This is a genomic window from Amycolatopsis sp. A1MSW2902, assembly GCF_017312175.1.
GTDB lineage: Bacteria > Actinomycetota > Actinomycetes > Mycobacteriales > Pseudonocardiaceae > Amycolatopsis > Amycolatopsis nivea.
In genome coordinates this window covers 1-53,053 of the sequence record NZ_QJPO01000001.1, presented here as the reverse complement: position 1 = coordinate 53,053, position 53,053 = coordinate 1, and the positions used below count along the sequence as shown (strand labels likewise).

At 68.7% G+C, this 53,053-nt stretch carries 73 protein-coding genes and 2 pseudogenes (1 of these 75 cut by a window edge); 14 read left to right on the top strand and 61 right to left on the bottom strand.

All coding sequences use genetic code 11. The features are described 5' to 3' along the window. Positions 1-1,116: the 5' end (the start) of an FAD-binding and (Fe-S)-binding domain-containing protein gene (locus tag DMP23_RS00360; protein ID WP_337819766.1), read on the bottom strand. 1,668 nt of this gene lie to the left of the window's left edge; the window shows 1,116 of its 2,784 coding nt (coding positions 1-1,116); the start codon lies at positions 1,114-1,116; its stop codon lies off the left edge, out of view. A 55-nt stretch (positions 1,117-1,171) separates the two neighbouring features. Here DMP23_RS00360 and DMP23_RS00355 point away from each other — a divergent pair, with 55 nt between their 5' ends. Together DMP23_RS00355 and DMP23_RS00350 are read left to right on the top strand one after the other, a co-directional pair. Continuing rightward, positions 1,172-1,948, top strand: a complete 777-nt coding sequence (locus tag DMP23_RS00355; protein WP_337819765.1) for a FadR/GntR family transcriptional regulator — start codon at positions 1,172-1,174, stop codon at positions 1,946-1,948. A gap of 5 nt (positions 1,949-1,953) precedes the next feature. Continuing rightward, positions 1,954-2,292 carry a DUF3140 domain-containing protein gene (locus tag DMP23_RS00350; RefSeq protein WP_037819851.1) on the top strand — a complete coding sequence of 113 codons (339 nt, stop codon included), beginning with the start codon at positions 1,954-1,956 and terminating at the stop codon, positions 2,290-2,292. 365 nt (positions 2,293-2,657) lie between these two features. Here the strand turns inward: DMP23_RS00350 and DMP23_RS00345 are convergent, their stop codons facing one another. Continuing rightward, positions 2,658-2,963 carry a MoaD/ThiS family protein gene (locus tag DMP23_RS00345; RefSeq protein ID WP_275291770.1) on the bottom strand — a complete coding sequence of 102 codons (306 nt, stop codon included), beginning with the start codon at positions 2,961-2,963 and terminating at the stop codon, positions 2,658-2,660. Next, a complete protein-coding gene (locus DMP23_RS00340; RefSeq protein ID WP_337819764.1) occupies positions 2,960-4,114 on the bottom strand; it encodes a WD40/YVTN/BNR-like repeat-containing protein in 1,155 nt (384 codons plus the stop codon). Before DMP23_RS00340 ends, DMP23_RS00345 begins: the two co-directional genes overlap by 4 nt. On the opposite strand from DMP23_RS00340, the gene DMP23_RS00335 reads away from it, so the two are divergent. Both DMP23_RS00335 and DMP23_RS00330 read left to right on the top strand, forming a co-directional pair. Beyond that, complete coding sequence (locus DMP23_RS00335) at positions 4,099-4,299, top strand: hypothetical protein (RefSeq protein ID WP_337819763.1); 201 nt, start codon at positions 4,099-4,101, stop codon at positions 4,297-4,299. The two genes, DMP23_RS00340 and DMP23_RS00335, sit on opposite strands and share 16 nt — an antisense overlap. Beyond that, positions 4,296-4,910, top strand: coding sequence for a hypothetical protein (locus tag DMP23_RS00330; RefSeq protein ID WP_337819762.1), 615 nt, complete (start codon positions 4,296-4,298; stop codon positions 4,908-4,910). Before DMP23_RS00335 ends, DMP23_RS00330 begins: the two co-directional genes overlap by 4 nt. 7 nt (positions 4,911-4,917) lie before the next feature. Here the strand turns inward: DMP23_RS00330 and DMP23_RS00325 are convergent, their stop codons facing one another. Continuing rightward, entirely contained in the window at positions 4,918-6,150 is a 1,233-nt protein-coding gene (locus tag DMP23_RS00325; protein WP_337819726.1) for a helix-turn-helix transcriptional regulator, read from the bottom strand. A gap of 186 nt (positions 6,151-6,336) precedes the next feature. Between DMP23_RS00325 and DMP23_RS00320 the strand changes: the two genes are divergently transcribed. From DMP23_RS00320 to DMP23_RS00310, 3 genes are all read left to right on the top strand, one after another. Further along, the gene (locus DMP23_RS00320; protein WP_337819725.1) at positions 6,337-6,519 is read left to right on the top strand and encodes a hypothetical protein; all 183 of its coding nucleotides are present in this window, start codon (positions 6,337-6,339) and stop codon (positions 6,517-6,519) included. Beyond that, positions 6,516-6,932, top strand: coding sequence for a hypothetical protein (locus tag DMP23_RS00315; RefSeq protein ID WP_337819724.1), 417 nt, complete (start codon positions 6,516-6,518; stop codon positions 6,930-6,932). The genes DMP23_RS00320 and DMP23_RS00315 overlap by 4 nt, the downstream gene beginning before the upstream one ends. A 134-nt stretch (positions 6,933-7,066) precedes the next feature. Then, entirely contained in the window at positions 7,067-8,197 is a 1,131-nt protein-coding gene (locus DMP23_RS00310) for a methyltransferase domain-containing protein (protein WP_337819723.1), read from the top strand. Positions 8,198-8,282: 85 nt separating this feature from the next. Here DMP23_RS00310 and DMP23_RS00305 read toward each other — a convergent pair whose 3' ends face one another. The 35 genes and pseudogenes from DMP23_RS00305 to DMP23_RS00145 form a co-directional block, all read right to left on the bottom strand. Beyond that, a complete protein-coding gene (locus DMP23_RS00305; RefSeq protein WP_337819722.1) occupies positions 8,283-8,504 on the bottom strand; it encodes a hypothetical protein in 222 nt (73 codons plus the stop codon). Further along, entirely contained in the window at positions 8,501-9,334 is an 834-nt protein-coding gene (locus tag DMP23_RS00300; protein ID WP_337819721.1) for an N-acetylmuramoyl-L-alanine amidase, read from the bottom strand. The genes DMP23_RS00305 and DMP23_RS00300 overlap by 4 nt, the downstream gene beginning before the upstream one ends. Positions 9,335-9,337: 3 nt before the next feature. Beyond that, the gene (locus DMP23_RS00295) at positions 9,338-9,586 is read right to left on the bottom strand and encodes a hypothetical protein (protein WP_337819720.1); all 249 of its coding nucleotides are present in this window, start codon (positions 9,584-9,586) and stop codon (positions 9,338-9,340) included. Beyond that, entirely contained in the window at positions 9,583-10,161 is a 579-nt protein-coding gene (locus DMP23_RS00290) for a hypothetical protein (RefSeq protein WP_337819761.1), read from the bottom strand. Before DMP23_RS00290 ends, DMP23_RS00295 begins: the two co-directional genes overlap by 4 nt. Before the next feature lie 13 nt (positions 10,162-10,174). Further along, positions 10,175-10,867 (bottom strand): hypothetical protein, encoded by a 693-nt coding sequence (locus DMP23_RS00285; RefSeq protein WP_337819760.1) that lies wholly within the window; start codon positions 10,865-10,867, stop codon positions 10,175-10,177. Next, positions 10,864-12,009 (bottom strand): DUF5047 domain-containing protein, encoded by a 1,146-nt coding sequence (locus DMP23_RS00280; RefSeq protein ID WP_337819759.1) that lies wholly within the window; start codon positions 12,007-12,009, stop codon positions 10,864-10,866. Before DMP23_RS00280 ends, DMP23_RS00285 begins: the two co-directional genes overlap by 4 nt. Then, a complete protein-coding gene (locus DMP23_RS00275) occupies positions 12,006-13,412 on the bottom strand; it encodes a hypothetical protein (RefSeq protein ID WP_337819758.1) in 1,407 nt (468 codons plus the stop codon). The genes DMP23_RS00280 and DMP23_RS00275 overlap by 4 nt, the downstream gene beginning before the upstream one ends. Beyond that, complete coding sequence (locus DMP23_RS00270; protein WP_337819757.1) at positions 13,409-15,499, bottom strand: phage tail protein; 2,091 nt, start codon at positions 15,497-15,499, stop codon at positions 13,409-13,411. Before DMP23_RS00270 ends, DMP23_RS00275 begins: the two co-directional genes overlap by 4 nt. Before the next feature lies 1 nt (position 15,500). Then, positions 15,501-15,995: a hypothetical protein gene (locus tag DMP23_RS00265; protein ID WP_337819756.1), complete on the bottom strand. Its 495-nt coding sequence runs from the start codon at positions 15,993-15,995 to the stop codon at positions 15,501-15,503. A gap of 21 nt (positions 15,996-16,016) precedes the next feature. Then, positions 16,017-16,196 (bottom strand): hypothetical protein, encoded by a 180-nt coding sequence (locus tag DMP23_RS00260; RefSeq protein ID WP_337819755.1) that lies wholly within the window; start codon positions 16,194-16,196, stop codon positions 16,017-16,019. Positions 16,197-16,201: 5 nt separating this feature from the next. Then, complete coding sequence (locus DMP23_RS00255) at positions 16,202-16,477, bottom strand: hypothetical protein (protein ID WP_337819754.1); 276 nt, start codon at positions 16,475-16,477, stop codon at positions 16,202-16,204. A 10-nt stretch (positions 16,478-16,487) separates the two neighbouring features. Then, a complete protein-coding gene (locus DMP23_RS00250) occupies positions 16,488-16,841 on the bottom strand; it encodes a hypothetical protein (RefSeq protein WP_337819753.1) in 354 nt (117 codons plus the stop codon). A 15-nt stretch (positions 16,842-16,856) separates the two neighbouring features. After that, complete coding sequence (locus DMP23_RS00245; RefSeq protein WP_337819752.1) at positions 16,857-17,267, bottom strand: hypothetical protein; 411 nt, start codon at positions 17,265-17,267, stop codon at positions 16,857-16,859. Positions 17,268-17,279: 12 nt separating this feature from the next. Beyond that, a complete protein-coding gene (locus DMP23_RS00240) occupies positions 17,280-17,648 on the bottom strand; it encodes a hypothetical protein (RefSeq protein ID WP_337819751.1) in 369 nt (122 codons plus the stop codon). Then, positions 17,645-17,992 (bottom strand): hypothetical protein, encoded by a 348-nt coding sequence (locus tag DMP23_RS00235; RefSeq protein ID WP_337819750.1) that lies wholly within the window; start codon positions 17,990-17,992, stop codon positions 17,645-17,647. The genes DMP23_RS00240 and DMP23_RS00235 overlap by 4 nt, the downstream gene beginning before the upstream one ends. Further along, positions 17,992-18,258 carry a hypothetical protein gene (locus DMP23_RS00230; RefSeq protein WP_337819749.1) on the bottom strand — a complete coding sequence of 89 codons (267 nt, stop codon included), beginning with the start codon at positions 18,256-18,258 and terminating at the stop codon, positions 17,992-17,994. Before DMP23_RS00230 ends, DMP23_RS00235 begins: the two co-directional genes overlap by 1 nt. Next, positions 18,258-21,335: a phage portal protein gene (locus tag DMP23_RS00225; protein ID WP_337819748.1), complete on the bottom strand. Its 3,078-nt coding sequence runs from the start codon at positions 21,333-21,335 to the stop codon at positions 18,258-18,260. The genes DMP23_RS00230 and DMP23_RS00225 overlap by 1 nt, the downstream gene beginning before the upstream one ends. A gap of 63 nt (positions 21,336-21,398) precedes the next feature. After that, positions 21,399-22,967, bottom strand: coding sequence for a terminase (locus DMP23_RS00220; RefSeq protein ID WP_337819747.1), 1,569 nt, complete (start codon positions 22,965-22,967; stop codon positions 21,399-21,401). Further along, on the bottom strand, positions 22,927-23,223 hold the full coding sequence (locus tag DMP23_RS00215; protein ID WP_337819746.1) for a terminase small subunit: 297 nt from the start codon (positions 23,221-23,223) through the stop codon (positions 22,927-22,929). The genes DMP23_RS00220 and DMP23_RS00215 overlap by 41 nt, the downstream gene beginning before the upstream one ends. Positions 23,224-23,691: 468 nt before the next feature. Beyond that, positions 23,692-23,925, bottom strand: a complete 234-nt coding sequence (locus DMP23_RS47955; RefSeq protein ID WP_443111238.1) for a helix-turn-helix domain-containing protein — start codon at positions 23,923-23,925, stop codon at positions 23,692-23,694. Continuing rightward, entirely contained in the window at positions 23,814-24,284 is a 471-nt protein-coding gene (locus DMP23_RS00210) for a hypothetical protein (RefSeq protein WP_337819745.1), read from the bottom strand. The genes DMP23_RS47955 and DMP23_RS00210 overlap by 112 nt, the downstream gene beginning before the upstream one ends. Beyond that, a complete protein-coding gene (locus tag DMP23_RS00205) occupies positions 24,277-25,062 on the bottom strand; it encodes a hypothetical protein (RefSeq protein WP_337819744.1) in 786 nt (261 codons plus the stop codon). The genes DMP23_RS00210 and DMP23_RS00205 overlap by 8 nt, the downstream gene beginning before the upstream one ends. Further along, on the bottom strand, positions 25,059-25,316 hold the full coding sequence (locus tag DMP23_RS00200) for a hypothetical protein (RefSeq protein ID WP_337819743.1): 258 nt from the start codon (positions 25,314-25,316) through the stop codon (positions 25,059-25,061). Before DMP23_RS00200 ends, DMP23_RS00205 begins: the two co-directional genes overlap by 4 nt. Beyond that, the gene (locus DMP23_RS00195) at positions 25,313-25,939 is read right to left on the bottom strand and encodes an ATP-binding protein (RefSeq protein WP_337819742.1); all 627 of its coding nucleotides are present in this window, start codon (positions 25,937-25,939) and stop codon (positions 25,313-25,315) included. The genes DMP23_RS00200 and DMP23_RS00195 overlap by 4 nt, the downstream gene beginning before the upstream one ends. Before the next feature lie 5 nt (positions 25,940-25,944). Continuing rightward, entirely contained in the window at positions 25,945-26,802 is an 858-nt protein-coding gene (locus DMP23_RS00190) for a hypothetical protein (protein WP_337819741.1), read from the bottom strand. After that, positions 26,783-27,010 (bottom strand): hypothetical protein, encoded by a 228-nt coding sequence (locus DMP23_RS00185; RefSeq protein WP_337819740.1) that lies wholly within the window; start codon positions 27,008-27,010, stop codon positions 26,783-26,785. The genes DMP23_RS00190 and DMP23_RS00185 overlap by 20 nt, the downstream gene beginning before the upstream one ends. Next, on the bottom strand, positions 27,007-27,168 hold the full coding sequence (locus DMP23_RS00180; RefSeq protein WP_337819739.1) for a hypothetical protein: 162 nt from the start codon (positions 27,166-27,168) through the stop codon (positions 27,007-27,009). The genes DMP23_RS00185 and DMP23_RS00180 overlap by 4 nt, the downstream gene beginning before the upstream one ends. Before the next feature lie 459 nt (positions 27,169-27,627). Beyond that, a pseudogene (locus DMP23_RS47950) lies at positions 27,628-28,161 on the bottom strand (DNA cytosine methyltransferase); the annotation flags it as partial. Next, positions 28,158-28,379, bottom strand: a complete 222-nt coding sequence (locus DMP23_RS00175; RefSeq protein ID WP_337819738.1) for a helix-turn-helix domain-containing protein — start codon at positions 28,377-28,379, stop codon at positions 28,158-28,160. The pseudogene DMP23_RS47950 and the gene DMP23_RS00175, both read right to left, overlap by 4 nt. Further along, entirely contained in the window at positions 28,376-28,810 is a 435-nt protein-coding gene (locus DMP23_RS00170) for a hypothetical protein (RefSeq protein WP_337819737.1), read from the bottom strand. The genes DMP23_RS00175 and DMP23_RS00170 overlap by 4 nt, the downstream gene beginning before the upstream one ends. After that, positions 28,810-29,331: a hypothetical protein gene (locus DMP23_RS00165; RefSeq protein ID WP_337819736.1), complete on the bottom strand. Its 522-nt coding sequence runs from the start codon at positions 29,329-29,331 to the stop codon at positions 28,810-28,812. Before DMP23_RS00165 ends, DMP23_RS00170 begins: the two co-directional genes overlap by 1 nt. Beyond that, entirely contained in the window at positions 29,331-30,008 is a 678-nt protein-coding gene (locus tag DMP23_RS00160; protein WP_337819735.1) for a lambda exonuclease family protein, read from the bottom strand. Before DMP23_RS00160 ends, DMP23_RS00165 begins: the two co-directional genes overlap by 1 nt. Beyond that, a complete protein-coding gene (locus tag DMP23_RS00155; protein ID WP_337819734.1) occupies positions 30,005-30,220 on the bottom strand; it encodes a hypothetical protein in 216 nt (71 codons plus the stop codon). Before DMP23_RS00155 ends, DMP23_RS00160 begins: the two co-directional genes overlap by 4 nt. Beyond that, positions 30,220-30,786: a hypothetical protein gene (locus DMP23_RS00150; RefSeq protein ID WP_337819733.1), complete on the bottom strand. Its 567-nt coding sequence runs from the start codon at positions 30,784-30,786 to the stop codon at positions 30,220-30,222. The genes DMP23_RS00155 and DMP23_RS00150 overlap by 1 nt, the downstream gene beginning before the upstream one ends. Before the next feature lie 332 nt (positions 30,787-31,118). Continuing rightward, entirely contained in the window at positions 31,119-31,346 is a 228-nt protein-coding gene (locus DMP23_RS00145) for a helix-turn-helix domain-containing protein (RefSeq protein ID WP_337819732.1), read from the bottom strand. Between the two features lie 171 nt (positions 31,347-31,517). On the opposite strand from DMP23_RS00145, the gene DMP23_RS00140 reads away from it, so the two are divergent. Further along, the gene (locus DMP23_RS00140) at positions 31,518-31,958 is read left to right on the top strand and encodes a helix-turn-helix domain-containing protein (RefSeq protein ID WP_337819731.1); all 441 of its coding nucleotides are present in this window, start codon (positions 31,518-31,520) and stop codon (positions 31,956-31,958) included. A 98-nt stretch (positions 31,959-32,056) separates the two neighbouring features. Then, positions 32,057-32,344, top strand: a complete 288-nt coding sequence (locus DMP23_RS00135) for a hypothetical protein (RefSeq protein ID WP_337819730.1) — start codon at positions 32,057-32,059, stop codon at positions 32,342-32,344. Here the strand turns inward: DMP23_RS00135 and DMP23_RS00130 are convergent. Next, positions 32,341-33,948 carry a recombinase family protein gene (locus DMP23_RS00130; protein WP_337819729.1) on the bottom strand — a complete coding sequence of 536 codons (1,608 nt, stop codon included), beginning with the start codon at positions 33,946-33,948 and terminating at the stop codon, positions 32,341-32,343. The genes DMP23_RS00135 and DMP23_RS00130 overlap by 4 nt on opposite strands. A gap of 7 nt (positions 33,949-33,955) precedes the next feature. On the opposite strand from DMP23_RS00130, the gene DMP23_RS00125 reads away from it, so the two are divergent. Further along, positions 33,956-34,096, top strand: coding sequence for a hypothetical protein (locus DMP23_RS00125; RefSeq protein WP_337819728.1), 141 nt, complete (start codon positions 33,956-33,958; stop codon positions 34,094-34,096). A 201-nt stretch (positions 34,097-34,297) separates the two neighbouring features. After that, positions 34,298-34,708 carry a hypothetical protein gene (locus tag DMP23_RS00120; RefSeq protein WP_337819727.1) on the top strand — a complete coding sequence of 137 codons (411 nt, stop codon included), beginning with the start codon at positions 34,298-34,300 and terminating at the stop codon, positions 34,706-34,708. A 7-nt stretch (positions 34,709-34,715) separates the two neighbouring features. Here the strand turns inward: DMP23_RS00120 and DMP23_RS00115 are convergent, their stop codons facing one another. Further along, positions 34,716-35,948, bottom strand: coding sequence for a helix-turn-helix transcriptional regulator (locus DMP23_RS00115; RefSeq protein WP_337819726.1), 1,233 nt, complete (start codon positions 35,946-35,948; stop codon positions 34,716-34,718). 186 nt (positions 35,949-36,134) lie between these two features. Here DMP23_RS00115 and DMP23_RS00110 point away from each other — a divergent pair, with 186 nt between their 5' ends. From DMP23_RS00110 to DMP23_RS00100, 3 genes are all read left to right on the top strand, one after another. Then, a complete protein-coding gene (locus DMP23_RS00110; RefSeq protein ID WP_337819725.1) occupies positions 36,135-36,317 on the top strand; it encodes a hypothetical protein in 183 nt (60 codons plus the stop codon). Beyond that, complete coding sequence (locus DMP23_RS00105; protein WP_337819724.1) at positions 36,314-36,730, top strand: hypothetical protein; 417 nt, start codon at positions 36,314-36,316, stop codon at positions 36,728-36,730. Before DMP23_RS00110 ends, DMP23_RS00105 begins: the two co-directional genes overlap by 4 nt. 134 nt (positions 36,731-36,864) lie before the next feature. After that, entirely contained in the window at positions 36,865-37,995 is a 1,131-nt protein-coding gene (locus tag DMP23_RS00100; protein WP_337819723.1) for a methyltransferase domain-containing protein, read from the top strand. 85 nt (positions 37,996-38,080) lie between these two features. Here the strand turns inward: DMP23_RS00100 and DMP23_RS00095 are convergent, their stop codons facing one another. The 20 genes and pseudogenes from DMP23_RS00095 to DMP23_RS00005 form a co-directional block, all read right to left on the bottom strand. Then, complete coding sequence (locus DMP23_RS00095) at positions 38,081-38,302, bottom strand: hypothetical protein (RefSeq protein ID WP_337819722.1); 222 nt, start codon at positions 38,300-38,302, stop codon at positions 38,081-38,083. Further along, the gene (locus tag DMP23_RS00090) at positions 38,299-39,132 is read right to left on the bottom strand and encodes an N-acetylmuramoyl-L-alanine amidase (protein ID WP_337819721.1); all 834 of its coding nucleotides are present in this window, start codon (positions 39,130-39,132) and stop codon (positions 38,299-38,301) included. Before DMP23_RS00090 ends, DMP23_RS00095 begins: the two co-directional genes overlap by 4 nt. 3 nt (positions 39,133-39,135) lie before the next feature. Continuing rightward, the gene (locus DMP23_RS00085) at positions 39,136-39,384 is read right to left on the bottom strand and encodes a hypothetical protein (RefSeq protein WP_337819720.1); all 249 of its coding nucleotides are present in this window, start codon (positions 39,382-39,384) and stop codon (positions 39,136-39,138) included. Then, the gene (locus DMP23_RS00080; protein WP_337819719.1) at positions 39,381-41,411 is read right to left on the bottom strand and encodes a hypothetical protein; all 2,031 of its coding nucleotides are present in this window, start codon (positions 41,409-41,411) and stop codon (positions 39,381-39,383) included. Before DMP23_RS00080 ends, DMP23_RS00085 begins: the two co-directional genes overlap by 4 nt. Positions 41,412-41,467: 56 nt before the next feature. Further along, positions 41,468-41,650, bottom strand: coding sequence for a DUF5047 domain-containing protein (locus DMP23_RS00075; RefSeq protein WP_337819718.1), 183 nt, complete (start codon positions 41,648-41,650; stop codon positions 41,468-41,470). Positions 41,651-41,809: 159 nt separating this feature from the next. Further along, positions 41,810-42,958, bottom strand: a complete 1,149-nt coding sequence (locus DMP23_RS00070) for a hypothetical protein (RefSeq protein ID WP_337819717.1) — start codon at positions 42,956-42,958, stop codon at positions 41,810-41,812. 255 nt (positions 42,959-43,213) lie between these two features. Continuing rightward, entirely contained in the window at positions 43,214-43,426 is a 213-nt protein-coding gene (locus DMP23_RS00065; RefSeq protein ID WP_337819716.1) for a hypothetical protein, read from the bottom strand. A gap of 125 nt (positions 43,427-43,551) precedes the next feature. After that, on the bottom strand, positions 43,552-44,535 hold the full coding sequence (locus DMP23_RS00060; RefSeq protein WP_337819715.1) for a hypothetical protein: 984 nt from the start codon (positions 44,533-44,535) through the stop codon (positions 43,552-43,554). Between the two features lie 60 nt (positions 44,536-44,595). Continuing rightward, positions 44,596-44,967: a hypothetical protein gene (locus tag DMP23_RS00055; protein ID WP_337819714.1), complete on the bottom strand. Its 372-nt coding sequence runs from the start codon at positions 44,965-44,967 to the stop codon at positions 44,596-44,598. Positions 44,968-46,304: 1,337 nt separating this feature from the next. Next, positions 46,305-46,511, bottom strand: coding sequence for a hypothetical protein (locus DMP23_RS00050; RefSeq protein WP_337819713.1), 207 nt, complete (start codon positions 46,509-46,511; stop codon positions 46,305-46,307). A 393-nt stretch (positions 46,512-46,904) separates the two neighbouring features. Continuing rightward, positions 46,905-47,084, bottom strand: a complete 180-nt coding sequence (locus DMP23_RS00045; protein ID WP_337819712.1) for a hypothetical protein — start codon at positions 47,082-47,084, stop codon at positions 46,905-46,907. Positions 47,085-47,464: 380 nt separating this feature from the next. Beyond that, on the bottom strand, positions 47,465-47,680 hold the full coding sequence (locus DMP23_RS00040; RefSeq protein WP_337819711.1) for a hypothetical protein: 216 nt from the start codon (positions 47,678-47,680) through the stop codon (positions 47,465-47,467). Positions 47,681-48,079: 399 nt separating this feature from the next. Beyond that, positions 48,080-48,322 carry a hypothetical protein gene (locus DMP23_RS00035; protein ID WP_337819710.1) on the bottom strand — a complete coding sequence of 81 codons (243 nt, stop codon included), beginning with the start codon at positions 48,320-48,322 and terminating at the stop codon, positions 48,080-48,082. Then, entirely contained in the window at positions 48,286-49,203 is a 918-nt protein-coding gene (locus DMP23_RS00030) for a phage major capsid protein (RefSeq protein WP_337819709.1), read from the bottom strand. The genes DMP23_RS00035 and DMP23_RS00030 overlap by 37 nt, the downstream gene beginning before the upstream one ends. Then, on the bottom strand, positions 49,200-49,559 hold the full coding sequence (locus tag DMP23_RS00025) for a hypothetical protein (RefSeq protein WP_337819708.1): 360 nt from the start codon (positions 49,557-49,559) through the stop codon (positions 49,200-49,202). Before DMP23_RS00025 ends, DMP23_RS00030 begins: the two co-directional genes overlap by 4 nt. A 647-nt stretch (positions 49,560-50,206) precedes the next feature. Further along, positions 50,207-50,566 (bottom strand): annotated as a pseudogene (locus tag DMP23_RS47945) (hypothetical protein); the annotation flags it as partial. Then, positions 50,499-50,945, bottom strand: coding sequence for a hypothetical protein (locus tag DMP23_RS00020; protein WP_337819707.1), 447 nt, complete (start codon positions 50,943-50,945; stop codon positions 50,499-50,501). The pseudogene DMP23_RS47945 and the gene DMP23_RS00020, both read right to left, overlap by 68 nt. A 454-nt stretch (positions 50,946-51,399) precedes the next feature. Further along, positions 51,400-52,227 (bottom strand): hypothetical protein, encoded by an 828-nt coding sequence (locus tag DMP23_RS00015; RefSeq protein WP_337819706.1) that lies wholly within the window; start codon positions 52,225-52,227, stop codon positions 51,400-51,402. A 54-nt stretch (positions 52,228-52,281) separates the two neighbouring features. Further along, entirely contained in the window at positions 52,282-52,626 is a 345-nt protein-coding gene (locus DMP23_RS00010) for a hypothetical protein (RefSeq protein ID WP_337819705.1), read from the bottom strand. A 123-nt stretch (positions 52,627-52,749) separates the two neighbouring features. Then, on the bottom strand, positions 52,750-53,053 hold a 304-nt coding region (locus DMP23_RS00005), incomplete at its 5' end, for a terminase small subunit (protein ID WP_337819704.1).

Genomic DNA, 53,053 nt, shown 5'->3' with positions numbered 1-53,053 from the left:
CCATCCGGGCCACGCCTGCTCGCCGGTCGGGGTCCGGCCAGCGAGCCCGGCCCCGTCCTCGCGGATCCGCCACATCGCGGCGGCCTCGGCACCTTGCGCCAGCACGACGTGGTCGAGCGCCTGGGAGTCTTTGACCAGGCGTTCGGCGTTGTGCCGGGCCTCGGCTTCCGTCTCGCCGCCGACCTCGATCATCAGCCAGCCGGCGCCGTCCGGGAGCGCGGGCACGGTGCCGCGGTGGTTGCGCACCAGGTCGACCAGCCGCGCGTCGAGCCCTTCGACAGCCAGCGGCCGGTGCGGGAGCAGCCCGGGCACGACGTCGCCGGCGGTCGCCATGTCCGGGTAGCCGAGCACGACCAGCAGCCGCGCGGGGGAGATGTCGACCAGATCGACGGTCGCTTCCAGGGTGACCGCCAGGGTGCCTTCGGTGCCGACCAGCGCGCGGGCGAGCGACCGGCCGTTCTCCGGCAGCAGGTGCTCGAGCGAGTAGCCGGACACCTGACGGCTGAACCGGCCGAACTCGGTGCGCAGCAGGCTGAGCCGGGTGTCGATCAGCTCGGTGAGGCCCGGCACCGCGTCGGAAGGGCCAGCGGTGAACTGGCGTCCGATGCCGTCGACCACGCTGAGTTCGCGAACGTTGTCCGCGGTCCGGCCGTACACGATCGCGTGCGGACCGCAGGCGTTGTTGCCGATCATGCCGCCGAGAGTCGCGCGGGCGTGCGTGGACGGGTCGGGTCCGAAGCGCAGTCCGTGCGGCGCGGCGGCGCGCTGAAGGTCGGCGAGGATCACGCCAGGCTGGACGACCGCGGCCCGCGCCCGGGGATCCAAGTCGACAATGCGGTTGAGATGCCGCGAAAAGTCGATCACCACGCCCGGCCCGATCGCGTTGCCCGCGACCGACGTGCCCCCGCCGCGACTGGTCAGCGGAACGCCGTGGCGGCGGGCTATTTCGAGAGTCGCGAGGACGTCGCCGGTGTCCCTCGGCAGCACGACGACCTGCGGGACGACGCGGTAATTGGACGCGTCGGTGGAGTACTCGGCGCGGCGGCGGACGTTGGCGTGCGCCTCGCCGCGCACGTTCGCGCGGAGGTCGGCGAGCAGGTCAGTTTCGGTGGGCATCCCAGTGCTGAATTTAGGTGTTTGAAACAGTGTCGTCAATCCGTACGCTGGCCCGATGACCTCGGGACGGAGGGGACCGCCGCCGGAACTGGCCCGGGTGCGGCGGGTGAGCGTGGTGGACTCGCTGGTCGAGGAGATGACCCGGAAAATCCTCGGCGGCGAATGGCCTCCCGGGACCGTCCTGCCATCGCTGCGTCACTTCGCGGCCTCCGCCGGGGTGTCGATGCTGACCGTCCGGGAAGCAATCAGGACGCTGCAGGCGCGCGGCTGGGTCGAGACGCGCCAGGGGGTCGGCACGTTCGTGCTGGAACCCGAGAGCAGCAGTTTCGTGCCGTGGCAGCTGGGTGCTTCGGACGCAGCCGAGTACCGCGAGCTGGTCGAAGCGCGGGAGTCGATCGAAGCGACCATCATCGCACTGGCCGCCCGCCGCCGGACCGCCGCCGAGCTGGCGGTCTTGACGGACCTGGTCGACCGGATGGCGGCGGCGCTGACCGACCGTGACCGTTTCCTGGAAGCCGATGCCGAGTTCCACGTCGCGCTGGCGGAAGCCGCGCACAACCGGATCCTGCTGCGCAGCATGCTCGCGATCCGCCTCCCGCTGCGCCGCCTGATGGCCGACCGGCTCCGCGAAGAACTCGCCGAACACGGCGATCTCACCCGGTCGTGGGAGGACCACCGGGCGATCGCGGAAGGCGTCCGGTCGGGCACGCCGGAGCCAGGACATGCCGCACTGGCACGAATCGCCGCCCGCGCGCGGTCCTATGTGGACTCGACGCTGCCGGGTTTGCCTGCGCGCCGTCCGGGTAACCAGACTCGCGACGCCGGGAGGTGATCGAAATGGCCACGCACGTGGACGAAGAACTGTGGACGGAATTCCACCGGGTGGTGAACATGACCTCGCGAGAGCTGGCCGACTGGCTGCGCACCCGGGAGGCGGGCCCGGAAACCGAACCCCTGCCGGACCGGGCGGGCCCCGCGACCGGCCGGAAGGTGCTGTCGATCCTGGGCAAACGCAAGTCGGACGTGAACGACAACGACGTCGAGGTGATGCGCGACGTGGTGGACCGAGTGCACGCCTCGCGCCGCGACGACCTGGAACCCGTAGCGGGGGACGCGGGATGGCGGCAAGGGTTGATGTCGCTGGGGCACGACCCGGTGAAGCCGGTGCGGAGCTGATCTGGCTCCGCCGCGGACGGCTGCCGGGGTCAGGTGCCGTGACGGTTTCGCTGGCCGGGCTCCGGCGAGCCGCCCGGCGTTCGTCAGCTCAGGCGTCGGCGGCGATCGGTATCGGGGGAGCGGTTCCCTCGAGTCGTTGCTTGGTGTGACTGCGCTGCGTCTTGAGCTGTTTGGTGTGACGGCGCTCGGTCTTGAAGCGAGCGGCTCCGGCCAGGGAGCGCGTGTCTGCCCTGCCCGGCGGCCCCGGCCCGCGAAGGCCGCCCGGCAGCGGGAAATCCGGCACAGCACGCGTGAGCCCCTGGCCTCGGTGCGCCCCCGGGACGCACCGAGGCCTGGGGTTCTTCCCCTCGGCCGGTGGTTCGTGGTCAGCCGCCTGCCATGGCTCCGATGATGAGGAACGGTTCGGCTCCGGAGAGGACCGGGGCGGGCAGGGCGGTGTCCGGGGCGGTGTTCGACAGGTCTTCCTCGCACGCGAAGAACCGCACGAACGCCCGGCGTTTGCCGGTGGTCGTGTCGCGGACCGTGCCGCGCAGTTGCGGGTACGCGTGTTCCAGCGCGTCCAGCAGGGCGTCTCGCGTCGGCGGGTCTTCTACCGGCAGCTGGATTTCGCCTTCGACCTTCGCCAGGCGGCGCAGGTGAGTGGGCAGCTTGACGCGAACGACGGTGGTCATCGCAGGGTTTGCACCTCGACCGAGCACACCGCGGGCAGGTCGCGCACGATCGGGGTCCAGCTGTCGCCCGCGTTGTTCGACGCGTAGACCTGTCCGCCGGTGGTGCCGAAGTAGATGCCTGCCTCGTCGCAGGTGTCGACGGCCATCGCGTCGCGCAGGATGTTCACGTAGCAGTTCTCCTGCGGCAGGCCCGCGGTGAGCGGCTCCCATTCGTTGCCGCCGGTGCGGCTGCGGTACACGCGCAGCTTGCCCTCCGGCGGGTAGTGCTCGGAATCGCTGTGGATCGGGACCACGTACACCGTTTCCGGTTCGTGCGGGTGCACTGCGATCGGGAAGCCGAAGTCGCTCGGCAGGTTGCCGCTGATCTCCCGCCAGTTCTCGCCCGCGTCGTCCGAGCGCATGACGTCCCAGTGCTTCTGCATGAACAGCACGTCCGGCCGGGACGGGTGCAGGGCGATCCGGTGCACGCAGTGCCCGACCTCGGCGTCCGGGTCCGGGATGCCGTCGGAGTGCAGGCCGCGGTTGATCGGCTGCCAGGTTTCGCCGCTGTCGTCGCTGCGGAACGCGCCCGCGGCGGAGATCGCGGCGAACATCCGCTTCGAGTTCTGCGGGTCGAGGATGATCGTGTGCAGGCACAGCCCGCCCGCGCCCGGCTGCCAGCCCGGTCCGGACGTGTGCTTGCGCAGCCCGGTGAGCTCGCGCCAGCTCTTCCCGCCGTCGGTGCTGCGGTACAGCGCGGCGTCCTGCGCTCCCGCGTAGACCGTGTCCGGGTCGGTCAGCGACGGTTCCAGGTGCCAGATCCGCGTGAACTCCCACGGTTTCGGCGTTCCGTCGTACCAGAGGTGGTCGCCCGACCCGCCCTCGTAGGCGAAGTCGTGGTCGACCTGGTTCCAGGTCTTCCCGCCGTCGTCGGAACGCTGGATCAGCTGACCGAACCACGACGTGGACTGCGACGCGTACAGCCGGTCGGGATCCGCGGGCGAGCCGGCGAGGTGGTAGACCTCCCAGCCGCCGAAGTGCGGCCCGTCGACCTCCCAGCGCGTGCGGCCCTCGTCCGAGGTGAGGATGAACGCGCCCTTCGGCGCTTTCCTTGAAGACGTACTCAGCGCTACGTCGTCGCGAGGTGAGCGAGCCCATGACCATCCCTGCATGCCAGACCCCGAAGGGGTCCGCACTGTCGAGCTGCATCGAGAGCATGGCAGAGGGGTGGATCACCTCGGAAGACCTGTGCCCGGCGTGCACCCGTTCATTCATTGCCGCGCTCGACGGCGTCGCGGGCCCGCTTGACTGGAGCCGCGGCTACCGGCGGCGCGCGGAAGGCACCGAGAGCCGATGACCGCCCTCGTGTGTAACAGACCTCGCGGGCGTCGCGATCCCTCTGTGTACCGCGCAGAAGGGGGCATCGTGGGGGGCGACTCCGACAGACCGAGGTCCCTCACTTCCCGAGCGGTCTCGACCCTGCTGGCGATCCTCGTCGTCGCATTCGGGCTGACCAGCTTCTCACCGCCGGTCGACCCGGCCGCGCGATCGGCCGCCTTGACGCCGGCCGATCGCGACCAGGTGACGTGCGACCGCGCCGCGGTGATGAACCGGCAGCTCGACCAGCTCGGCCGCAGCGGCTTCACCTGGACCATCGCCGAGCCGCCGTATAAGGGCCTGTGGGGGCTGGTCGACCTGTACGGCACCATGCAGGTGCGCGTGTCACCGCGGACCCCGTGCAATCTCATGGTCGACGTGGTCAACCACGAGTGGATGCACACACGCCAATGGTCGAAGTACGGCCACCGCACCATCCAGGCGTACGGCGACGGCCTTGAGCCCGTCGCCGACTGCGGCTCGAAACTGCTGGGCTCGACGTTCACGCCCTATCTCAGGGACCGCGGTTTTGGCTGCACCGACTCCGAGCTAGCGTCCGCGCGGTCACTGCTCGGCCGGACGGAGAGGTAGCGCTAGCTCAGCGCGACGTGCCGGAGTGCCGCATCTCTTCGTATGCGTCGCGCAGATCTCGCGCTTCGCTCATCTTGCGCGCCTCGACCTGGTCCACCACTTCCTCGGCTCGCCAGTAGTTCGAGGGGACCACGCGGCCGGACGCCAGCGCAGAATGCGTCGCGCCGACCGCTTCGTCGAGCCGGTCCGTCGAGATCAGCGCTAGCGCCAGGTCGAGGTTCGCCGAGGCGACGCGCCGCGGCCATTTGCCGTCCGGGGTCTGGCGTTCAAGCCGTTTGATGATCTCGCGCGCGAAGGTCTCGGCGGCCGGGTCGCCAGCCCACGCCAGCGTCGTGGCCATGTAGGCAACGGACTTGTTTGGGTCGTACCGGTAGTGGTGCTCCGGCCGGTCTGGCACCTTCAGCGGCGACACGAGCGTGGCGACCCGGCTCAGCACGGTGTACATCTCGCGGCGGTCGCCGAGCCGCGCCAGCGCGCGCCCTTCCTGCGCGGACGCCTGGATCTCGATCGAGCTTCCGCGCGGCGCGAATGCCTGCGCCCGCCGAGACAGGTCGAGCGCGCCGACATAGTCCTTCTCCGTGAGAAGGTGCCATGCCTCCGTCTCGTACCCCCACGCGCGAATCTCGTCGTGGCCCGCGTCTCTGGCGAAATCGTGCGCGTTGCGGAGCCTCGCGCGCGCCGCCGCGGTTCGGTTGAGATCGATGTTCACTGTCGCGGAAAGCAGCGAGAGCCAACCGCCGACGACGAGCAATCGCCGGTGCTCGGACAGCGTCATCCGGGAGTCCATGAGCCGGGAAACGTAGTCGATGTACCCGCGGATCCGTGGTGCCAGCAGTGACGGCGAGGTGGTCGCGTAGGCGATCGCGACGTCGTCCACGATGGCCTCCAACTGGCACAGCGTCGCGTTGCCGACGTCGCTCGCCGCGACGCGTTGCGACAGCTCCAGCGCGGCTGCCTCGTCGTCCTCGGCGTTGCTGCCGACCGGTCGCAGCGCCGACGCGCTCGGCGGCGGCTCGGGCGAAAACCGGTCGCTGTCGCCGTTGATGTGCGCTTCGAGCTCGGCGCGCGAGATCTCCAGCTCGCGCGCGAGCCGCGGCCGGACGTGCAGCGCCGGAGACGATGCTCCGCTTTCCCAGTAGCGCACGGTCCGCTCGGAAACCTCGACGCGCTCTGCCAGCTGCTCTTGCGTGATGCCGATCGCTTCGCGCGCCCGCCGCAGTCCCGGCCGCCCCACCGTCATGCGTAGTCCAATCGTGCGACGTTTGATCACTTCTGCCCACAACGTAACCGCTGGTCAAGCGTACCCGTTGCCGGTTGGTTGCCGGTCCTTGCCGGACTGCTTCCTGGTCAAGCCGCCGAGCACGCCGCAAGGTCATCCGAGGTGTTCGGGCCAGCCCTACCACCGGACTGGGGAGAAGGTGACGACGTGGATATCGGGATGCTCGGCGTGGCGCTGGTCGCCGAGGTCGCAGCCATAGCCGTTGCCGCGTACGTGATCGGAGTGGCTATCAAATGGGCGTCGAAGTTCAAGCATGCACGGCAGCGGCAGAAGCGCCAGCGGCGGCAGCGGATTGCCTGCCGGTTGGTCGAGGAGGCGCGGACCCGATGACCGGGCTTTCCCTCCATGACCTCTTCCGGGAGCTGCGCTACCACAAGTGGACGCTCTACCTCTTCGGCAGGTCAGACTCGCCGACGCTGTTCGCCGCGACCTTCGAGTGGCTGACGTGCACGGACGTGCTCATCATCCGCAGCGAGGAAAGCGCGACCGCGTACCGGACGCCGCGGTTCCCCGGCACCGACGTTTTCCGGCCAACGGTGGTGTCCTGGCAGTACGGCGCCGACCCGGTGTGGACGATGCGGGCCGTGCTCACGATCAGCCCGCCGGGGTCGGCGGACGCGCCATTTCAAGTCCTCCGGCCGGCACCCGGCTCCGGCGTGCCCGCCGACATCGGCCGCCCGGTCACGATCCGGCCGACCGGCCTTGTCCAAGACCCCGCGCCGAAACGAGCGCGGCGACAGTAGAACCGACAGATGGAGGCAACAATGAGCATGGCGTCTTTCGCCGATGGCAAGCACGACAAGGGTGACGACGACTCCAAGACCGATCACCTCGGCAAGGGTTCCGACGGCCACACGACAGAAAGCGGCACCGACAAGTGACGGATTCCTCCACCCACGCGGGCGTGCGCGCCCTGGTGGCGGAGCTGGGCCGGACGGACAACCTGCCGTCCGGCCTCGGCCCGCTGCTCGAAGCTGTTCCGCGCGAGCACTTCATCCCCACTCGCGGATGGGTCAAGCGCGTACCCATCGACCGCCGAGCGGATCCCGAGACCTGGCGCAGCGCCGTCTACTCGGATGTCTCCATCGTGGTCCAGTACGACGACGGCCGCACCGAATGGCCGGAAGCTGGCGACTACCCCACCTGCTCGGCCTCGCAACCCTCGGTCGTGCTCGGGATGCTCAATGAGCTGGACGTCCAACCGGGCATGTCGGTCCTCGAAATCGGCACCGGCACCGGCTACAACGCCGCGCTGCTCGCCGAGCTGGTCGGCGCGGGCGGCAAGGTCACGACGATGGAGATCGACGCTCAGCTAGCCGAGTGGGCCGAAACCGCGCTGCTCGACTTCGACTGTGTGAACACCACGGTCCTGGCCCAAGACGGGGGCCTCGGCTCCAGCGACGACGGCCCGTTCGACCGCGTCATCGCTACCGCGGCCGTGCACCTGGGGCACGTGCCGTACGCGTGGGTAGAGCAGACTCGGCCCGGCGGCATCATCCTCGCTCCGGTCCGCGGAGACCTCGCCGCCGGGCCGCTCGTGCGTTTCACCGTCCACGACGACGGCACCGCGACCGGCGAAACGCTGCCAATGGGCGTGGCGTTCATGGAGTCCCGCACTCGCCGCTCGCCGGACGTCCCGGACGAACTCCCGGAATGGGACACGCAAGGGGCCAAGATCTCCGAGTACAGCACCGCTGTTGCGCCGTGGCCGCTATTGGACGAGCCCTCGGCGCGGTGGGCGCTGGCCGTTGCGATGCCCGGATGCCGCGCAGGAATCCGGAAACGAGAGCACGGCGACGAGGCGTGGTTCCGCGATCCCGTAACACATTCGTGGGCATCGGTCTGCGCGACCGCCGACGGCCGATACCACGTCCGGCAGGCAGGCATCCGAAAGCTCTGGTCGGAAGCACTCGCCGCGCGCCGCTGGTGGCACAGCCAAGGTCGACCGTCCATTACGGACTGGAAATGGACCATCACCCGCGAAAGCCAGAGCATCACGCTCCGGTAGTCAGGCCAGTTTTCGCCTGCACAGCCCCGCCCCGCCGCGCAGCCACCTCCCTCGGTAGCGCGGCGGGGCGGTTCCATGCTCCGGGCTAGTCCTGGTCGAGCTTGGCGACCGGCACGACGCGGCGACGGACGAGCACGCTGCTCACGACGGACAGGATCGCGCCGACCGCGGACACGATCACGTTGATGGTCTGGTCCGGGATCACCCACCAGCCGATGGCGACGACGGCGACGAGGACCAGGCGCACCGCCTCGGCGATGCTCACCGGCTCGGTGTCGACGCGGCTCGGCTGCTCCGGGGCGGTCACTGCGCGACCGGCTTCAGCTCGGCGAGCTTGGCGTCCACGCCCTTGAGCGTGTCCACGAGCCACTGGCGGAAGTTGACCAGCGACACGTCACCCTGCTTGCCGTCGCCGTTGAGGTCGGGCGTGTTGGCCACGATGGAGGCCATCCACTTCATGTCGGCGTAGATCTGGGCGATTGCCTTGCCCTGCGTCAGCGAGCCTTTCCCGTTGGCGAGCCACGTTTCCGAGGCGTCGGTGTACAGGCCCTTGACCCACGTGTAGAGCTGCTGCTGCTGGGTGTCGGTGAGCTGCATGAGGAAACCTCCAGTGGTGTTGTTGTTGGCGGCGGTGACGCGGGCGCGGAACCCGCTCATGTCGAAGTTGGGGTCGCTCTTCCGGCCGCGCGGCGAGCACACCTCCTTGTGGCCGAGCACGGCCGAGACCGGCAGATCGAACGCCGCGCACAGCGCGCGGCAGAGACGGGCGTAGGCGTCGATCTGGTCGTCGGGCCAGTCGTCTACGCCGGTCGCCTCGGCCTCGATCCCGATGGCGTAGGCGTTGCCCCACGACGAATTGAGCACCGCGCCGGCGTGCCAGCACAGCCCGGCGGCGACGACGTACACGGTGCCGTCGCGGCCGAGCACGTAGTGCGCGAGCGGACCGGCGAGGTCGGCGCGGCCGTTCTGAACGACGCCGAGCGAGGGCGCGGTGCCCGTGGCCGGGCCTGCGGTGTGGTGGCAGACGACGGCGCGGACGCCGGACATCTGGCCGTGCCCGCGGGTCTTCCAACCGGACTGCTCGACGACGCGCAGCCCCGCGGACCGCGCGATGTCGGCGAGCGTGGTCAGCATCATGGGTCAACCTCCGAGGATGAACGTTGCGAGTGCGCCCGCGGCACCGCCGAGCGCAGTCCCGCCGCCGAGAGCCATCCACACTTTTCGTTCCAGGGAACGGATTCGGGTTTCGTGGTCGCGGTCGCGGGTTTCGATTGCGTCGATTTTCTGCACCAGCTGTTCAGTGAGCGCTTTGGTCTGTAGCACCTGGTCGTAGATCTCCCGGTTGGTGATGGTGACGCCGTCTGCTCCGCGGCGATCGTCGGCGCTCATCGGTTGGTCCCCGCGTCCCTCACGGTGAACTGGCGCGCGTCGTCGGCCGCCCCCCTGATTGCCCAGCTGCCGCCGCCGTTCCCGGCGGTGATGTAGGCGCACACCCGGACCGTCGCCTGACCGTTGGCCAGACCCAGCCCCGCCAGGAAGCTGCCCTTCACCGGGCACGTCAGCTGCGCGTAGTGGAACTTGCTGCTGCCCCAGACCGGAAGGAGGTAGGTGCGGACGAGGGGGCTGCTCGTGCTGGCAGACGCTCCGTTCGCGATGCGGAACGTGAAGTTCATGTACGGGTTTGCCGCAGTGGCGGTGACACAGCCCTGCCACTCGAACTCGTACTGCCGGCTGACGTCGAGCGTGAACGTCTGCGAGTCGGCGGCCGTCTCCGTCCCGCTGCCCGACGCGCCGTCTGCGGTGTACACCGTCTGCGCCACGATGCCGAGCGCATAGCCCTTGGCGTCGTTGACGGCGAACTTCGATTCCACGTCCAGAGCAAGGTTCTTGACCTGGTCCGGGCCGTTCGGCGGTTCGGTGAGCGCCGGGTAACGGAACCCGTAGATCGGTGTGGTGAAAGGCATTCCGGGTTCCTCCTCAGAAGGGAATGACGGTGATGTTGCGACTGCCGATCGTCGCCGGATAGAACGACGTGTCTGCTTTGTACTTGCACGTAAACGTGTTCACGCCGGGGTTGAGCCCGTCGGCGGCTGTGAACAGCATCGTTCGGCCGATCGACACCCCGAGGCCGCCCGCCGCGATATCGGCGGCGATTGTCCTCGACACGCCGATCGAACTGGCCCCGGAAACCACGAACCCCATCACGCCCCCGGCATAGTTGTTGTCGTTCGAGGCAAGGGAAAGGTAGGCAGAGATGCTGACGAGGGCGCGCCGAGACGATCCGATAGTGAGGGTCACGGACGGGCCGACGGTGGCGAGGTCGGTGAACCCGGTCGAGGTGGTTGTCTCGTTCGCCGGTACGTCGGCGGACTGAATCTGGTTGCCCGCGCCCGCGCCGGGCGCGCCGACTTTGCCGTTGATGAACCATTGCGTCCCGCGGCGGCTGATGTTCACGACGTCGCCGACCTGGTACGAGAGACCGATTCCGGACTGGATGACGCGCATGTTCGGGATGTCGCCGCCGTTGACGTGCACCACGTTCGTGCCCGAGATCGCGTCCCACGCAACAATCTGCCCGGTGTAGTTGGACAGGTCTTCGCTGCCGGACGGGCCGCGGCCGGCCTCGGCGATGAGCGCGGCGAGCAGCGCGCCGTCGCTTCCGGCGATCATGCTGCCTCCAAATATTGCTTGCGGGTGTCCATGCCCATCGAGCTGTCGGGGGTGAGGCCGTAGGTGATCCGGTCCAGCACGTGTGTTTCCGGGTTGTCGGTGCCGTTGTCCACCGTCACGACATCCCAGCCTTCCAACGCGGGGTTCGGCACGCTGCCGAGGCTGACCGAGTAGGGCAGGCCGGTGGCCTTGGCCAGCTGCGCGCGGGCTGCGCCTTCGCACTGCGAGACCGTGGTCATGAACGACGAGCTGTAGTAGGTGGGCACCACGCCGAACGGGCCGAGCGCGTAGGTCGGCGAGGCGGGGTTGTTGTCGTAGGCGATTCCTTGCACCGGGGGCAGTTCGCCGACCGGCTCGCCGCGCGCGACGACGACGTTGTACACCGCGTCGCGGGAAATCTTCCGCTTCATCTCGGTGAGCACGCCGTTGCGCCCGGCGTTGATCGTCCACACCGGACTCGTCGTGGTCACGTCCGGGACCGGCCGGACCGTGTATACGCCGCGGTAGTCGAAATACGCGTACATCCCGTACGCGGCGAGCAGGTCTTGCAGGAACGGCAACCGGTCGTCGCCCATCACGTGCGAGGTTGCGAACCACGTCCCGTACGCGTCCCACGTCCCGTAGTCGGTGACCGCGCCGGGGAGCGCCTGCTGCACCACGGTGTCTATGCAGGCGCCGACCGACCCGCCGCTCGCTGCGAAGGTCTGCGGCGAGATGTTTCGGGCGTCGCGGATTTGCGCCATCCGGTCCGACGCGGCGAGTGCGATCGGCCCGTTCGGGGCTTGGTCTTGGCTCACGTCATCGAGCCGGAAGTAGCCGAGCCCCACCCATTCGCGGGTGCCGAGGCCGTACTCGATGCCGCGCTCGACGTAGACCTCTTGCCCGTACGGGGTGCCCGCTGCGAACGGATCCGCCGGCCACGGGTAGACGGTGGTGAGCGCGAGCGTGGATTGCACGTCGGCGGTCATGTCGGTGGTCACGTCGCCGCCGATGATGGGCAGCAACCCTTTCGGGTCGCCGCCGGGGATCGCGAGCCCGGCCGGTGTCGTGCCGGTCTGGCCGGGCGCGACCAGCCGGGCGCGGGCGATCATGCGGTGCGAGCCGCGGACCGAGTTGAGGAAGGTCGCACTCACTGGCCTCATGGCACGACCACCTCGGCGTCGGAGACCTTGTCAATCAGGTTGGACCACGTCGCCACGTCGGCGACCACGTCGGCCCACGTGGCGTAGTCCGAGATCACGTCAGACCACGTGTAGGTGTCGCCGTACACAGTGGACGCCGGAGCCGCGCACTCGGTGAGCGGCAGGTCAAAGAACCGGCGCGGCGCGCGCACGGACTGGCCCCGCCGCAACGTCACCTCGCCGACGGACGCGTACAGCGTCGGGACGACCGCGGTCAGCTCGGGCGCCTGCAAGAACACCGGCAGGCCGGACGCGAACGCCTGGTCGAAGTCGGCGGCCTCGGCGAGCGTGCGCGTCATCACCGTGAGCGTTAGCCGACGCGAGCCCTGCACGTCGCTGATCGCGACCGGCAGCGTCCGGCCGACCACCTCGATCGCGTTGGTGCGCGTCGGCCGGGTGATGTCGGAGATCCCGGAGACGGTGACCTTCCGGTTCAGGCTCGGCCGCTGCGGGTTCTTGATCCACGCGGAGTCCAGGACCGGCGTGATCGCCGCGGTCTGGCGGGTGACGTACGGGGCCTTCACGATGGTGTAGGCGATCCCGACGTTCGCCGCGCTCGTGCCGCCCGTGACGGTCAGGGTGCGCGCGGGCACGAGCACCGGGCTCGGTCCCTGGACCGTGTAGTCCCAGTACGTCGCCGCGCCAGATCCGAGCGCCGAGCTGGTCGCGCCGATCGTGGCGTACGTGGTCGACGGCGCCGCCGAGGTCCACGAGCTGTCCTTTTTGGCCAGCCACAGGTTCAGCGATGACGCGGGCGGGCTGCTGATCACGGGCAGGGTGATGTTCTGCGCGGTCGTGCCCACGACGTTGGTCGAGGTCTGCGGCAAATCCGCGTTGTGGAACGCCATGACCTGTGCGATCACGTCCACCCCTGCCGCGCCGCCCGTGATCCCTACGGTCGGCGCGGTCTCGGCCGCGCCGGCGCGCTTGCCGTAGAAGATGAGGTCGCCGTAGTCGGACAGCCTTGTCCACCCGGCCGGGGGCACGAGCGTGGGACTGAACCCGGTCTTGCGGGCGACCGCGTAGCACAGCAGCAGATCGCCCTCGACCACCCCGGCAGGCAGTGCGGGCACGACCGCCGCGTTGTTCGCCGAAGCCGCGGCACCGGCGGCCGGTACGCCGATGATCGGCCCGGAGTCCACACCGGACACCCGGTAGGTGTTGAGCACCCCAGCGGCGAACTCGTAGTCGTCCACGTGCCCCGCACCGGCGGTAACGGCTACCGCGTCGCCGCCGCGCACGGTCGACCACGTGATGCCGTCCGTTGAGCGCTCGACGAGCGCGTAGTCGACCGAGGACGGGAACCCGTCGAACGCGATGCGCACGCGCGACAGGTCGTCGAGGTAGGTTGCGGTGGTCGTCATCGCATGCTCCCCGTTCCGGCACCGGCAAGCCGCCGCACCTGTCCGGTGTTCTGGTCGATGGCGAGCCGCATCCGCTCCGTGATGCCCGCGCCGAGGTCGAGCGTCAGCTCGATCACCTGCGGCCCGCCGAACGTCTGCTGATTGCTCACCACGCGGCCGGTCTGCCCGGGGATGAACAGCTCCGGGCCGCGCTCGCCGACCAGGTGCATCCGCCCGGCCAGCGCCGTCCCGCCCTTAGCCAAGTGCGGGATCTTCGGAATGCCCGGCGCGCCGGTCCACGTCCACGCACGGCTGATGATTCCGGTCGCGTCGTTGATGCGGTCGATCGCCCAGTTAAGCGCAGCCTTCAGGCCATTGGTGATGCCGCGCCAGACACCGGCGAAGAAATCGCCGACGCCGGACCACACGGATTTGATCCGATCCCAAGCGCCCGAGAAAACGCCCTTGATGAATTCCCAGATGGTCGAGGCTCGTTGCTTGACGCCTTCCCAAAGCCCTGCGAAGAAATCGCCGACGCCGCTCCACACGCCCTTGATGAAGTTCCACGCGTCGACCAGCCGTTGCCAGATCCATTGCGCCGCAGCGGCAACGGCATCCTTGACGGTGTTCCAGAGGTCGACGAAAAACGTCTTGATGGGCTCCCAGTAGGTGATGATCGTGGCAACGATCGCGATCAGCGCGCCAATCGCGATGATGACGAGCCCGATCGGGTTCGCGTCCATTGCGGCGTTCAGCACCCATTGAGCTGCGGCCCAGAGCCCGAGCGCGACGACCAGCGGTGCAATCCAGCTGGTGTTTTGCGCGATGAAGTTCGCGATGTTTTGCAGGACCGGCGCCAGGAATTGGATGACCGGAACCAGCATGGTCGACAGCGTGCTCGCGAGGCTCGCGAACGCGGCCGCCAGCGGCGGAATCGCGGGGGCGATCGCCGCGAGCAGCGCACCGACCACTTTGGACACCGAGCCCGCCACCGAGTTGAGCGACTCGAAGAACGCGACGAGGGTGTCGTGTCCCTGCGCGGACTCAAGGAACTCGCGCACGGTCTTGATCAGCGGCCCGAGGAACCCGCCGAGGCCGCCGCCCGCGTCCATGATCGCGCCGACGACCGCGTTGAAGATCGCGGCGAGGTCCTTGATCACAGCGAAGAACGACTGGAACCCGGCGATCGCGCTGCGGCTCCATTCCTGCAACTGGCCGGACTCGGCCGCCTGCTGGACAAACGCACGGAACCGCTCGCCTGCCGCGCCGAGTCCGCCGGTGAGCTGCACGAGGATCGGCATCGCGACCGCGCCGATTTGCAGGAACGCCGCGATCACCGGCGCGAAGAACGACCCGAGGTTCTGAATCAGCCGCGACGTGCCGTCGAGGATCTGGTTCACCTGCGCCGTGCCCTTGGCCGTCGCGAGGTACGAGGTGACCTTCGTAACGACGCCGCCCATCGCCGTCGCGACGGACCGGAACCCGGTCTCTGTCTTCGGGAGCAGCGTTTGCAGGTTGTGCACCGCGGGCAGCAGCGCGTCCTTGAAGCTCGCCGACACGCCAGACTTCAACGTGTTCAGCTGCGGGTCGAGCTGCTTGAACGCGGCCTTCGCGCCGTCCGCGCCGAGCTTCGCCGCGATCATCGCTCCCGCGAGCGCGAAACCGCCGGCCACCGCGAGCGGCAGCACACCGGCAGCAGCAGCGATCCCGTTGACTGCGACAGGGAGCAGGTTGAGCACGCCCGCGGCGGTCGATGCCTGGCGGGCCATCGTGGCGAAGCTGCCCGCGACAGAGCCGATACCGGACACCAGCGGCGCGGTGCCCGACACGATCTTGTCCCGGCTTGCCGCGAATCGCTTGCCCGCAGCAGACAGCGCCAAGCCGAACCGCTGCCAGCGCGTCCGGGAGTCCTCGATAGTCTGCGCCGTCTGCGAGAACTTCTGGTTCGACGCCTCGGCGGCGCCCGCGAGCCGGTTGAGCTCAGCTTGGTTGCGTTCCAGTGACTTCCGCATCAAGTCCAGCTCGGCGCGCGCGGTGACTGCCGCTTGCGCCAAGCCCTTGGTGCTGCCGTCGAACTTGATACGAACGGTGCGTTCCCCGGCGCCCATCTCACGCACCCCTGTTGAAGCTGCGGATGATCTCGTTCGCCGCTGCGTTCCACTCAGCCGCGATGGCGGCCTGGTTCTGCTCGACGACCGGGAAGAACGCGTAGGCGTCCTGCCCTTGGTGCGGCCGGTACTGGCGGCCGGTCGAGCCCGCGTAGCGAGCCGCGGAATACCAGCCGGAACGGCCGTTCATCCCGAAGATGCTGCCGAACAGCAGCCCATAGGCGGGGGCGAGGCGGCGGCCGACGCGCTTGGTGCCGCCGATCTGGATGGCGGGCACCCGGTCGCGCACGGCCTTCGTCGTGGGCGCGACAAGGTGGCCCTGCGGTCCCCCGTGCGCGGCGACATCCGCCGCGGCCTTCACCGCGAGTTTCCGCGCGAGATTCTGCGAGGCGTCCCGCAACGCGTCCGATGCTTCCTTGGGCAGGTCGCGGAACGCTGCCAGAACTTCGCGTGCACCGGTCAGCTGAAGCTTGACCACCAATGCGGTTTTCGCCACCCGGGTGCACCTCCCTCGCGCTCATCCGGACATCTGGGCGGAGCCGTAGCGGCTCGGGCCTTGACCTGGCCCCGAGGTTTTTCCGTTGCTGGCTTTGTTGGACTGGTCGACCAGGTGGGCCATCGTGATCAGTGACCTGTGGTCGAGTTCTTCAATGTGGCGGGGCGCGATCCCGGTGACGATCGAAAGCTCAAGCACCACCCGGTTCAGGCTCCCGCGGGGCCAGGGTCCGGCTCGTCGTCACCGCCGACCGGGAACACGTCGAAGGTCTCCTCGAAGTCGGCCAGCTTCGCGGGAGTGTCCTCCGGATGCGTCATCCGCATCACCAGGTGGCCGAGCCTGTAGACCGTCTCCATCGAGATCTCGTCCTCGAAGTCGGAGAGCTTGATCCCGGTCGCGCGCTCGAACGCGAGGATGTGCCGCGGCTTCGCGACTACCTCGTTGTCGAAGCCGTTGTCGCCGGTGATTTTCAGGGTGAGCATGGGGTTTCTCCTAGGTGAGGGACAGAACGGTGCGCTTGAGGTCGGCGACGGTGCCGGTGTAGTCGATGAACGCCTTGCCCGCGTTCACGTCCCCTGCCGGGAAACCGAACGTCTCCGTCCGAAGTGGACCGATCGCCTTGGACGCTCCGGCGGGCAGCGACACCGTCAAGTCCTCGACCGCGAGTGAGTCGTAGGTGGCGGGAGTCTGGATGGTCACCGTCGCGGACGCGGCCCCGGTGTTCGAGACGAGGAGGAACACGGTCCCGCCGGTGTCGACGATGTCGCCCTCGGCGGTCGGCGACGCGCCCGCGGTGCTCACACCGGCGTAGCTGACCTTCTGCGTAGTGACAGATGTGCGCGCCATGGCTGGTTTTCTCCCTTACGGCCGCGAGTAGTCGGGATCGCCGATCACCTGGAACGTGATGTCGGTTTCTTCGTTGTCGCCGCGGTCGCCGCCGACCGGCGCGGGCTGAATCTTCAGCTGCCCGGTCCAGCGCACGTGTTCGCCGGGGATGTCCGGGTGGTGGTTCAGCTCGAAACCCACGACCGTGCCGCGGTTGGTCCACAGGAAGTCCTCGAAGCCGCCCGCGGTCCACTTGCTGTAGGTCTTCACCTGCAACGTGGGCTCGCTGTCGGTTTCGCTGACGTCCTCGCCGTCCGGGCAGAAGCTGTACAGCCGGTCGCCGTCCTGCACGCCCGGGTCGAGTTTCCAGCTGTTGAGCTGACATTCAACGGACACGCCGCCGATGGTCAGCGTGATGATCTTGAGCCGCCGCACCTTGAGCGACATCGCTTCCTCCTCCTACAAACCCACGTCAACCGTGATGGCGTACGTGGGAAGCTGTGACCCGCCCATCTGGAGCAGGGCCGGGGATGCCGACGACACCGCGAACAACGGGTCGCCCTCGATCGCTGCGACGACCGGCTCGACGAGCTTGTAGAGCCGGGCCGTCGCGTACTGGTCGAACGGGACCACCAGGTGCACCACGAACGTCGCCTCGCTCGGCGCCGATCCGCCGAACCCGCCCCACTCCAGCACCGGCGGAGTAATCACCGCCGACGCTTCGCCCTGCACCGATGCGCCCGGGTCCTCATGGATCCGCTTGCCCAGTGAGGCAACGGTTTCGAGCACGGTGCGCAACGCGGCGACCGCTTCCGGAACGGTGGTCATGCGACCACCGCCCGCGCGAAACGGCCGACCCGCAACAGCTGGTCGATGTCCGGGTCGAACGAAGGGACGCGCGCCGACCCCAGATCGCCCATGCTGATCAGCGCGTCCGGTGACCGGCGGCGAGTGAACCACCGCCCGGCCAGCCGGAGCGTGCCGAGCGCCAGGTCGGCACCCGGTGCCTTGCCGAGCGGATGCGGCGCGAAGTCCACATCGGACCGCACGCGCTCGACGAACGTCACCGCAGCGTCAAGGCATGCCTGCAAGGCCGGATCGTCGTCGGTGACGCCATCCGGCACCTGCAAGTCGGCCCTTAGCTCGTCGAGCGTGGGCGGCCACGTGGTCATCAGTTCAGCACCCAACCGCGGTCGGTCAGCACGTAGCCGCCAGCGCGGCGCGTGTAGTCGGTGGTCGTGTCGCTCGCTTCGAGGTCGGCCAGCTGGGCGGCGGCCTCGTTGTCCGCGTGCGCTTCCTGGTCGGCCTCGGCCGATTCGACGGCCGCCGCGGGCTGCTCGGCGAGCGGCTGCTCGACCTCGACCGGGACCGGCTCGACGGCGGGCTGCTCGACGGGCGCAGTGCCCGCCGAGCCCGCCGTGCCCCTACGGTTTGCCATCAGGCACCCGGGGTGACGGTGTGGCGGATGGCGTGCAGGCCGGTCGGGCGCAGCAGCCGCACCGCGACGTAGCCGAACAAGGCCAAATCGATGTTCGCCGGGCCGCCCCGCTCCTCGAACCGGAACGTCAGCAGCGGCGACTCCCACGCCCACACGTCGTTCCGGTTGAAGATCAGCACGTCCGCGTCGCCCGCGGCATTGCCGCTCATCGACCAGGTCGGCACGTTCGGCAGGCCGTCCACGTACCAGCCCTGCGTGACCGCGTTGCCGACGCCGGCGCTGTTCTGCGCGCCGATGCTCGGCAGCAGCGGACGGCCATTGCCGTCCACTGCGGTCGCGAAACCAGTGGTGCCCTCCTGCGATAGGTGCGCGATGGTCGGCGCCGCGAACCGGTGGAACGGGAACTCGGCGAGCACCCGCCGCTCGGTCGCGAGCAGCTTCTCGCCGCCCGGGGTGCCAGCGTCGCTGGCCGAGGTGTAGACGTACGCGCCCGACGGGACCTGCCCCGAGGTGATGGTGCCGCCCTGTCCGTTCGGGCCGTTCAGCTCGGCGTAGAGCTTCGCCTCCGCATTCTGGCTGTACGCCTCGCTCATCGCCTGCGTGGCGATGGCGTCAATCGCGGGGTTCGAGCTGTCGGCGATCTCGCGGGTGATGGTGAACAGACCGGAGACCGCGTTCGGGGTGACGGTCTTGGTGCCCACGACCAGCGTGCCGGAGCCCGGGTTGTTGCCCTCGGTGTGGTCGCCCGCCATGCCGCTGCTCGACGTGTAGGCCGGGATGGTGAATGGCGTCGCGTCGGTCAGGGTGCCGCGCGACACCGAACCCCACAACGGCCGCCCCTTGAGCAGCTGCGTCACGTACAGGTCCGGGCGGTAGCCGGGCGGGATGATCGCGGCAGCGTTGCTGGTGTTGCCGCCCGCGAACGACGCCGAGGCAGCCTGCCCGGCGGCGCGACGCTGCGAGTCGGCCAGCTGCAAGCTGAATTTCTCCAGACGGCCGCGCGCGTCCACGTCGCCCTCGGTGCGGGACTTCCACGCATCCTTGATCATGGACGGTCCGTGACCGTCCATCTGGTACACCAGCGGCTCGCTGGTGACCGTCGCGGCCTGCCCGGCCGGGATCACCTCGCGGCCCTGCGGCGCGGGAAGCTTCGCGAATGCCTCGGCAACAGCCGAGCCGATCGCTTCGGACAGGCCAGCGGTGAACGCGGCGAAATCAGGGGCCGCGCTCGCGGCCGGCGGGGCGGTGGTCTCCGCGGGTGCGGTCATGGTGGGTTCCTTCTTCTCTCGGGTGGCGGCGACGGACGCGACCCGCGCGCCGTCGAAAGCGGGCATCGCGGTCAGCGCGACCGCGCGCAGAGTGGCGCTGTAGACCAGGGCCACGGTTTCGTCGGTCGGGTCGGGCTCCCAGCCATCGCCCGGCTCGAAGTCGACTTCGATCGAGAAACCGTCGTAGACCTTGTCCTCGGCGAGGGCGAGCATCGCGTCGCCGTCCGCGCCGCGGCCGACGCGGAACGCGGCAGCGAGCCCAGCATCGGTGCTTGCGAGCTTGGACGCGTAGCCGAATGACTGGTAGCGGTCGTGATCGCGGTTGAGCTTGACGCGGGAATCGTCCCCGCCCCAATGAAGCGAGTCCTTCGCGAACTTCCACTTCATGCCGCCAGATCGGGCGACCGCGCCCCACGGGACAGCGATACCGGACACCATCCGCTTGGCACTGTCCACAGTGAACTCGGCGGCGGCCGGGGTGAGCTCGAATCCGAGCGTGAGCGTGCCCGGGTTGTCGTCGGAGAACCGGACGGTCGGGAACGGCGCGGCAGCGGCAGCGGACACGGGTGGCTCCTCGGCGGGGGTGCCCGGCTCCGGCGGCGTCGGGGGCGTTGCCGGAGCCGGGGTCTTCGGGACGGTGGCGGTCGGGATGTTCTCCAGCACGGCAATGCGCTCGTCGTTGTAGACGCCCACCTCGCGCCCGGCCTTGTAAGCCTGCATTCGCGTGAGCGTGTCCGACTTGAGAAAGTGCGCGTACTCGTAGCGGGCGGTGTAGCCGCGCGGGAGAACGTCCGGCATCGAGAGCCGGTCCTCGATCGCCGCGGCGAACGGGCGCAACACAAAGTCGATCAGGTCGAGGCGGCGTTGCTCCGCGTTCGCGTACGTGCGCGAGGTTGTCGACACGCCGAGGTCTTCCGGGTCGAGCCCGGTATGCCGCGAGATCTCCAGCACCGCGGCATCACGCGCGGACGATAGCTGCAACTGTTCCGGGGACCACTGCAACGTGTTCGCCTTGAGCGCTGCGCCGATGTAGCCCCACGCGCGGTCGCGGTTCGCTTCCGCCCACTTGGTGAGGATGTCCTGCACCTCGTCCTCGGTCGGGTCGACAGCCCCGTCGGCGGGTGAGAAATAGCCCAGCGGCAACGGGTCCTTAGCCGACCGCGCAACCGCGGCGTCGAGCAGCAGCGCAATCCGGATCGCTCGTGCGGCGGCCTGCAACAGCGGGTCGTTCGGCGAGTCGATGCGGATCAGCTCGGCGTCCGGGACTGGTTCCCACGCCGAGCCCTGCGGCATCCCGGTCGCGGACGAGACGTAAACCCGGTAGTCCTCGCGCACGGTCACCGATCGCGGCTCCAGACGACGAACCTGTGTCGGGTAGCCGTGCCATCCGAATTTGGTTACACGCCACCAGGAAACGCCCTCGAAGAGCATGTCTTCTATCGTGCGCGTCATCGTGACCGCGCGGGCGATGTCGGGTTCGGGCTGCTGCAAGAGGGTGTAGGTGCTGTCCACAACCGCGCGCGATGCGTCGTGCGTCTGCAACGGCAGCGCGCCGAGCGTCCCGCAGATCAGGTCGCGGGAGCGCTTCACCGCACCGACAGACATCGCCAGGCGGCGCGGGACCCGCGTCGACAGCAGCCCGTCAACGTCGATCGGCGCGCCAGCCGCAAGTTCCGGCGGAACCTCAAGAGTGAAATTCAGGGGTCGAGCCCACCGCGGCACTTCGGCGGGCTCGGCCTGTGCGTGGACGCGTTCGGGCGCGGGCTCAGGCCCGTTGCCCCACATGAACAGGTCACGCCACAATCCCACGCGGCCACAATATGGCTACCAGAACGGTAAAATCACGCCGGACGGTCCGATGTGGACTATTCCTCACTCACGCGGACGGGCCACCACAACGAATGCTCGCGCTGGGGGCGGCGGCAGCGTCCGCGCCAAATGGACCGCACCCGCCGCGGCGTACACCGCGTCGCAATGCCCCGCGCCCTTCCGCGTGAACCGCCACACGTCGCCCTGCCTCAGCTTCTCCGCGCTCGTCACGTGCGCGTTCAGCAGCGGGTCATCCGAGTGCGCGATCTGACCACTTTTGACCTGCTCCGCGAAACCCATGCACACCGCCGTCGTTTCGCGCGTGATCTCCGCGACCTCGACACCGCGCGGCGGCCACGCTCCGCGCGGACCCTGCTTGCGGTCCGCCAGATCCGCCGCCACCGCCGCGGCCGGACCGTTCGGGAACCACCCGAGTTTCTGCGGCCGGACCTTGGCGACCGTCGCGGGCAACGCCTTCCGCAGCGCCTGTGTGCATCCCGGACCATCCCATGCCTCGACCACCTCGACGCGCACCCGTCCGTCCGGCAGCAACGCGGCAGCAACGAGCGCGGCGTGCTGTCCGTCGATCGACACGTCGACGCACAACGCCACTCGGCCGCGCGCGTCCGCGAGGTCGCCGGCATCGAGACAGTCGGCCCACTTCGCGTGATCGATCGCGCTGTCGATGATCTTCACGCGGATGCACATGTTCTCAGTGAGGAACCCGGCCAGCTTCTCGCCGCCCTTCTCCACCGCGACAGCGGCATCGCCGAGCAACGCCTCCGGGTCGATCCGGTGGCCAAGGTTCGGGTTCGCCTGCGCAAGCGCGTTCAGGTCGAGCGGGGACGACCCATCGGGCGCGGACCACTCGAAGATCCCCAGCCGCGGGTCACCCTCGCCGGTCTCGATGAACTTGATAGCGGCGTCGCGCAAGTCGTTCAGCACCACCGACCGATCCGAGCCGGCGTTCGACATCGCCCACACCTGTGCGTCCCGCACCGCGTTCGTCGCCGGAACCGACGCGTCGTACGCGCTGTAGTCGTGGTGCTGCCGCAGCTCATCGAGCACCAGCCGATCGATCGTGAGCGACCGCCCGCCTTCCTCATTCGAGGCGGCGATTTTGTACCGGCTGCCCTCGTCGAGCACCTGCTCGACCTCGTCCGCGCGCCACAGCACCTGCTCGCCGTTCGCCTTGCGGATGCCGCCCTTCGCCGGGATCTCGGCGGCCAGGTCCTCGACCTGGCGCGCGAGACGGCCCGCTTTACGCCACGACTCGGCGGCGTAATCGAGCTTTGTCGAGGTGCCCAGCACCAGCGGAACCCGGTCGACGAACAGCCAGAACAGCGTCAGCACCACCACCACTTCGGTTTTGCCGTTCTGCCGCGACACCAGCACGAGCACCTTGCGGAACCGCGGCCGCCCGTCCGGCAGCAACTCGCCCGCGTGGATCGCAAGCCATTCCTGCCACGGGTCGAGCGGGTGCCCCAACGGATCGCGCGCGAAATCACACACGTCGAACCCGTAGCTGGTCTCCGGCGTCAACTCGCGCAGCGGCGGCGTCCAGATCCGCGGCACCGTCGAGCCGACGATGTCAGCCGTTGCGGCGCTGCTCCCGTCGCTTCCGAAGCTCATCAAGGGCGGACTGCTTAGCTGCGCCATTGGCCGGCACCCCCTTCGCCAGTGCCTTGCGCGCCGCCGGTGTCGCGCCGAGGCTTTCGAGCACGGCCAGCAGCCGCCCGGACAACTCCGCCACCGTCCTGCCCGAATCCTCTTCGTCGATCGCGACCGCTAGCCGCAAGGCCAGTGCAACCGCGCCCTTGTCCTCCCCAGAGATCTCCAGCACGCCCACTGCGGCCCGAACCGCGCCAAGCATGTCCAGCGGGTCCACACCCGCCCCAGCGGTCACCGCGGACCCCCAGAAAACGCGGGGAGAGAGAGATTGACAGGGACTTGGATCAGTAGGGGGGTGCCGGTGGGGAAAAACGGCAGGTCAGTGGCTCTGTCCATTGTGTACGTTTGTTTGTGCAGGTCAGGGCCTTGTGTGTTGTGCATGGGTCACCACCTGGTCATGGGTCGGGGTGGGGGGTCGGCGGTGCGGGCTGTCTCGCGGGCAGCGGCACCGGCAGCGCGGTTGCAGGACCGGTGTTCTGGTCCCTGGTATTCGCGCTTGCCGGTGCCGTCGCGGTGGCCGAGGTCCCACGGTGTGCCGGGTGCGATGAGGTAGCCGCACCGTGCGCACGCGACTGTGCCTGTGGCGACGCGTGGTGCGAGGGCTGCGCGTAGGCGTTGGTGTTGTGCGCCGTAGCCCTTGCGGGTGGTGTCGCCTGGTCGCTGGTGGTCGGCCATGGTCGCGATTCTAACCGTCTGTGGTGGTTAGGTCGGGTTGTGCGAGTCCGATGTGGATGCGTGCGCCGATGGCGTCGCAGTAGCGGCGGACGGTGCCGATGCGGGGGTCTTGGTGGCCGTTCTCGATGGCGCTTACGGATTCGCGGGTGATGCCTGCTCGGTGGGCTGTTTCGGCTTGGCTGAGGCCGCGTTCTTCGCGTAGGCGGCGGAGGTATCGGCCGATTCCAGTGGTGTCGTTGGCCATGGCCGTTTTCCTCCCAGTAGTGCGGCAAGGTCGTTCAAGGTGCACATGACGAGCGCTTGGCCGGGATCGCCGATTCCGCGTCGTTTGGCGACGACGAGCCCGGCTAGCGCATCGTCATTGCCGCGTTCGATGTCGGTTTCGCGGAGCCAGCCGGCGATGTCCCAGCGGGTGGTGTTTTTGCATTCGAGGACGACGCGTTGCCCGTGGATGCGGACGCCGGCGATGTCGCCGCGGTCCTTCGCGCCTGAGCGGACGCGGCGGTCGATGCGGTCGTCGGCGAGTTGGTGGGCGAGGTAGTCGGCTACCTGCCGCTCAAACAGCGACCCGGCTTTCTTCGCGCTGGCCCGGTTCCTAGGCACGGTCGTCCTCCTCGCCGCGGAGGATGCGGGCGTCGAGGTCGCCGCGCGAGCCGTGTTGCTCGCAGTAGATCGAGCCGTGCTCGCGAAGCTCCCTGCACTGCTCGCCGTCTTCCGGATCCGTCGAGGCTTGGACCGACGCTTCGCAATAGGCCAGCTGACGGATCCTGGTTTCCTCCTGCGATTCGGGGGTGCAGCACTTGGGGCAGAAGTCGAACGGCTGGCAGTCGCACGGCTCCTCGCGGTCCGTCATGGGCTCGTCGGATCGTTCGCTAGCGGCCGGGCTCTGGTCGGTGATCACGTCCCGGATGCCGTCGAGAGCAGCCACCGCGCGGGTGCGGACGCTGTCGGGGTTGCAGCGGGCCGGGCCGAGCATCGCGGCATGGAAACCGGCGGCGTGGTCGGCGATCGCGTCGAGCTTCGACAGGACGGCGTCGCGCTCGCGGCGGATCTCGCCGAGGCGGCTCGTGCCGGTCGTGATCTGCTCCTCGCGTGTGCTGATGCACCGCAAAGCGTCTGCGAGCTTCGCCTCCGCGGCATCGGCGCGGCGACGTTGGTTGCAGGCAGGACAGAAGTCGCCGGACTGCTCGCAGACCCAGCCGAGCTTTCCGCTCACGTGATCACGGACGATCTTCAACCGCTCAGGACTGGACACCTCGTCAGATACGAGGAAGTCGCCCACCCACTCGGTTCCGCAGCGATCGCAGAACACGCCGAGGCGACACGGGTAGCGCGGATCGTTGGGGTCGCGGACGATCGCGCTGATTTCGTCGGGGTTCATCGGTTTGTCTCCTCGGTGGTGTTGTGGACGTTCTGGCGCTTCTCGGCCTCGGCGACGAGTCCGCGGAGCGCGATTGCGCGGGCGGTGTTGCCCGGCGGGGCGTAGCCGTTCCACTGGTCGTGGTGGCGGTAGCCGATCGGCTCGCGGCATAGCTGGTCGCGGAGATCGGCGTAGGAGAGGACCAGTGCGCGCCGGTCCTGCCGTCGCTGGGCGGATGCGCGGGCGACCTCGGCCCACTCGGATTCGACGCTCACCGGCGCCGCCGCCGGTCCGGGCCGTCGAGCACCACGCGGGTGCACATCTCGACGATCCGGGACGCGACCCGCTCGCCGAGGCCGGCCGCGAGGTCGCGGGGCGCGAGGTTGGTGGTGATCACGGTCGCGAGCCGGTTCTCGTACCGGTGATTGATAATCCGGTAGTTGATCTCTTCGACCCACTCGCTCGCCTTGGCCGCGCCGATGTCGTCGAGCACGAGCAGCGGCGCGTACGCGAACCGGCGGAACGCGGCCTCGCCGTGCACTCCGCTCGACGGGCGCAGCTGGGCGTACAGGTCGGCCGCGGTGACGACTTCCCAGCGGAGTTGCGCGCCGGAGGTCGCCAGGTCTCGGACGGCGCCGTAAGCCTGGTGGGTCTTGCCGGTGCCGACGCTGCCGAGGATCGCCAGCGACGGGCCGCGCTTGATGACCGGGTTGCCGGTGCGGGCGGTGCGGGCGGCCTCGGCGAGCAGCTGCTCGCACCAGTCGCGCACCTCGGGGTGGTCGGCGGTGGCGTCGGCGTAGCGGTGCGGGACGCGGGCGAGTGTGTCGGTGCCGTGCGCGCGGTTGTCGTCGGTCCACGCGGAGTCGACCAGTTCCCCGGTGACGGTGAGGGTTTCCATGTGGGTTACCAGTCCTCGTGATAGCGGGCGGGGTCGGGTGAGGCGAACGGCGCGTAGCCGTTGGCGTTGGTCAGCGGGGGCGGTTGGGATTCCCATCCGTCGCCCTTGAGCCAGCGTTCAAAGTCCTTGCGGTACCGCAGTTCGGGTGTCGCGTGCACGTACGGCGGGATCGCTTCGGTGATCCGCTCGACAGGTGCGCGCTTGACGGCGCGCTGCCACTCGGCGAACGCGGTCCGCTTCCCGCCCTTGCGGCCGTAGGCGGTCCAGGCTCGCTCGAACGCTTCGGGGTAGGTCGGTCGCTTCGGCTCTGCCGGAGCGGACTCGCCGGAATCGGCGAAGGTCTTTTCTTCTTTGGGAGGGGAGTGGAGGGGAGGGGAGGGGGCAGTGTTAGACGTAACGTCGTCGGGCGCGTTAGTAACGCGTCTACTGCCCCCGTCTACCTGCGGTTTCTGAGAGTTTTCCTTGCTGGCAATCGATTCCGACGCTTCTCCCGATTCGTTCCCGTGCTGCTCGGAGTCGGCTCGCGCGCTGCCCGCGCGCCGTCCGGAGCGCCACCGCGCCTGCCTCGCGGCGTTTTCGGCGCGTCGACGGGTCACCTCGGCGCGCGTCGGGTTGCGTCGGTCGTCGCTCCAGTCGTGGAACTGGAAACCGCCTTCCGCGACCCGCCACAGTCCCACCCGGACCAGCTTCGCGGCCTGAGTCGGCGTGCCGTGCATGAACGCGATCTCGTCCGGCACGAACCCGTCTGTCAGGTGCTTCGCCGACCAGGCACCGGCGCGCACCCACAGGCCGAGAGCTGCGTTACCGGCGCGGATCGCCTTCGGGTGGTCGGCGAAACCGTCGTCAACGGCGAACCAAGGCATGTGCTCTCTTTCTCTCGTGCGCCGCCAGTCCGAGCCGGGCCCGGATGCGACCAGTGGTGTAAGTGGTGAGCCGGGTTGCCTCGGCGATCTCGGTGTCGGTGAGGCCGGCCGCGTGCAGCCGGGCGACGACGGTTTCGCGGTCGCGGGTGTCGAGGGCGTCGGCGGGGATCTCGCCTCGGCAGCACGCGGACACGGCCTCGGCGGTCACGCGGCAGCGTCCCTCAGGACACCGAGCAGGTACCGGTACGCCTCGGCCGCCTGCTGCCACACGACACCGTTACCGGCAAGCTTGAGCTGCTGCGCGCGGGACAACCCGGGAACACCGGTGATCCAGCCGGCGGGAAGCCCCATCATCCACTCGGGCAACGCGGGATTCAGGACATGTCCGCCGCGTGATCCGGGAACGGTAGGTGCGGGTGCTGGCCGTCCGAGGATGGCTTCCCATCGGCGGATTGCGGGGGTGTAGCCAGCCCAGTCGACAACTGTCGGGCTAACCCGTTCAGAAGTGGCGTGCCGTGACCGGTGGTTGTGTGTCCCCCCGTCGCGTCCCCCACAGTCGGAGTCGGAAGCATCTTCACAACCACATCCAGGTCCGCGCCGCTCTGATGCCCGTTCCCTGGCTTGCCGCCGCGTCGGCCGTGGCCATTCGGGCTGAGACCCGTATTCGGTGTCGGCAGCAGGTGTAGCGCTGTTTCCAGCCGGTTCTTCGGGTTTCCGGCGTCGAGCTCCCGCTGTGACGGGCCGTTCATGTTCGCCAGCGGAGTCGGCAGCAGATGCTCCACCTCGTCCGCGAGCGTCGGCCCGTGCCCGCCGGCTTTCCGCTTGTCTGGGTGCTGGCTCCCGCCGTTCACCGCCAGCTGCGCGGTCGGCGTCTTCAGCAACCGCGAGGAGGAAGAACCGCTCGCGCTTGTGCGGGGCACCCACGGCGGAAGCGGGTAGGCAGACCCACGCGAAGCGATACCCGCACGCGGCCAGGGTGTCGGCGACTCGTCCGAGTTCAGCTCCAACGACAGCTGGGACGTTTTCCAACAGCACGTATCGTGGTCGTAGTGCGCGAATGCATCGGTCCACTTCGGGCCAGAGCGCCCGCTCATCTTCGGCACCTTTCCGTTTGCCAGCAAGGGAGAACGGCTGGCACGGCCAGCCAGCGAATAGCAACTCGATCGGGGCGAGCAGCGCGACCAGGTCCCAGTCAACGGCCGTAATGTCGCGCAGGTTCGGCACACCCGGGTAGCGGTGCGCGAGCAGCGCGGACGCCGCCGGGTCGATGTCGGCAAACCACACCGGCTCGGCGTCGAACACCTCGGCCGCCGCCATGTCCAACGCGCCCGTGCCCGTGAACAGGGACCCGGCTTTCATGAGCCCTCCATGGTGAGGTAGCCGTGGACGTGTCCAAGGTGGACAGCGTGCGGCCGGTCGCGTGCGCCGAGCTTGCGGACGACGCTTTTCGCGTGGGTGCGGATGGTTTCGACGGACAGCCACAGTTCGGCGGCGATCTCCGCATTGGTCTTGCCCAGTGCGGCACCGCGGAGCGTCTGCTGCTCCCGCTCGGTCAGCCGCGGCCGGTCGCCGCTCACGGCTTGTTCCCATGGCCGTTGACCCGTGAGGGCTGCACTCCGGCGGCGCGCAGCAACCGGTGCACCGTCCTCCGGCCGATGTTCAGCTCGGCGCGGATAGCGGCGATCGGGTCGCCCCGCTGGTACATCTCGACCAGAAGCTCCGTGTCGATCGGCTGCCCGGCCGGGCGCGGCGGCTTCCGCTCGGCGGGTTTCGGCGCGTGCTCGGCGATGATCGCGCGCACCTCGGCGACAGTGGTGTATTCGGTGTCGGCGGTGAGGTCAGCGGCGATCGAGTGCGGCGAGGTGCCGCGCCGGTGCTCGGCGACCACGCGCCGGATGATCCGGTCCTCTTTGGACAGCAACGGCGGTTCGTTCGCCGCCCGGATTCCCGTGTCCACGACCCCGGGCCGGGTCGCCTTGATCACCATCGTGTTGCGGGGCGCGGCCATCATTCACCGCCCGCGGTGGTTTCGGCGGATTCGGTGCCGCCGGTCAGCGCGGCTACCTCGGCCTCGATGACCTTGCGCCGCTCGGGGTCGGCGGTTTTCCACTCCCGCTTGAACTCGGCGATGCGGGACTCGGCCGTCTCGACGAGCGGCTGCACGACGAACACGGCACTTTTCCCGCGCGAGACGAGCAGCGGCACTTGCCGCCGCTTGTCGAGGTGACTCAGGTGGGAGATGCGTGTCCCGCCGACCTCCTGTCCGCCGAACCGAACCGAGGTGTCGCAGTACAGCGTCACACGACGCCCGACGTACGTTGCCGCGTCGGGACCCCAGCACGCGACGAGCACACGCCGCATCGACTTGCCCGGCCGCCAGACTCGCGGGAACTCGGCGAACTTGATATTGACGGGCTGCTCGTCGTTGCCCGCGGTGACCCGCTCGACTGTGAACGTGCGCGGCCCGCCGAGCAAATCGACGGCGTCGAGCTGGTCGCTCGTCGGGGCGATGGTGTCGGAGAGGTCCATTAAATCCTCATCTCCATAAGGGTGATCCGCTCGGTGGCGGGGAGGCCGTCGGTTTTCGCGAGGTAGTCGGCGGTCATCTCGGCGGCGGCGACCTCGAACCGCTCGACGGCGGCGATGATCGCGGCGTGCCATTCCGGGTCGGGCAGGACTCGCTTGTGCCACATCGGCATTCCGCCGCAGAACGAGATGAAGTCGAGCCACGCCCGGCCACTGACGAGCAGACCGGCTTGACACTGCGCCATGTACTGCGCGGGCACTTCGTCCGCGAGGATGGTGCGGAGGTGGAGTTTGGAGCGGCGCGACTTCACCTCGATCAGGCCGTCGTCGCCGACAAGACCGTCCGGCGAGTAGCCGAGCTGCCACGTGGTTTCCTTGCGGTGCAGGAAACCGACCTCGCGGACGGGGCGGTCGTAGACCTTGGCGTACAGGTCGCGCGCCCGTGGCTCGTCCTCGATGCCGCGCAGCATGTCGTCGCCGACGAAGGTGGGGTCGACGTATCCGGTGATGCGTTCGGCGACGAGTTGCGCGGTGATCCCGCGGCTCTGGTCGTTGGCCGCGGGCTTCCGCGTCCTCGGAGTGACGAGCTGTCCGACGACGGACGAGGTCACGATGCCGCGCCGCTGCTCGTACCACTCGTCGGAGCCCTGGATCACGTCCGGGTATTCGATGAGGGTCATGTCAGGGACTCCACCGGTGCCCACTGCTCGCCGTACTTGCCGTCCGTGAACGCGTGCAGTGCGTGCAGCGCGTGGTTAGCGCCCCGCGCGACGCCGATGGAGTGAGCGACGTCGACGCCCTTTTTGGCCTCTGCCAAGTACTCGTCGCGGATTTCGGCGATGCGCGCGACCGCCGATTTGATCTGCCGGATTTCTCGCTCGTTGCTGGGCATCACACCCACCGCCCGTCGCGCAGCAACTCGAACTCGATGTCGCGGTCGTCGCCCTCGGCCTGCTCGTTCCGCAACCTGGCCAGCAAGCCAAGTTCGGGGTGACCGGGCGACCCGAACGCGCAGTGGTGGCACACCCGTTGCAGCTCGGTGCGAGCGTCCGCGCGGCTCTCGTCGGGGCGCGGGTACAGCTGCACCGTCACAACGTGGTTGGCGAGCCCGCACTCTTCGCAATCCTCGGGTGCCGCCGACTGAAGCTGCGCCGTGGCAACGTGTTTGCGGTGCTTGCCCACGTAGCCGGTCGTGGTCGCGCGGACCGCGTACTCGGTCTCGGCGTCCACCCGGGCCAGCCCGACCACCAGCGAGCGACCGGTGTCGGTGATGCATTCGCCGCGCCGCGGGTCCCACGCGGTGAGGCCGACGCGCTCAAGGTCGAGCAGGACATCGGTCCGCCACAGGACATCGTCGGGCGCGTAGCCAAGCACGCCGCATTCGACGGCGAGCAGCGTTTCGAGCGCCGCCCGATGCGGGGCGCGGGTGCCCGTGAGATACTGCACGAATTCGATCATTGGATTTTCCCGTTTTCCTTTGGTCGTAGCCCGTTCCGTGTGTCCGCACGGGGCGGGCTTTTCCTTATGCGGCAGGGGATTGCGCTTCGCGGGCGGCGCGTCGGGCCAGCGCGGCGAGGATGATGCGGGCCCCGCGGGCCAGTGCTGCCGGATCCTCGTAGGCGTAGACCGGTTCAGGTTCCGCCGAGCGTTCCCATGCCTCCGCAGTTGGTGCACTGCTTGTCGCCCTTGCGCCGGTCGTTGGGGTCGACTGGCACCGTTCCGTTGCCGTTGCACGGGCCGCAGGGGTAGCGGTTGGCGGAGCTTGTGTTGGCGCGCTTGCCGGACACGGGTCAGGCCGCCGTGACACTGGTCTGGTCCGCGGTGAGGTCGGCGGCGGTGACCCGGAGCGTCTTGCACAGGGAGCGGAAGGCGGCGGGGCCGGGCGAGCGGTTGCCGATCTCCCAGTGGCCGACCGTGGACGGGGCGATGCGGAGGATCGCGGCGAGCTTGGCTTGGGTCAGACCGGCGTCCTCGCGGGCCAGACGGATCTTGGTTCCGTCGATCTTTCTCGTTCGCATGATCGCCACGTTATGCCCAGTTTCGCCACGTCGTCAACGCGGAAAGCGGCGTTACAGGGCATTTAACGTGGCGAAACATGGCCGAGTAACGCATGGACGTGGCGATACGACGTCTACTGTGACCCAGAGCACACCTAGACTTGCCACGTTTTGCCACGTTACCCTGTGGTTATGGTCGAATACCCCGAACAAAGCCTCGGCTGGTGGATAGACAAGCGGCGCAGTCAGCTCGGGCTCACCCTCGTCGAGCTGGCCGACGCCGCGGGCATGTCGCGCGAGACGATCCGCGCAGCAGCAGCCGGCCGCCGCCTGCGGCCTACGAACAAACGTCTGCTGGAAGACGCCCTGCGATGGGAGCCGGGATCCGTGGACGCCATCAAGCGAGGCAACGAGCCCACGTCGATCGCGGAACCCGCGCCGATCCGGCGCCCGGACGGCAGGACGGATGCAATCGCTGCCGTGCGCGCGCTGCTCGACCTTGCCGTGTCGCTTCGCGAGGCCGGCGACGACGCGGAAGCGGAGTCGACCATCGAGACGGCGACGACGATCGCGCGGCGACGTGGCGTGCTCCCGCAGCTGGCCGACGAGATAACCGCAGCTAGCGGGCGCTAGGGCGTTCGAGTGAATCGCTCCGGTGCAGGTTAACGCCCGCTATCTGCCGAAATATAGAACGCATGTACTAATCCAGATGGGGAGACGGAGAACCGGGCATGCGTTACCGGGTTTGGCTGGCAGTGGCGTTCGCCCTCGCAGCATCGTTCGTGGTGGTCCAGGCCACCTATCTTTTTGTCGAGGGCACGCAGCTCATCCGCCCGGCAGTGTGGGACATGTCGATAGCGACGCTCATCCTGTCCGGCGTCGCCACCATCGGGCTCGCGGCGCACGCGCGCACCGTCCGGGAGATCACGCGCCGCATTGACCTCGCCGAGCGCCGCGCGATCATCCATGTGCTCGACAACGACGGAGCGGACCCCCGGCCGCTGCGGGTGGTGCGCTAGCGCCGCCGCCACTCGACGGATACGCGTTGTTCGACAGAGTTTCCGGAGCCCTTGCCTGTCGGGCGCCGCCGGAGCGTGACGCGCTCGACGTACTCGCGGACGAAAGCCCGCTGCTCGTCGAGCGTCATGTCTGGCCACGCCTCGCGCACGACCGCGATGTTCGGAAGGGATTCCCGCGGTGCGGGAAGCGCCGCGAGTTCGCTCATCAGCGTTCGCTGTTGGGCGTCGAGTGCCGTGCGCGCTTCCCGCCACTCGCTCATCGTCAGCGCGCCGGGTGTTGCCCACTCGGCGGCCAGCTCAAGGCGCTGACTGTCCACGGTGGACAGTGCGTCGGTCAGCTGGTCTCGCCGGTCGGCGTACTCGTCGCCGCCGAAGTGCGCGCGGAACTCCGGGCTGTCCAGCTTTTCCCACAGTTGGTCGAGCACGTAATCGTCCACCCGGGCCATGACCGCGGCGACGCATCCCCGACCACCCTTGACGTTGTGGCAGAAGAAATAGGGCTTCGGCTCGCGTGGCGTCTTGCCCGGCACCGGCTTGACCGTCTTCAGGGATCCGATCAGCTGCGCGTTGCAAACGCCGCAGACAATCAGACCGCCCGTCAGCAGGTACTTGCGGCCGGTGGATCCAGTCAGGCACGCTTGGCTCACCTCGTAGGGCCCGCGGGCGCCCGTCACCACGCGGGGCCGCGACAGCTTCGCGCACACGGCGCGCCACTCCGCCGGCTTGATGATGTACTCCCAGTTGCCCTTGCCGGCGACCTCTTCCCGGTAGACACGCAACCCGGCTATCGCCGGTGTCGTGAGGAATGCCTTCACGGTCGCCCCCGTGATCTTGCCGCCCCGCGCGCTGCGAACGCCGCGATTTCGCATGTCGAGTGCGATGCTCTTCATCGACCAGCCGGACAGCACGCGCTTGGCCGCAAGCTGTATCTCAGCCGCCTGCTCGGGAACGATCTTGTACGTCTTGCCCTCGCGTCGGTAGCCGAACGGCAGCGAGGCGGGCGCGTTGCCGCGGGCCGCGTTCGTGGCGAGCTTGTCGTTCACGCGCCCGCGGAGCTTGCGCACCTCGTGCGCGTTCAGGACTGCGCGAATGTCCGCGATCTCGCTGTCGACCTGCACGATGCCCTCGCGGCGGCAGTGCAGCTCGTGGACCCCGCCGTCTACCAGCTCTTGGGCGAGGTGAAACCACCGCACCTTGTTGCGCTCAATGCGGGACTGCTCGGCGACCCAGATGTGCGCGACCGCGCGGCGCTCGACGGCTGCACGGAGCCGGTCGTACTGCGGCCGGATCACGTCTTCCTTCTCGCCGCTGAACCCGTCCTCGGCGTAGATCTCGATCGGCAGGTCGGGCCAGCGGGAGGCGGCATACTCGCGCCCCTGGTACTCCTGATCTTCGATGCTGTCCGGGCTGGACTCGGAAATGCGCAGGTAGAGCGCCACATGCTGGGTCACGTGACGAGTCTGCCCTAGAGTGCGTATTGACAGCAAGCGCCCTTCGGCGCTTTCCTTGAAGACGTACTCAGCGCTACGTCGTCGCGAGGTGAGCGAGCCCATGACCATCCCTGCATGCCAGACCCCGAAGGGGTCCGCACTGTCGAGCTGCATCGAGAGCATGGCAGAGGGGTGGATCACCTCGGAAGACCTGTGCCCGGCGTGCACCCGTTCATTCATTGCCGCGCTCGACGGCGTCGCGGGCCCGCTTGACTGGAGCCGCGGCTACCGGCGGCGCGCGGAAGGCACCGAGAGCCGATGACCGCCCTCGTGTGTAACAGACCTCGCGGGCGTCGCGATCCCTCTGTGTACCGCGCAGAAGGGGGCATCGTGGGGGGGCGACTCCGACAGACCGAGGTCCCTCACTTCCCGAGCGGTCTCGACCCTGCTGGCGATCCTCGTCGTCGCATTCGGGCTGACCAGCTTCTCACCGCCGGTCGACCCGGCCGCGCGATCGGCCGCCTTGACGCCGGCCGATCGCGACCAGGTGACGTGCGACCGCGCCGCGGTGATGAACCGGCAGCTCGACCAGCTCGGCCGCAGCGGCTTCACCTGGACCATCGCCGAGCCGCCGTATAAGGGCCTGTGGGGGCTGGTCGACCTGTACGGCACCATGCAGGTGCGCGTGTCACCGCGGACCCCGTGCAATCTCATGGTCGACGTGGTCAACCACGAGTGGATGCACACACGCCAATGGTCGAAGTACGGCCACCGCACCATCCAGGCGTACGGCGACGGCCTTGAGCCCGTCGCCGACTGCGGCTCGAAACTGCTGGGCTCGACGTTCACGCCCTATCTCAGGGACCGCGGTTTTGGCTGCACCGACTCCGAGCTAGCGTCCGCGCGGTCACTGCTCGGCCGGACGGAGAGGTAGCGCTAGCTCAGCGCGACGTGCCGGAGTGCCGCATCTCTTCGTATGCGTCGCGCAGATCTCGCGCTTCGCTCATCTTGCGCGCCTCGACCTGGTCCACCACTTCCTCGGCTCGCCAGTAGTTCGAGGGGACCACGCGGCCGGACGCCAGCGCAGAATGCGTCGCGCCGACCGCTTCGTCGAGCCGGTCCGTCGAGATCAGCGCTAGCGCCAGGTCGAGGTTCGCCGAGGCGACGCGCCGCGGCCATTTGCCGTCCGGGGTCTGGCGTTCAAGCCGTTTGATGATCTCGCGCGCGAAGGTCTCGGCGGCCGGGTCGCCAGCCCACGCCAGCGTCGTGGCCATGTAGGCAACGGACTTGTTTGGGTCGTACCGGTAGTGGTGCTCCGGCCGGTCTGGCACCTTCAGCGGCGACACGAGCGTGGCGACCCGGCTCAGCACGGTGTACATCTCGCGGCGGTCGCCGAGCCGCGCCAGCGCGCGCCCTTCCTGCGCGGACGCCTGGATCTCGATCGAGCTTCCGCGCGGCGCGAATGCCTGCGCCCGCCGAGACAGGTCGAGCGCGCCGACATAGTCCTTCTCCGTGAGAAGGTGCCATGCCTCCGTCTCGTACCCCCACGCGCGAATCTCGTCGTGGCCCGCGTCTCTGGCGAAATCGTGCGCGTTGCGGAGCCTCGCGCGCGCCGCCGCGGTTCGGTTGAGATCGATGTTCACTGTCGCGGAAAGCAGCGAGAGCCAACCGCCGACGACGAGCAATCGCCGGTGCTCGGACAGCGTCATCCGGGAGTCCATGAGCCGGGAAACGTAGTCGATGTACCCGCGGATCCGTGGTGCCAGCAGTGACGGCGAGGTGGTCGCGTAGGCGATCGCGACGTCGTCCACGATGGCCTCCAACTGGCACAGCGTCGCGTTGCCGACGTCGCTCGCCGCGACGCGTTGCGACAGCTCCAGCGCGGCTGCCTCGTCGTCCTCGGCGTTGCTGCCGACCGGTCGCAGCGCCGACGCGCTCGGCGGCGGCTCGGGCGAAAACCGGTCGCTGTCGCCGTTGATGTGCGCTTCGAGCTCGGCGCGCGAGATCTCCAGCTCGCGCGCGAGCCGCGGCCGGACGTGCAGCGCCGGAGACGATGCTCCGCTTTCCCAGTAGCGCACGGTCCGCTCGGAAACCTCGACGCGCTCTGCCAGCTGCTCTTGCGTGATGCCGATCGCTTCGCGCGCCCGCCGCAGTCCCGGCCGCCCCACCGTCATGCGTAGTCCAATCGTGCGACGTTTGATCACTTCTGCCCACAACGTAACCGCTGGTCAAGCGTACCCGTTGCCGGTTGGTTGCCGGTCCTTGCCGGACTGCTTCCTGGTCAAGCCGCCGAGCACGCCGCAAGGTCATCCGAGGTGTTCGGGCCAGCCCTACCACCGGACTGGGGAGAAGGTGACGACGTGGATATCGGGATGCTCGGCGTGGCGCTGGTCGCCGAGGTCGCAGCCATAGCCGTTGCCGCGTACGTGATCGGAGTGGCTATCAAATGGGCGTCGAAGTTCAAGCATGCACGGCAGCGGCAGAAGCGCCAGCGGCGGCAGCGGATTGCCTGCCGGTTGGTCGAGGAGGCGCGGACCCGATGACCGGGCTTTCCCTCCATGACCTCTTCCGGGAGCTGCGCTACCACAAGTGGACGCTCTACCTCTTCGGCAGGTCAGACTCGCCGACGCTGTTCGCCGCGACCTTCGAGTGGCTGACGTGCACGGACGTGCTCATCATCCGCAGCGAGGAAAGCGCGACCGCGTACCGGACGCCGCGGTTCCCCGGCACCGACGTTTTCCGGCCAACGGTGGTGTCCTGGCAGTACGGCGCCGACCCGGTGTGGACGATGCGGGCCGTGCTCACGATCAGCCCGCCGGGGTCGGCGGACGCGCCATTTCAAGTCCTCCGGCCGGCACCCGGCTCCGGCGTGCCCGCCGACATCGGCCGCCCGGTCACGATCCGGCCGACCGGCCTTGTCCAAGACCCCGCGCCGAAACGAGCGCGGCGACAGTAGAACCGACAGATGGAGGCAACAATGAGCATGGCGTCTTTCGCCGATGGCAAGCACGACAAGGGTGACGACGACTCCAAGACCGATCACCTCGGCAAGGGTTCCGACGGCCACACGACAGAAAGCGGCACCGACAAGTGACGGATTCCTCCACCCACGCGGGCGTGCGCGCCCTGGTGGCGGAGCTGGGCCGGACGGACAACCTGCCGTCCGGCCTCGGCCCGCTGCTCGAAGCTGTTCCGCGCGAGCACTTCATCCCCACTCGCGGATGGGTCAAGCGCGTACCCATCGACCGCCGAGCGGATCCCGAGACCTGGCGCAGCGCCGTCTACTCGGATGTCTCCATCGTGGTCCAGTACGACGACGGCCGCACCGAATGGCCGGAAGCTGGCGACTACCCCACCTGCTCGGCCTCGCAACCCTCGGTCGTGCTCGGGATGCTCAATGAGCTGGACGTCCAACCGGGCATGTCGGTCCTCGAAATCGGCACCGGCACCGGCTACAACGCCGCGCTGCTCGCCGAGCTGGTCGGCGCGGGCGGCAAGGTCACGACGATGGAGATCGACGCTCAGCTAGCCGAGTGGGCCGAAACCGCGCTGCTCGACTTCGACTGTGTGAACACCACGGTCCTGGCCCAAGACGGGGGCCTCGGCTCCAGCGACGACGGCCCGTTCGACCGCGTCATCGCTACCGCGGCCGTGCACCTGGGGCACGTGCCGTACGCGTGGGTAGAGCAGACTCGGCCCGGCGGCATCATCCTCGCTCCGGTCCGCGGAGACCTCGCCGCCGGGCCGCTCGTGCGTTTCACCGTCCACGACGACGGCACCGCGACCGGCGAAACGCTGCCAATGGGCGTGGCGTTCATGGAGTCCCGCACTCGCCGCTCGCCGGACGTCCCGGACGAACTCCCGGAATGGGACACGCAAGGGGCCAAGATCTCCGAGTACAGCACCGCTGTTGCGCCGTGGCCGCTATTGGACGAGCCCTCGGCGCGGTGGGCGCTGGCCGTTGCGATGCCCGGATGCCGCGCAGGAATCCGGAAACGAGAGCACGGCGACGAGGCGTGGTTCCGCGATCCCGTAACACATTCGTGGGCATCGGTCTGCGCGACCGCCGACGGCCGATACCACGTCCGGCAGGCAGGCATCCGAAAGCTCTGGTCGGAAGCACTCGCCGCGCGCCGCTGGTGGCACAGCCAAGGTCGACCGTCCATTACGGACTGGAAATGGACCATCACCCGCGAAAGCCAGAGCATCACGCTCCGGTAGTCAGGCCAGTTTTCGCCTGCACAGCCCCGCCCCGCCGCGCAGCCACCTCCCTCGGTAGCGCGGCGGGGCGGTTCCATGCTCCGGGCTAGTCCTGGTCGAGCTTGGCGACCGGCACGACGCGGCGACGGACGAGCACGCTGCTCACGACGGACAGGATCGCGCCGACCGCGGACACGATCACGTTGATGGTCTGGTCCGGGATCACCCACCAGCCGATGGCGACGACGGCGACGAGGACCAGGCGCACCGCCTCGGCGATGCTCACCGGCTCGGTGTCGACGCGGCTCGGCTGCTCCGGGGCGGTCACTGCGCGACCGGCTTCAGCTCGGCGAGCTTGGCGTCCACGCCCTTGAGCGTGTCCACGAGCCACTGGCGGAAGTTGACCAGCGACACGTCACCCTGCTTGCCGTCGCCGTTGAGGTCGGGCGTGTTGGCCACGATGGAGGCCATCCACTTCATGTCGGCGTAGATCTGGGCGATTGCCTTGCCCTGCGTCAGCGAGCCTTTCCCGTTGGCGAGCCACGTTTCCGAGGCGTCGGTGTACAGGCCCTTGACCCACGTGTAGAGCTGCTGCTGCTGGGTGTCGGTGAGCTGCATGAGGAAACCTCCAGTGGTGTTGTTGTTGGCGGCGGTGACGCGGGCGCGGAACCCGCTCATGTCGAAGTTGGGGTCGCTCTTCCGGCCGCGCGGCGAGCACACCTCCTTGTGGCCGAGCACGGCCGAGACCGGCAGATCGAACGCCGCGCACAGCGCGCGGCAGAGACGGGCGTAGGCGTCGATCTGGTCGTCGGGCCAGTCGTCTACGCCGGTCGCCTCGGCCTCGATCCCGATGGCGTAGGCGTTGCCCCACGACGAATTGAGCACCGCGCCGGCGTGCCAGCACAGCCCGGCGGCGACGACGTACACGGTGCCGTCGCGGCCGAGCACGTAGTGCGCGAGCGGACCGGCGAGGTCGGCGCGGCCGTTCTGAACGACGCCGAGCGAGGGCGCGGTGCCCGTGGCCGGGCCTGCGGTGTGGTGGCAGACGACGGCGCGGACGCCGGACATCTGGCCGTGCCCGCGGGTCTTCCAACCGGACTGCTCGACGACGCGCAGCCCCGCGGACCGCGCGATGTCGGCGAGCGTGGTCAGCATCATGGGTCAACCTCCGAGGATGAACGTTGCGAGTGCGCCCGCGGCACCGCCGAGCGCAGTCCCGCCGCCGAGAGCCATCCACACTTTTCGTTCCAGGGAACGGATTCGGGTTTCGTGGTCGCGGTCGCGGGTTTCGATTGCGTCGATTTTCTGCACCAGCTGTTCAGTGAGCGCTTTGGTCTGTAGCACCTGGTCGTAGATCTCCCGGTTGGTGATGGTGACGCCGTCTGCTCCGCGGCGATCGTCGGCGCTCATCGGTTGGTCCCCGCGTCCCTCACGGTGAACTGGCGCGCGTCGTCGGCCGCCCCCCTGATTGCCCAGCTGCCGCCGCCGTTCCCGGCGGTGATGTAGGCGCACACCCGGACCGTCGCCTGACCGTTGGCCAGACCCAGCCCCGCCAGGAAGCTGCCCTTCACCGGGCACGTCAGCTGCGCGTAGTGGAACTTGCTGCTGCCCCAGACCGGAAGGAGGTAGGTGCGGACGAGGGGGCTGCTCGTGCTGGCAGACGCTCCGTTCGCGATGCGGAACGTGAAGTTCATGTACGGGTTTGCCGCAGTGGCGGTGACACAGCCCTGCCACTCGAACTCGTACTGCCGGCTGACGTCGAGCGTGAACGTCTGCGAGTCGGCGGCCGTCTCCGTCCCGCTGCCCGACGCGCCGTCTGCGGTGTACACCGTCTGCGCCACGATGCCGAGCGCATAGCCCTTGGCGTCGTTGACGGCGAACTTCGATTCCACGTCCAGAGCAAGGTTCTTGACCTGGTCCGGGCCGTTCGGCGGTTCGGTGAGCGCCGGGTAACGGAACCCGTAGATCGGTGTGGTGAAAGGCATTCCGGGTTCCTCCTCAGAAGGGAATGACGGTGATGTTGCGACTGGCCGATCGTCGCCGGATAGAACGACGTGTCTGCTTTGTACTTGCACGTAAAACGTGTTCACGCCGGGGTTGAGCCCGTCGGCGGCTGTGAACAGCATCGTTCGGCCGATCGACACCCCGAGGCCGCCCGCCGCGATATCGGCGGCGATTGTCCTCGACACGCCGATCGAACTGGCCCCGGAAACCACGAACCCCATCACGCCCCCGGCATAGTTGTTGTCGTTCGAGGCAAGGGAAAGGTAGGCAGAGATGCTGACGAGGGCGCGCCGAGACGATCCGATAGTGAGGGTCACGGACGGGCCGACGGTGGCGAGGTCGGTGAACCCGGTCGAGGTGGTTGTCTCGTTCGCCGGTACGTCGGCGGACTGAATCTGGTTGCCCGCGCCCGCGCCGGGCGCGCCGACTTTGCCGTTGATGAACCATTGCGTCCCGCGGCGGCTGATGTTCACGACGTCGCCGACCTGGTACGAGAGACCGATTCCGGACTGGATGACGCGCATGTTCGGGATGTCGCCGCCGTTGACGTGCACCACGTTCGTGCCCGAGATCGCGTCCCACGCAACAATCTGCCCGGTGTAGTTGGACAGGTCTTCGCTGCCGGACGGGCCGCGGCCGGCCTCGGCGATGAGCGCGGCGAGCAGCGCGCCGTCGCTTCCGGCGATCATGCTGCCTCCAAATATTGCTTGCGGGTGTCCATGCCCCATCGAGCTGTCGGGGGTGAGGCCGTAGGTGATCCGGTCCAGCACGTGTGTTTCCGGGTTGTCGGTGCCGTTGTCCACCGTCACGACATCCCAGCCTTCCAACGCGGGGTTCGGCACGCTGCCGAGGCTGACCGAGTAGGGCAGGCCGGTGGCCTTGGCCAGCTGCGCGCGGGCTGCGCCTTCGCACTGCGAGACCGTGGTCATGAACGACGAGCTGTAGTAGGTGGGCACCACGCCGAACGGGCCGAGCGCGTAGGTCGGCGAGGCGGGGTTGTTGTCGTAGGCGATTCCTTGCACCGGGGGCAGTTCGCCGACCGGCTCGCCGCGCGCGACGACGACGTTGTACACCGCGTCGCGGGAAATCTTCCGCTTCATCTCGGTGAGCACGCCGTTGCGCCCGGCGTTGATCGTCCACACCGGACTCGTCGTGGTCACGTCCGGGACCGGCCGGACCGTGTATACGCCGCGGTAGTCGAAATACGCGTACATCCCGTACGCGGCGAGCAGGTCTTGCAGGAACGGCAACCGGTCGTCGCCCATCACGTGCGAGGTTGCGAACCACGTCCCGTACGCGTCCCACGTCCCGTAGTCGGTGACCGCGCCGGGGAGCGCCTGCTGCACCACGGTGTCTATGCAGGCGCCGACCGACCCGCCGCTCGCTGCGAAGGTCTGCGGCGAGATGTTTCGGGCGTCGCGGATTTGCGCCATCCGGTCCGACGCGGGCGAGTGCGATCGGCCCGTTCGGGGCTTGGTCTTGGCTCACGTCATCGAGCCGGAAGTAGCCCGAGCCCCACCCATTCGCGGGTGCCGAGGCCGTACTCGATGCCGCGCTCGACGTAGACCTCTTGCCCGTACGGGGTGCCCGCTGCGAACGGATCCGCCGGCCACGGGTAGACGGTGGTGAGCGCGAGCGTGGATTGCACGTCGGCGGTCATGTCGGTGGTCACGTCGCCGCCGATGATGGGCAGCAACCCTTTCGGGGTCGCCGCCGGGGATCGCGAGCCCGGCCGGTGTCGTGCCGGTCTGGCCGGGCGCGACCAGCCGGGCGCGGGCGATCATGCGGTGCGAGCCGCGGACCGAGTTGAGGAAGGTCGCACTCACTGGCCTCATGGCACGACCACCTCGGCGTCGGAGACCTTGTCAATCAGGTTGGACCACGTCGCCACGTCGGCGACCACGTCGGCCCACGTGGCGTAGTCCGAGATCACGTCAGACCACGTGTAGGTGTCGCCGTACACAGTGGACGCCGGAGCCGCGCACTCGGTGAGCGGCAGGTCAAAGAACCGGCGCGGCGCGCGCACGGACTGGCCCCGCCGCAACGTCACCTCGCCGACGGACGCGTACAGCGTCGGGACGACCGCGGTCAGCTCGGGCGCCTGCAAGAACACCGGCAGGCCGGACGCGAACGCCTGGTCGAAGTCGGCGGCCTCGGCGAGCGTGCGCGTCATCACCGTGAGCGTTAGCCGACGCGAGCCCTGCACGTCGCTGATCGCGACCGGCAGCGTCCGGCCGACCACCTCGATCGCGTTGGTGCGCGTCGGCCGGGTGATGTCGGAGATCCCGGAGACGGTGACCTTCCGGTTCAGGCTCGGCCGCTGCGGGTTCTTGATCCACGCGGAGTCCAGGACCGGCGTGATCGCCGCGGTCTGGCGGGTGACGTACGGGGCCTTCACGATGGTGTAGGCGATCCCGACGTTCGCCGCGCTCGTGCCGCCCGTGACGGTCAGGGTGCGCGCGGGCACGAGCACCGGGCTCGGTCCCTGGACCGTGTAGTCCCAGTACGTCGCCGCGCCAGATCCGAGCGCCGAGCTGGTCGCGCCGATCGTGGCGTACGTGGTCGACGGCGCCGCCGAGGTCCACGAGCTGTCCTTTTTGGCCAGCCACAGGTTCAGCGATGACGCGGGCGGGCTGCTGATCACGGGCAGGGTGATGTTCTGCGCGGTCGTGCCCACGACGTTGGTCGAGGTCTGCGGCAAATCCGCGTTGTGGAACGCCATGACCTGTGCGATCACGTCCACCCCTGCCGCGCCGCCCGTGATCCCTACGGTCGGCGCGGTCTCGGCCGCGCCGGCGCGCTTGCCGTAGAAGATGAGGTCGCCGTAGTCGGACAGCCTTGTCCACCCGGCCGGGGGCACGAGCGTGGGACTGAACCCGGTCTTGCGGGCGACCGCGTAGCACAGCAGCAGATCGCCCCTCGACCACCCCGGCAGGCAGTGCGGGCACGACCGCCGCGTTGTTCGCCGAAGCCGCGGCACCGGCGGCCGGTACGCCGATGATCGGCCCGGAGTCCACACCGGACACCCGGTAGGTGTTGAGCACCCCAGCGGCGAACTCGTAGTCGTCCACGTGCCCCGCACCGGCGGTAACGGCTACCGCGTCGCCGCCGCGCACGGTCGACCACGTGATGCCGTCCGTTGAGCGCTCGACGAGCGCGTAGTCGACCGAGGACGGGAACCCGTCGAACGCGATGCGCACGCGCGACAGGTCGTCGAGGTAGGTTGCGGTGGTCGTCATCGCATGCTCCCCGTTCCGGCACCGGCAAGCCGCCGCACCTGTCCGGTGTTCTGGTCGATGGCGAGCCGCATCCGCTCCGTGATGCCCGCGCCGAGGTCGAGCGTCAGCTCGATCACCTGCGGCCCGCCGAACGTCTGCTGATTGCTCACCACGCGGCCGGTCTGCCCGGGGATGAACAGCTCCGGGCCGCGCTCGCCGACCAGGTGCATCCGCCCGGCCAGCGCCCGTCCCGCCCTTAGCCAAGTGCGGGATCTTCGGAATGCCCGGCGCGCCGGTCCACGTCCACGCACGGCTGATGATTCCGGTCGCGTCGTTGATGCGGTCGATCGCCCAGTTAAGCGCAGCCTTCAGGCCATTGGTGATGCCGCGCCAGACACCGGCGAAGAAATCGCCGACGCCGGACCACACGGATTTGATCCGATCCCAAGCGCCCGAGAAAACGCCCTTGATGAATTCCCAGATGGTCGAGGCTCGTTGCTTGACGCCTTCCCAAAGCCCTGCGAAGAAATCGCCGACGCCGCTCCACACGCCCTTGATGAAGTTCCACGCGTCGACCAGCCGTTGCCAGATCCATTGCGCCGCAGCGGCAACGGCATCCTTGACGGTGTTCCAGAGGTCGACGAAAAACGTCTTGATGGGCTCCCAGTAGGTGATGATCGTGGCAACGATCGCGATCAGCGCGCCAATCGCGATGATGACGAGCCCGATCGGGTTCGCGTCCATTGCGGCGTTCAGCACCCATTGAGCTGCGGCCCAGAGCCCGAGCGCGACGACCAGCGGTGCAATCCAGCTGGTGTTTTGCGCGATGAAGTTCGCGATGTTTTGCAGGACCGGCGCCAGGAATTGGATGACCGGAACCAGCATGGGTCGACAGCGTGCTCGCGAGGCTCGCGAACGCGGCCGCCAGCGGCGGAATCGCGGGGGCGATCGCCGCGAGCAGCGCACCGACCACTTTGGACACCGAGCCCGCCACCGAGTTGAGCGACTCGAAGAACGCGACGAGGGTGTCGTGTCCCTGCGCGGACTCAAGGAACTCGCGCACGGTCTTGATCAGCGGCCCGAGGAACCCGCCGAGGCCGCCGCCCGCGTCCATGATCGCGCCGACGACCGCGTTGAAGATCGCGGCGAGGTCCTTGATCACAGCGAAGAACGACTGGAACCCGGCGATCGCGCTGCGGCTCCATTCCTGCAACTGGCCGGACTCGGCCGCCTGCTGGACAAACGCACGGAACCGCTCGCCTGCCGCGCCGAGTCCGCCGGTGAGCTGCACGAGGATCGGCATCGCGACCGCGCCGATTTGCAGGAACGCCGCGATCACCGGCGCGGAAGAACGACCCGAGGTTCTGAATCAGCCGCGACGTGCCGTCGAGGATCTGGTTCACCTGCGCCGTGCCCTTGGCCGTCGCGAGGTACGAGGTGACCTTCGTAACGACGCCGCCCATCGCCGTCGCGACGGACCGGAACCCGGTCTCTGTCTTCGGAGCAGCGTTTGCAGGTTGTGCACCGCGGGCAGCAGCGCGTCCTTGAAGCTCGCCGACACGCCAGACTTCAACGTGTTCAGCTGCGGGTCGAGCTGCTTGAACGCGGCCTTCGCGCCGTCCGCGCCGAGCTTCGCCGCGATCATCGCTCCCGCGAGCGCGAAACCGCCGGCCACCGCGAGCGGCAGCACACCCGGCAGCAGCAGCGATCCCGTGACTGCGACAGGGAGCAGGTTGAGCACGCCCGCGGCGGTCGATGCCTGGCGGGCCATCGTGGCGAAGCTGCCCGCGACAGAGCCCGATACCGGACACCAGCGGCGCGGTGCCCGACACGATCTTGTCCCGGCTTGCCGCGAATCGCTTGCCCGCAGCAGACAGCGCCAAGCCGAACCGCTGCCAGCGCGTCCGGGAGTCCTCGATAGTCTGCGCCGTCTGCGAGGAACTTCTGGTTCGACGCCTCGGCGGCGCCCGCGAGCCGGTTGAGCTCAGCTTGGTTGCGTTCCAGTGACTTCCGCATCAAGTCCAGCTCGGCGCGCGCGGGTGGACTGCCGCTTGCGCCAAGCCCTTGGTGCTGCCGTCGAACTTGATACGAACGGTGCGTTCCCCGGCGCCCATCTCACGCACCCCTGTTGAAGCTCGGATGATCTCGTTCGCCGCTGCGTTCCACTCAGCCGCGATGGCGGCCTGGTTCTGCTCGACGACCGGGAAGAACGCGTAGGCGTCCTGCCCTTGGTGCGGCCGGGTACTGGCGGCCGGTCGAGCCCGCGTAGCGAGCCGCGGAATACCAGCCGGAACGGCCGTTCATCCGAAGATGCTGCCCGAACAGCAGCCCATAGGCGGGGGCGAGGCGGCGGCCGACGCGCTTGGTGCCGCCGATCTGGATGGCGGGCACCCCGGTCGCGCACGGCCTTCGTCGTGGGCGCGACAAGGTGGCCCTGCGGTCCCCCGTGCGCGGCGACATCCGCCGCGGCCTTCACCGCGAGTTTCCGCGCGAGATTCTGCGAGGCGTCCCGCAACGCGTCCGATGCTTCCTTGGGCAGGTCGCGGAACGCTGGCCAGAACTTCGCGTGCACCGGTCAGCTGAAGCTTGACCACCCAAATGCGGTTTTCGCCACCCGGGTGCACCTCCCTCGCGCTCATCCGGACATCTGGGCGGAGCCGTAGCGGCTCGGGCCTTGACCTGGCCCCGAGGTTTTTCCGTTGCTGGCTTTGTTGGACTGGTCGACCAGGTGGCCATCGTGATCAGTGACCTGTGGTCGAGTTCTTCAATGTGGCGGGGCGCGATCCCGGTGACGATCGAAAGCTCAAGCACCACCCGGTTCAGGCTCCCGCGGGGCCAGGGGTCCGGCTCGTCGTCACCGCCGACCGGGAACACGTCGAAGGTCTCCTCGAAGTCGGGCCAGCTTCGCGGGAGTGTCCTCCGGATGCGTCATCCGCATCACCAGGTGGCCGAGCCTGTAGACCGTCTCCATCGAGATCTCGTCCTCGAAGTCGGAGAGCTTGATCCCGGTCGCCGCGCTCGAACGCGAGGATGTGCCGCGGCTTCGCGACTACCTCGTTGTCGAAGCCGTTGTCGCCGGTGATTTTCAGGGTGAGCATGGGGTTTCTCCTAGGTGAGGGACAGAACGGTGCGCTTGAGGTCGGCGACGGTGCCGGTGTAGTCGATGAACGCCTTGCCCGCGTTCACGTCCCCTGCCGGGAAACCGAACGTCTCCGTCCGAAGTGGACCGATCGCCTTGGACGCTCCGGCGGGCAGCGACACCGTCAAGTCCTCGACCGCGAGTGAGTCGTAGGTGGCGGGAGTCTGGATGGTCACCGTCGCGGACGCGGGCCCCGGTGTTCGAGACGAGGAGGAACACGGTCCCGCCGGTGTCGACGATGTCGCCCTCGGCGGTCGGCGACGCCCCGCGGTGCTCACACCGGCGTAGCTGACCTTCTGCGTAGTGACAGATGTGCGCGCCATGGCTGGTTTTCTCCCTTACGGCCGCGAGTAGTCGGGATCGCCGATCACCTGGAACGTGATGTCGGTTTCTTCGTTGTCGCCGCGGTCGCCGCCGACCGGGCGCGGGCTGAATCTTCAGCTGCCCGGTCCAGCGCACGTGTTCGCCGGGGATGTCCGGGTGGTGGTTCAGCTCGAAACCCACGACCGTGCCGCGGTTGGTCCACAGGAAGTCCTCGAAGCCGCCCGCGGTCCACTTGCTGTAGGTCTTCACCTGCAACGTGGGCTCGCTGTCGGTTTCGCTGACGTCCTCGCCGTCCGGGCAGAGCTGTACAGCCGGTCGCCGTCCTGCACGCCCGGGTCGAGTTTCCAGCTGTTGAGCTGACATTCAACGGACACGCCGCCGATGGTCAGCGTGATGATCTTGAGCCGCCGCACCTTGAGCGACATCGCTTCCTCCTCCTACAAACCCACGTCAAACCGTGATGGCGTACGTGGGAAGCTGTGACCCGCCCATCTGGAGCAGGGCCGGGGATGCCGACGACACCGCGAACAACGGGGTCGCCCTCGATCGCTGCGACGACCGGCTCGACGAGCTTGTAGAGCCGGGCCGTCGCGTACTGGTCGAACGGGACCACCAGGTGCACCACGAACGTCGCCTCGCTCGGCGCCGATCCGCCGAACCCGCCCCACTCCAGCACCGGCGGGAGTAATCACCGCCGACGCTTCGCCCTGCACCGATGCGCCCGGGTCCTCATGGATCCGCTTGCCCAGTGAGGCAACGGTTTCGAGCACGGTGCGCAACGCGGCGACCGCTTCCGGAACGGTGGTCATGCGACCACCGCCCGCGCGAAACGGCCGACCCGCAACAGCTGGTCGATGTCCGGGTCGAACGAAGGGACGCGCGCCGACCCCAGATCGCCCATGCTGATCAGCGCGTCCGGTGACCGGCGGCGAGTGAACCACCGCCCGGCCAGCCGGAGCGTGCCGAGCGCCAGGTCGGCACCCGGTGCCTTGCCGAGCGGGATGCGGCGCGAAGTCCACATCGGACCGCACGCGCTCGACGAACGTCACCGCAGCGTCAAGGCATGCCTGCAAGGCCGGATCGTCGTCGGTGACGCCATCCGGCACCTGCAAGTCGGCCCTTAGCTCGTCGAGCGTGGGCGGCCACGTGGTCATCAGTTCAGCACCCAACCGCGGTCGGTCAGCACGTAGCCGCCAGCGCGGCGCGTGTAGTCGGTGGTCGTGTCGCTCGCTTCGAGGTCGGCCAGCTGGGCGGCGGCCTCGTTGTCCGCGTGCGCTTCCTGGTCGGCCTCGGGCCGATTCGACGGCCGCCGCGGGCTGCTCGGCGAGCGGCTGCTCGACCTCGACCGGGACCGGCTCGACGGCGGGCTGCTCGACGGGCGCAGTGCCCGCCGAGCCCGCCGTGCCCCTACGGTTTGCCATCAGGCACCCGGGGTGACGGTGTGGCGGATGGCGTGCAGGCCGGTCGGGCGCAGCAGCCGCACCGCGACGTAGCCGAACAAGGCCAAATCGATGTTCGCCGGGCCGCCCCGCTCCTCGAACCGGAACGTCAGCAGCGGCGACTCCCACGCCCACACGTCGTTCCGGTTGAAGATCAGCACGTCCGCGTCGCCCGCGGCATTGCCGCTCATCGACCAGGTCGGCACGTTCGGCAGGCCGTCCACGTACCAGCCCTGCGTGACCGCGTTGCCGACGCCGGCGCTGTTCTGCGCGCCGATGCTCGGCAGCAGCGGACGGCCATTGCCGTCCACTGCGGTCGCGAAACCAGTGTGCCCTCCTGCGATAGGTGCGCGATGGTCGGCGCCGCGAACCGGTGGAACGGGAACTCGGCGAGCACCCGCCGCTCGGTCGCGAGCAGCTTCTCGCCGCCCGGGGTGCCAGCGTCGCTGGCCGAGGTGTAGACGTACGCGCCCGACGGGACCTGCCCCGAGGTGATGGTGCCGCCCTGTCCGTTCGGGCCGTTCAGCTCGGCGTAGAGCTTCGCCTCCGCATTCTGGCTGTACGCCTCGCTCATCGCCTGCGTGGCGATGGCGTCAATCGCGGGGTTCGAGCTGTCGGCGATCTCGCGGGTGATGGTGAACAGACCGGAGACCGCGTTCGGGGTGACGGTCTTGGTGCCCACGACCAGCGTGCCGGAGCCCGGGTTGTTGCCCTCGGTGTGGTCGCCCGCCATGCCGCTGCTCGACGTGTAGGCCGGGATGGTGAATGGCGTCGCGTCGGTCAGGGTGCCGCGCGACACCGAACCCCACAACGGCCGCCCCTTGAGCAGCTGCGTCACGTACAGGTCCGGGCGGTAGCCGGGCGGGATGATCGCGGCAGCGTTGCTGGTGTTGCCGCCCGCGAACGACGCCGAGGCAGCCTGCCCGGCGGCGCGACGCTGCGAGTCGGCCAGCTGCAAGCTGAATTTCTCCAGACGGCCGCGCGCGTCCACGTCGCCCTCGGTGCGGGACTTCCACGCATCCTTGATCATGGACGGTCCGTGACCGTCCATCTGGTACACCAGCGGCTCGCTGGTGACCGTCGCGGCCTGCCCGGCCGGGATCACCTCGCGGCCCTGCGGCGCGGGAAGCTTCGCGAATGCCTCGGCAACAGCCGAGCCGATCGCTTCGGACAGCCAGCGGTGAACGCGGCGAAATCAGGGGCCGCGCTCGCGGCCGGCGGGGCGGTGGTCTCCGCGGGTGCGGTCATGGTGGGTTCCTTCTTCTCTCGGGTGGCGGCGACGGACGCGACCCGCGCGCCGTCGAAAGCGGGCATCGCGGTCAGCGCGACCGCGCGCAGAGTGGCGCTGTAGACCAGGGCCACGGTTTCGTCGGTCGGGTCGGGCTCCCAGCCATCGCCCGGCTCGAAGTCGACTTCGATCGAGAAACCGTCGTAGACCTTGTCCTCGGCGAGGGCGAGCATCGCGTCGCCGTCCGCGCCGCGGCCGACGCGGAACGCGGCAGCGAGCCCAGCATCGGTGCTTGCGAGCTTGGACGCGTAGCCGAATGACTGGTAGCGGTCGTGATCGCGGTTGAGCTTGACGCGGGGAATCGTCCCCGCCCCAATGAAGCGAGTCCTTCGCGAACTTCCACTTCATGCCGCCAGATCGGGCGACCGCGCCCCACGGGACAGCGATACCGGACACCATCCGCTTGGCACTGTCCACAGTGAACTCGGCGGCGGCCGGGGTGAGCTCGAATCCGAGCGTGAGCGTGCCCGGGTTGTCGTCGGGAGAACCGGACGGTCGGGAACGGCGCGGCAGCGGCAGCGGACACGGGTGGCTCCTCGGCGGGGGGTGCCCGGCTCCGGCGGCGTCGGGGGCGTTGCCGGAGCCGGGGTCTTCGGGACGGTGGCGGTCGGGATGTTCTCCAGCACGGCAATGCGCTCGTCGTTGTAGACGCCCACCTCGCGCCCGGCCTTGTAAGCCTGCATTCGCGTGAGCGTGTCCGACTTGAGAAAGTGCGCGTACTCGTAGCGGGCGGTGTAGCCGCGCGGAGAACGTCCGGCATCGAGAGCCGGTCCTCGATCGCCGCGGCGAACGGGCGCAACACAAAGTCGATCAGGTCGAGGCGGCGTTGCTCCGCGTTCGCGTACGTGCGCGAGGTTGTCGACACGCCGAGGTCTTCCGGGTCGAGCCCGGTATGCCGCGAGATCTCCAGCACCGCGGCATCACGCGCGGACGATAGCTGCAACTGTTCCGGGGACCACTGCAACGTGTTCGCCTTGAGCGCTGCGCCGATGTAGCCCCACGCGCGGTCGCGGTTCGCTTCCGCCCACTTGGTGAGGATGTCCTGCACCTCGTCCTCGGTCGGGTCGACAGCCCCGTCGGCGGGTGAGAAATAGCCCAGCGGCAACGGGTCCTTAGCCGACCGCGCAACCGCGGCGTCGAGCAGCAGCGCAATCCGGATCGCTCGTGCGGCGGCCTGCAACAGGCGGGTCGTTCGGCGAGTCGATGCGGATCAGCTCGGCGTCCGGGACTGGTTCCCACGCCGAGCCCTGCGGCATCCCGGTCGCGGACGAGACGTAAACCCGGTAGTCCTCGCGCACGGTCACCGATCGCGGCTCCAGACGACGAACCTGTGTCGGGTAGCCGTGCCATCCGAATTTGGTTACACGCCACCAGGAAACGCCCTCGAAGAGCATGTCTTCTATCGTGCGCGTCATCGTGACCGCGCGGGCGATGTCGGGTTCGGGCTGCTGCAAGAGGGTGTAGGTGCTGTCCACAACCGCGCGCGATGCGTCGTGCGTCTGCAACGGCAGCGCGCCGAGCGTCCCGCAGATCAGGTCGCGGGAGCGCTTCACCGCCACCGACAGACATCGCCAGGCGGCGCGGGACCCGCGTCGACAGCAGCCCGTCAACGTCGATCGGGCGCGCCAGCCGCAAGTTCCGGCGGAACCTCAAGAGTGAAATTCAGGGGTCGAGCCCACCGCGGCACTTCGGCGGGCTCGGCCTGTGCGTGGACGCGTTCGGGCGCGGGCTCAGGCCCGTTGCCCCACATGAACAGGTCACGCCACAATCCCACGCGGCCACAATATGGCTACCAGAACGGTAAAATCACGCCGGACGGTCCGATGTGGACTATTCCTCACTCACGCGGACGGGCCACCACAACGAATGCTCGCGCTGGGGGCGGCGGCAGCGTCCGCGCCAAATGGACCGCACCCGCCGCGGCGTACACCGCGTCGCAATGCCCCGCGCCCTTCCGCGTGAACCGCCACACGTCGCCCTGCCTCAGCTTCTCCGCGCTCGTCACGTGCGCGTTCAGCAGCGGGTCATCCGAGTGCCGATCTGACCACTTTTGACCTGCTCCGCGAAACCCATGCACACCGCCGTCGTTTCGCGCGTGATCTCCGCGACCTCGACACCGCGCGGCGGCCACGCTCCGCGCGGACCCTGCTTGCGGTCCGCCAGATCCGCCGCCACCGCCGCGGCCGGACCGTTCGGGAACCACCCGAGTTTCTGCGGCCGGACCTTGGCGACCGTCGCGGGCAACGCCTTCCGCAGCGCCTGTGTGCATCCCGGACCATCCCATGCCTCGACCACCTCGACGCGCACCCGTCCGTCCGGCAGCAACGCGGCAGCAACGAGCGCGGCGTGCTGTCCGTCGATCGACACGTCGACGCACAACGCCACTCGGCCGCGCGCGTCCGCGAGGTCGCCGGCATCGAGACAGTCGGCCCACTTCGCGTGATCGATCGCGCTGTCGATGATCTTCACGCGGATGCACATGTTCTCAGTGAGGAACCCGGCCAGCTTCTCGCCGCCCTTCTCCACCGCGACAGCGGCATCGCCGAGCAACGCCTCCGGGTCGATCCGGTGGCCAAGGTTCGGGTTCGCCTGCGCAAGCGCGTTCAGGTCGAGCGGGGACGACCCATCGGGCGCGGACCACTCGAAGATCCCCAGCCGCGGGTCACCCTCGCCGGTCTCGATGAACTTGATAGCGGCGTCGCGCAAGTCGTTCAGCACCACCGACCGATCCGAGCCGGCGTTCGACATCGCCCACACCTGTGCGTCCCGCACCGCGTCGTCGCCGGAACCGACGCGTCGTACGCGCTGTAGTCGTCGGTGCTGCCGCAGCTCATCGAGCACCAGCCGATCGATCGTGGAGCGACCGCCCGCCTTCCTCATTCGAGGCGGCGATTTTTACCGGCTGCCCTCGTCGAGCACCTGCTCGACCTCGTCCGCGCGCCACAGCACCTGCTCGCCGTTCGCCTTGCGGATGCCGCCCTTCGCCGGGATCTCGGCGGCCAGGTCCTCGACCTGGCGCGCGAGACGGCCCGCTTTACGCCACGACTCGGCGGCGTAATCGAGCTTTGTCGAGTGCCCAGCACCAGCGGAACCCGGTCGACGAACAGCCAGAACAGCGTCAGCACCACCACCACTTCGGTTTTGCCGTTCTGCCGCGACACCAGCACGAGCACCTTGCGGAACCGCGGCCGCCCGTCCGGCAGCAACTCGCCCGCGTGGATCGCAAGCCATTCCTGCCACGGGTCGAGCGGGTGCCCCAACGGATCGCGCGCGAAATCACACACGTCGAACCCGTAGCTGGTCTCCGGCGTCAACTCGCGCAGCGGCGGCGTCCAGATCCGCGGCACCGTCGAGCCGACGATGTCAGCCGTTGCGGCGCTGCTCCCGTCGCTTCCGAAGCTCATCAAGGGCGGACTGCTTAGCTGCGCCATTGGCCGGCACCCCCTTCGCCAGTGCCTTGCGCGCCGCCGGTGTCGCGCCGAGGCTTTCGAGCACGGCCAGCAGCCGCCCGGACAACTCCGCCACCGTCCTGCCCGAATCCTCTTCGTCGATCGCGACCGCTAGCCGCAAGGCCAGTGCAACCGCGCCCTTGTCCTCCCCAGAGATCTCCAGCACGCCCACTGCGGCCCGAACCGCGCCAAGCATGTCCAGCGGGTCCACACCCGCC

Coding starts and splice junctions, on each gene's coding strand:
- DMP23_RS00355 (WP_337819765.1), top strand. CDS start 1,172: ATGACCTCGGGACGGAGGGGACCGCCGCCGGAACTGGCCCGGGTGCGG.
- DMP23_RS00350 (WP_037819851.1), top strand. CDS start 1,954: ATGGCCACGCACGTGGACGAAGAACTGTGGACGGAATTCCACCGGGTG.
- DMP23_RS00345 (WP_275291770.1), bottom strand. CDS start 2,963: ATGACCACCGTCGTTCGCGTCAAGCTGCCCACTCACCTGCGCCGCCTG.
- DMP23_RS00335 (WP_337819763.1), top strand. CDS start 4,099: ATGACCATCCCTGCATGCCAGACCCCGAAGGGGTCCGCACTGTCGAGC.
- DMP23_RS00340 (WP_337819764.1), bottom strand. CDS start 4,114: ATGCAGGGATGGTCATGGGCTCGCTCACCTCGCGACGACGTAGCGCTG.
- DMP23_RS00330 (WP_337819762.1), top strand. CDS start 4,296: ATGACCGCCCTCGTGTGTAACAGACCTCGCGGGCGTCGCGATCCCTCT.
- DMP23_RS00325 (WP_337819726.1), bottom strand. CDS start 6,150: ATGACGGTGGGGCGGCCGGGACTGCGGCGGGCGCGCGAAGCGATCGGC.
- DMP23_RS00315 (WP_337819724.1), top strand. CDS start 6,516: ATGACCGGGCTTTCCCTCCATGACCTCTTCCGGGAGCTGCGCTACCAC.
- DMP23_RS00300 (WP_337819721.1), bottom strand. CDS start 9,334: ATGATGCTGACCACGCTCGCCGACATCGCGCGGTCCGCGGGGCTGCGC.
- DMP23_RS00295 (WP_337819720.1), bottom strand. CDS start 9,586: ATGAGCGCCGACGATCGCCGCGGAGCAGACGGCGTCACCATCACCAAC.
- DMP23_RS00290 (WP_337819761.1), bottom strand. CDS start 10,161: ATGCCTTTCACCACACCGATCTACGGGTTCCGTTACCCGGCGCTCACC.
- DMP23_RS00285 (WP_337819760.1), bottom strand. CDS start 10,867: ATGATCGCCGGAAGCGACGGCGCGCTGCTCGCCGCGCTCATCGCCGAG.
- DMP23_RS00280 (WP_337819759.1), bottom strand. CDS start 12,009: ATGAGGCCAGTGAGTGCGACCTTCCTCAACTCGGTCCGCGGCTCGCAC.
- DMP23_RS00275 (WP_337819758.1), bottom strand. CDS start 13,412: ATGACGACCACCGCAACCTACCTCGACGACCTGTCGCGCGTGCGCATC.
- DMP23_RS00270 (WP_337819757.1), bottom strand. CDS start 15,499: ATGGGCGCCGGGGAACGCACCGTTCGTATCAAGTTCGACGGCAGCACC.
- DMP23_RS00255 (WP_337819754.1), bottom strand. CDS start 16,477: ATGCTCACCCTGAAAATCACCGGCGACAACGGCTTCGACAACGAGGTA.
- DMP23_RS00250 (WP_337819753.1), bottom strand. CDS start 16,841: ATGGCGCGCACATCTGTCACTACGCAGAAGGTCAGCTACGCCGGTGTG.
- DMP23_RS00245 (WP_337819752.1), bottom strand. CDS start 17,267: ATGTCGCTCAAGGTGCGGCGGCTCAAGATCATCACGCTGACCATCGGC.
- DMP23_RS00240 (WP_337819751.1), bottom strand. CDS start 17,648: ATGACCACCGTTCCGGAAGCGGTCGCCGCGTTGCGCACCGTGCTCGAA.
- DMP23_RS00235 (WP_337819750.1), bottom strand. CDS start 17,992: ATGACCACGTGGCCGCCCACGCTCGACGAGCTAAGGGCCGACTTGCAG.
- DMP23_RS00230 (WP_337819749.1), bottom strand. CDS start 18,258: ATGGCAAACCGTAGGGGCACGGCGGGCTCGGCGGGCACTGCGCCCGTC.
- DMP23_RS00220 (WP_337819747.1), bottom strand. CDS start 22,967: ATGAGCTTCGGAAGCGACGGGAGCAGCGCCGCAACGGCTGACATCGTC.
- DMP23_RS47955 (WP_443111238.1), bottom strand. CDS start 23,925: ATGGCCAACGACACCACTGGAATCGGCCGATACCTCCGCCGCCTACGC.
- DMP23_RS00205 (WP_337819744.1), bottom strand. CDS start 25,062: ATGAACCCCGACGAAATCAGCGCGATCGTCCGCGACCCCAACGATCCG.
- DMP23_RS00195 (WP_337819742.1), bottom strand. CDS start 25,939: ATGGAAACCCTCACCGTCACCGGGGAACTGGTCGACTCCGCGTGGACC.
- DMP23_RS00190 (WP_337819741.1), bottom strand. CDS start 26,802: ATGCCTTGGTTCGCCGTTGACGACGGTTTCGCCGACCACCCGAAGGCG.
- DMP23_RS00170 (WP_337819737.1), bottom strand. CDS start 28,810: ATGGCCGCGCCCCGCAACACGATGGTGATCAAGGCGACCCGGCCCGGG.
- DMP23_RS00165 (WP_337819736.1), bottom strand. CDS start 29,331: ATGGACCTCTCCGACACCATCGCCCCGACGAGCGACCAGCTCGACGCC.
- DMP23_RS00160 (WP_337819735.1), bottom strand. CDS start 30,008: ATGACCCTCATCGAATACCCGGACGTGATCCAGGGCTCCGACGAGTGG.
- DMP23_RS00155 (WP_337819734.1), bottom strand. CDS start 30,220: ATGCCCAGCAACGAGCGAGAAATCCGGCAGATCAAATCGGCGGTCGCG.
- DMP23_RS00150 (WP_337819733.1), bottom strand. CDS start 30,786: ATGATCGAATTCGTGCAGTATCTCACGGGCACCCGCGCCCCGCATCGG.
- DMP23_RS00145 (WP_337819732.1), bottom strand. CDS start 31,346: ATGCGAACGAGAAAGATCGACGGAACCAAGATCCGTCTGGCCCGCGAG.
- DMP23_RS00140 (WP_337819731.1), top strand. CDS start 31,518: ATGGTCGAATACCCCGAACAAAGCCTCGGCTGGTGGATAGACAAGCGG.
- DMP23_RS00135 (WP_337819730.1), top strand. CDS start 32,057: ATGCGTTACCGGGTTTGGCTGGCAGTGGCGTTCGCCCTCGCAGCATCG.
- DMP23_RS00130 (WP_337819729.1), bottom strand. CDS start 33,948: ATGCAGCTCGACAGTGCGGACCCCTTCGGGGTCTGGCATGCAGGGATG.
- DMP23_RS00125 (WP_337819728.1), top strand. CDS start 33,956: ATGGCAGAGGGGTGGATCACCTCGGAAGACCTGTGCCCGGCGTGCACC.
- DMP23_RS00115 (WP_337819726.1), bottom strand. CDS start 35,948: ATGACGGTGGGGCGGCCGGGACTGCGGCGGGCGCGCGAAGCGATCGGC.
- DMP23_RS00105 (WP_337819724.1), top strand. CDS start 36,314: ATGACCGGGCTTTCCCTCCATGACCTCTTCCGGGAGCTGCGCTACCAC.
- DMP23_RS00090 (WP_337819721.1), bottom strand. CDS start 39,132: ATGATGCTGACCACGCTCGCCGACATCGCGCGGTCCGCGGGGCTGCGC.
- DMP23_RS00085 (WP_337819720.1), bottom strand. CDS start 39,384: ATGAGCGCCGACGATCGCCGCGGAGCAGACGGCGTCACCATCACCAAC.
- DMP23_RS00080 (WP_337819719.1), bottom strand. CDS start 41,411: ATGGCGCAAATCCGCGACGCCCGAAACATCTCGCCGCAGACCTTCGCA.
- DMP23_RS00065 (WP_337819716.1), bottom strand. CDS start 43,426: ATGCACCTGGTCGGCGAGCGCGGCCCGGAGCTGTTCATCCCCGGGCAG.
- DMP23_RS00055 (WP_337819714.1), bottom strand. CDS start 44,967: ATGGCCCGCCAGGCATCGACCGCCGCGGGCGTGCTCAACCTGCTCCCT.
- DMP23_RS00045 (WP_337819712.1), bottom strand. CDS start 47,084: ATGTCGCTCAAGGTGCGGCGGCTCAAGATCATCACGCTGACCATCGGC.
- DMP23_RS00040 (WP_337819711.1), bottom strand. CDS start 47,680: ATGTGGACTTCGCGCCGCATCCCGCTCGGCAAGGCACCGGGTGCCGAC.
- DMP23_RS00025 (WP_337819708.1), bottom strand. CDS start 49,559: ATGCTCGCCCTCGCCGAGGACAAGGTCTACGACGGTTTCTCGATCGAA.